Raw genomic sequence first — 56914 nt, 5'->3', positions numbered from 1 at the left:
CTCATACAGCCAGTAAGCTGGCGGGGAGGGCTTGGGGAACGGAGCGCACGATCGTTCGTGAAGTTGCTTTGTAAAATCCAGGCGCAATTTCAAAAAGCTGAAAACGTCCATAGAGTAAATAAATCAGCCTAACGCCTGAATTAAGCCGCGCCGCGAAGCGGCGTCGGCTTGAATGAGTTGTTAGGCATGATTGGATTTTCCCCACTTTCTGAGTCGCCCGGTAATCCCCTCATCACCGCGTCATCAGCGCGAACACGCCCCAGCCCAGGTATTCACGCGTGTAAGCGGCGTAGCGCTCGGGTTCCGAGGTTAGTTTGGCTCGAACATCTTTCGCGAACTCGTCGTCGGGATTGGCTTCAAGCCATCGGCGCATGGTGAGCCACTTGGCCGCCTCGTATCTGTCCCAGCTGTCTTGGTCTGCCAAAACCATTTCCACGACGTCGTAGCCGAGGTGGCCGAAAGACGCGAGAAGTTCTGGAAGCAGGAGAAAGTCGGAGATTGAGCCGGCAAGACACCCCCTGGCAACATCTTCCGTCGGCGGTAACTGCCGCCAGTAGGGCTCGCCGATGAGGATGATCCCTCCGGGGCGGAGGCTCTGCGCCAAAAGCTCGATGGTGCCGACGACTCCCCCAGCGATCCACGTGGCACCGAGACAGGCTGCCACACCGGCCTTCTCGTCAGAGACGAAGCCGGCAGCATCGCCATGGATGAACTTGACTTGATCGGCGACACCGAGTTTTTCAGCGCGGAGTTTCGCTTGCTCGGTGAACAACTGGCTCATGTCGATGCCGGTGCCGATGACTCCGTAATCGCGTGCCCAAGTGCACAGCATCTCCCCCGAACCGCTGCCGAGGTCGAGCACTCGGGTCCCCGTTTCCAGACGCAGCGCCGCGCCGAGAGTGGCGAGCTTTTCGGGTGTGAACGGGTTATGGATGCGGTGAGCACTTTCGGTGATGTTGAAGATCCGTGGAATATCCAATGCAGAAAATCTCCTTACGGGTGTGAATAGATTCGGTCACTGCCTAACGGCAAAGCTCACCGGCGGCAATGGAGCGCAGCGAAATTGCCGTCCGGTGCAGCGATCTCTTGAAGGGCGCGGGCGGGGTGGAGGGATAGGGCCTACTGAAACTCCAGCGTCTTGGCTTCCAATCCCAGCGCGATCTTGCCCACCGTCTCCAGGCACCGGTCGTTGGCGGGGGGCATGACGACGCCCGCCAGGGCGTCCCGCAGGTGGCGCTCGATGGGGAGAGAGCGCGAAAGCCCGCGCCCCCCGCAGAGGCGGATGCCCTGCTCGGCCAGCTCCTTGGCGGCCTCGGTGGCCAGGTACTTGGCCTGGTTCAGGATGAAGGTGAGTTCCTGCTTCCCCAGGTTGCCCCGGAGGGCGCCGAGCTTCTCGGCCGCGCGGCGGGCGTTCTCCAGGAGCATGGACATCTCCCCGATCTGGCGCTGGACGCGCTCCACGTGGGCGAGGGTCTTGTCCATGCCCTGGAACCTGGTCTTCTTCGCGTAGTCCACGCAGAACTCGTAGGCCGCCTCGGCGATGCCGATGTAGACCGCGGTGTAGCCGAGCGACCAGATGCTCATGTCCTTGCCCAGGATGCTGCCGGGCGCCCCGATCACCTCCTCGGGCTCCACCCGCACGTCGTGGAAGTGGATGGAGTTCGAGGCCGTCCCCCGCATGCCGATGGTGTCCCAGTCGTCGAGGATCTCGATGCCCTCGCGGTCCGAGGGCACCATCACGTTCAGCAGGCCGTCCGGGAGGCCGCGGGCCCCGTCCAGCAGGCTCCAGGTGAAGTAGTAGGCGGCGCCCGTCGAGAGGGAGCAGAAGTGCTTCTTGCCGGCGAGGCGGTAGCCCGCGCCGTCCCGGCGGATGGAGGTGCGCACGGCGAACTTGTCCCGGAAGGAGGAGCCCGGCTCGCTCGTGATGGAGGAGAAGATGGCCCCCTTCTCCCGTACCTCGCCGAAGTAGCGCGCCTGCTGCTCGGGGGAGGCGAGCTGCTTCATGAAGTCCACGATGGCGCTGTGCATGTTGAAGGTGAGCCCGGTCGAGGCGCAGCCCCGGGCGATCCGGGAGAGGACGGTGACGTAGGTCAGCGAGTCCGCCCCGATGCCCCCGTGCTCCCGGGGCACCATGAGGGCGAGGAGGCCCGCCTCGGCCAGGTCGCGGTAGTTCTCGAAGGGGAAGCGGCCCTCCCGGTCCACGGCCTCGGCCCGCGGGGCGATCTTCTCGCGGCTCACGCGGTCGGCCAGGTCCACCCACTTCTGGGACCCGGGGGGCAGGACCGACGCGATGGGCATGGGGAAATCTCCTGGACGGGCGCACGAAGGCCTTGCCCGGATCGCCATTATGGCGGGAACGGAGGGCGCCCGTAAACGCGGGGGAGGTGCGCGGATGGGAGCGGGGGTTCAGGCCTTCCCGTTCGAGGGGAGGGGAGCCTTCTCCGCCAGGGGCAGGAGGACGAAGAAGGTGGTGCCCCGGCCGGGGGCGCTCTCGGCCCAGAGCTGCCCGCCGTGGCCCTCGACGATGCCGTGGGAGACGGCCAGGCCGAGGCCGGTCCCCTTGTCCTCGGGCTTCGTCGTGAAGAAGGGGTCGAATATCTTGTCCATCGCTTCCCGGGGAATTCCGACGCCGGTGTCCGCGATCCGGCATTCCCACCCGCCTTCTCCTTCGTCCAGCTTTCGGGAAGCGACGGTGAGCCTCCCGCCCTCGGGCATGGCCTCGATGGCATTCTTGATCAGATTGAAGAAGACCTGCTCCATCTGGTGCTTGTCGCCCATCACGCACGCGGGCGTCCCGGACATCCTTTCATCGAGGGAGATGCTGGCGAGCGCGATCTGGCGCTCGAGGAGCCGGTGGCTCGTGCGGAGGGTTTCGTCGGGATCGAACGGATGGAACTGCGGCTTCTCGTCGCGGGAGAAGCGGCGCAGGTCGTCGCAGATCTTCACGATCCGGCTCACGTTGCGGCAGATGACCTCCGCCGCCTGGCCGAGCGGCGAGCCCTTCTCGCTCTCCTCCCGCAGCCGCTGGGCGTAGAGGCTGATGACGTTCGTCGGGTTGAGTATCTCGTGGGCCGCGCCGGCCGCCAGGGTGCCGATGGAGGAGAGCTTCTCGCTCCGGATGAGCAGCTTCTGGCTCCGCTCCAGCTCCCGGTAGGTGCTTTCGAGCCGGGAGTGGCTCTCGGCGTTCCGGATGGCGATGGAGGCGTACTGGACGAAGGAGAAGATGAGCCGGAGCTCGTTCCCCGTGTACCTCCGCTCCTCCGGGGTGAAGAGGCCGAGCACGCCCACCGTGCGCTCCCCGTCGTGGAGGGGAAGGGCGAGCATGGCGTTCACCCCGCGTTTCCCCGACCAGGCGCCGTTCAGCCAGTGGCCGTCCTCGTCCAGCCGGGGGCAGTGGACCATCTCCCCCCTGCCGACGATCCGGCCGATCAAGCCTTCGCCGATGGGCAGAGGCCGGAAGCCTTCGTCCGGCTGCCCGGGCGTCTCCGCCTTCAGGTGCACCTTGCCGTCCTGCACCATGAAGATGGCGGCGAGGGCGACCTGGAGTATCTCCTTGGCGGCTTGCACGATGTGCCCCAGCACCGCGTCGAGCGCCAGGCTCTCGTTGAGCTTTCCGGCGATGGCGTGGAAGGTGGTGAGCTGCTTCAGGAAGTCCTCGCGCTCCCGGTCCTTCCGGAGCGCGTTGATTCCGTAGGCCAGGTCCTTCGCGTTCTCGTTGAGGATGTCGATTTCCTTTTGGTCGAACGCTCCGGCCTTGCCGGAGTAGACCGCCAGGGCCCCCAGGACGCCTTGGCTGGCGTGCAGCGGGAATGCGATGCAGGATTGGAAGCCGCGCTCCCGGGCCAATGCCTGCCAGGGGAGGAAGCGGGAATCCCGCATGATGTTCTCGAAGTTCGCCGGCTGTCCGGTCCGTATCGCGATGCCCGCCGGCCCCTGGCCCCAAAGCGTATCCGCCCAGGAGAACCGCGCCGACTTGAGGTAATCCGCGCCCTTGCCGTGGCTGGCCATCGGGCGGATGGTCTTCTGCGGGTCGTCCTCGGCGTAGCCCACCCACGCCAGGGGATATTCCCCTTTCTCGACGATGATCCGGCAGATCTCGTCCAGCAGCTCGGCTTCGGCCCGGGCGCGCAGGAGGGCCTGGTTGCAGTCCGAGAGCATCCGGAGCGACCGGGCGGTGCGCTGCAGCCTCTCTTCGGCGTGCTTCCGCTCCCGGATGTCCCAATAGATGGAGAAGCGGGCGATGACGTTGCCGGCCTCGTCCTTGATCGGGGTGAGGCTGATTTCGAGGGGAATCAGGGTGCCGTCCTTCCGCCGCCTCAAGGCCTCGAAGCGGGCGGGCTGCCCCGCGAGCACCCGCGCGATCCTTTCTCGCCGTGATTGGTTCTCCTGTTCCTCGGGGACGAAAAGCTGGCTCGGGGCGGTCCCCATCACTTCCTCGGCCGAATAGCCGAACAGCCGTTCGGCGGCGGGATTCCACAGGATGAATTTGCCCTCGGCGTCCAGGACGCCCAGGGGGTCGGCGCACTCCATGAAAATGCTCTTCAACAAACCGGAGGGGATTTTGTCCAGATCGGTCATGCGCATGGCAATCCCCGGAACGCCTCGATGGCGAGTCCGGCCATTCTCCAGGGAAACAAAATGGGAATGAGACTCTAATTCAAAATATGGAACTTCGAGAGGGAAAGTACAATCGGGAATTACGGAGCCGGGCGGCAAAATTGTGATCTGAATCACAAACCAAAATAAATATTTTGTCTCTGAATGATACGGCGGGCGAAATTAGATTAAGAGTTTTTGTCTGGGGCGCCCGGGCGCCGCCCCGGCCGGTTTCTCCAGCACGACAGGGTCGGTGTCCTTCAGGAGAGGCATGACCTCGCGCCCAAAGATCTCGGCCTCCTCGATGTGGGGCCAGCCCGAGAGGATGAAGGTTTCGACCCCCGCCCGGACGTACTCCTTCAGCGCCTTGGCGATCATGTCCGGCGTGCCTACCAAGGAGGCGCCCGCCCCGGCTCGGACGGTGTTCACCCCCATCCAGAGGGTGTCGGTCACCCAGAGCGAGCCGCCGCGCTGGGCCAGGTCATTCACCCGCTTCTGCCCCGTGCTCTCGGTGCGGTTCCGCATGTCGGCCCAGACGCCCGTGTTGGAGATGTCGCTCCCCTCGATCATGGCCTCGGCCGCCCGGCGGGCCTCCTCGCGCGTCTCCCGGCAGACGGTGTGGATGCGGATGCCGAAGCGGATGTCCTTCTCCCGCCCGAACTCGGCCGCCCGCCGCTTCATGTCGGCGGCGTCCTGGGCGATGGTCTCCAGGTCCACCGCGTACATCATGTGGACGTCGGCGTGCCGGGCCCCGACGCGGCGGCCGGCCTCGGAGCTCCCGCCCAGGTAGATGGCCGGGTGGGGGCGGGAGACCTGCGGAGGGAAAAAGGAGGCGTCCCGGATGTCGTAGTGGATGCCCTGGAAGGTGACGGGGCCCTCGTTGCGCCACAGGGCCTTCACGATCTGCAGGAACTCGTCCGTGCGCTCGTAGCGCTCGTCGTGGCGGAGGTGGTCGCCGTAGCGCATCTGGTCGAGCGGCGTGGAGCCGGTGACCACGTTCACCGTCACGCGGCCGCCCGTCATGGCGTCCAAGCTGTTGGCGGTCTGGGCGGCGAAGACCGGGCTCGTCAGCCCGGGCCGGAAGGCCACGCAGAACTTGATGCACTCGGTGTGCTCCGCCACGGCCGCGGCCACGAGCCAGGCGTCCAGGCAGTGGGTGCCGGTCGGGACGAGGAGGTTCACGAACCCCGCGCGCTCGGCCGCCCGGGCCACCTCGGAGAGATAGGCGACGGTGGGCGGGCGCTCGGGTTCTTTGGTGTTGATCTTCCGGCCGTCGCCGTTCTTGGCCGAGGGGAGGAACCAGGCGTACTCGGTGGGCATTCGGATATCTCCCGCACCCTTGACGCCGAGGCGCATGGCGTTGTCGGTTCAGCCATTTAGATTATGGGCGGGGCTTCTCCAGCGCAAGTACCTTCGGGGACGAGGTGCCCCCTCGGGCCGCTTTGGCCCGGTCCGGGAAAACCTCCCCGAGAAGCTCCTCCCAGCACCGCCGCTCCCTGGCCGGTTCCACGAGCGGCTTGAGCCGGATGCACCGCTCGCGCAGGTCCCGGTAAAAGGGGGCGTCGGTTTCCGCGCGCTCCAGCATCGAGGCGAGGGCCCCGGTGTCTTCCAGGGGGAAATACCCGGGGTAGTCCCTTCCCAGGATGCCGACCGAGCCCGGGATGCGGGAGGCGAGGGTGGGCACCGAGCAGGCGATCGCCTCGCAGAGGGCGTTGGCCCCGCCTTCCATCTTCGAGCTGAGCACGTGGAGCCGCGAGCCGGCCAGGATTTGGAGAACCTTCCAGTGGGGCAAGTCCCCCATCCACTTGTAGCGGGGGTTGGAGGCGGCCTCCTCGCGCGCCTCGGCCTCCATCTCCGGGGTGAGGGCGGCGCCCAGGTGCAGGATGCGGATCCGGGAGCCCGGCCCGAGCAGCCGGGCCGCCCGCGCGGCGCGGAAGGGATCCTTCACCGGGCGCAGATGGCCGAGCACGCAGACCCTGAAGCCGTCCGGGGAAGGCCGGGGGAGGCGGGGAGGGAGGCTCACGGACTGGACGATCACGCGGACCTTTGGGCGCAGGCGCCCGGGAAGCTCCTCGGCGCCCAGGCCGTGCAGGACGATGATCCAGTCCGCCATCTCCAGGGACTCCTGGGCCTCGCGGTGAACGTGGATGTCCCCGTGCAAATCGGTCCCGGTCAGGGTGAGGACGAGCGGCGCATCCGGGCGGGATTCCCGGTAGCGGCGCATGGATGGATGGCTCCGCTGGGCGTGGAGGGCCACCATGAGGTCGCAGTGGCCCCCCGTGTACTCCTCCTGGATCGAGACCCGGTGGCCCAGCTCCCGCAGGATGTGCGCCCAGCGCGCCGCCGTGACGCGGTTCCCCCGGCGCGAGAAGCGGGGAGCGGGTGTGATGAGGGCGATGTCCATGATGAACGCTGTCCCCATGCGGGCAAGAGATTCGGCGGAGGCGGCTTCTGAGAGGCAACATGCACCCGGCGCTTCGCCCGCCTCCTCCCCCTATCAGGGGGCGCAGGTGCGGAAGCCGGCGAAGACGTCGCGCCGGTCGGGGGTGAAGTAGTTGCGGTAGTTGGCGCGGATGAGCCGCGAGCGCGTGGCCCAGCAGCCCCCCCGCAGGACCTTCCGGGTGCGGAACCAGGGCTCGGAGTACTCCTTGTAGGGGTCGGGCGTGAAGCCCGGGAAGGGGAGAAAATCGCTGCTCGTCCATTCCCAGGCGTTGCCGAGCATCTGGCGGCAGCCGAAGGCGCTGTCCCCGGCGGGATGGGCGCCCACCTCGGCGCAGCCCATCCCCCGCCAGTCGAGCCGGGCCCGCTCCGGCGCGGGGGGTTCGTCCCCCCAGGGATAGCGGCGCTTGCGCGCGGAGAAGCCCCCGCCGGGGGCCGGCTCCCCCGTGGCCGCGAGCTCCCACTCCGCCTCGGTCGGAAGCCTCCGCCCGGCCCAGCGGCAGTAGGCCTCCGCCTCGTGCCAGCAGACGTGGATCACGGGGCGGTGGGGCTCGAGGGGCACCCACCGGTCGAAGTCCCGCCGCTGCCAGCCGCCCCCGGCGGCCCGCCGCCAGTAGACGGGATGGAAGGCCCCCTGCCTCCCCCGCCAGTCCCACCCGGCCTCGCTCCAGAGCTCCCGCCGCCGGTAGCCGCCGTCTTCCGCGAACCGGGCGAACTCCGCCTGGGTGACGGGCGCCTTGGCGATCGCGAAGGGGGCCACGACGACGGGATGGGCCCACTTCTCGTTGTCGAAGACGAAGGGCTCGTCCGGCGGGGAGCCCAGGAGATACGTCCCGCCGGGGACGCGAGCGTCGCCCGGGTGAGGGCCGCCGCCCGCGCCGTCCTCTCCCGCGGCGGGCACCGGGGGGGCGGGATAGCCCAATGTCTGGCGCATGTAGGTGAAGGCCTCGGCGTGCATGTCCTCGTGATGGAGGGAGTATAGGACGTGGTAGAGCTCCGCCGGCGAGGCGTCTCCCTCCTCGATGCGGCGGATCACGCGGTCCCGCACGTCCCGCATGTAGGCGTAGGTCTCCTCCCGCGTGGGAAGGGGGAGGTCCCACCGCACATCGTGGGGGATGGCCATGGAGTCATAGAGGGAGTCGGCGTCTGCGCGCAGGGAAGGGCGCCCGCCCGCGTGGCGGAGCACCCACTTCTCCTGGAACCAGGCCATGTGCCCGATTTCCCACAGGAGCGGGTTGGTGATGGGAAGATGCGGCCCCAGCATCTCCCCGTCGCCCAGGTCGGAGACCAGGGCGACGGTCCGCTCGCGGGCGTCCCGCGTCCATTCGGCTAGGGTTTGGAGCGGCATCATGTTCAGGCCCCCGCGGCTGGCGTCAAGCCTCTGCGGCTTCCAGGTATTGAAGGCTGAACAGGCGGCGGGAATCGGTCCACACCTTGCGCACGGCCATCCCGCCCTGGGCGGCGAGCGCGGCGAAGTCCTCCCGGGTGTACTTGTGGCAGTTCTCGGTGTGGATGCTCTCGCCTTCCGCGAGCCGGATCGCCGCCCCGCCGACGCGCACCTCGTGGGAGGCCAAGGCGACCAGGTGCATCTCGATGCGGCTCTCCGCTGGGTTGAAGCGCGCCTCGTGCCGGAAGAGCGCGGGCCGGAAGTCCGCCCCCAGCTCCCGGTTGAGGACCGAGAGGATGTTCAGGTTGAAGGCGGCGGTCACGCCCTTGCGGTCGTTGTAGGCGGCTTCCAGTGCGCGCGCGTCCTTCAAGAGGTCCACCCCGATGAGGAGGCCGCCTCCCGCCCCGCAGGTGTGGGCCACCCTGCGGAAGAACTGAACAGCCTCCTTTCGGGAAAAATTCCCGATGGTGGAGCCGGGGAAGAAGCCCGCGCGGCGCACGGGCCGGCCGTTCAGCGCCGGCAGCCCGAACGGGAGGGTGAAATCCGCGCAGATCGGGTGGACGGGCAGGCCCGGGAGGCGCTCCTCCACCTCGCGGACGGCCCGATCCAGGTGGTGGAGGGAGATGTCCACCGGCAGGTAGGCCGCCGGGCGTTCCATCCGATCGAGCAGGAGCAGGGCCTTGCGGGCGCTCGAGCTGCCGTACTCGATGAGGGCGCAGCCGGGCCCCAGCGCCCGGGCCATCTCCTCCGCGCTCCGCTCGAGGATCGCCATCTCGGTGCGGGTGAGGTAGTACTCCTCGAGCCCGCAGATCTCCTCGAAGAGCCGGGAGCCGCGCTCGTCGTAGAAATACTTGCAGGGCAGCGTCTTCTGCGGTTTCCGCAGGCCGGCGAGGGCCTCCTGAAGCACGACTCCGCTCCCGGAGCCCACCGCCGCGCGGGTAGGCTCGTCCATTTGATGGTTCATGTCATCGAATGTCCTTGCAGAAAACAGGCTCCCTCGACGATCCCGCCGCCTCGCCCGGCGGGCGAGTCAAGATTGTACCTTGAGACGGAGCCCGGGAGAAACCAGGGCCCGCTCGGCGATTTCGAAGAGCCCCTGGACGAGCAGGGCCAGCAGGGCGGCCGGGACCGCGCCCTCCAGGATGAGCCGCGTGTCGGCCAGGCGGATGCCGGTCAGGATGGGCTGGCCGTAGCCTCCCGCCCCGATGAGGGCGCCCAGGGTGGCCGTGCCGACGTTGATCACGGCCGACGTCTTGATCCCCGCGAGGATGGCGCTCGACGCGAGCGGCAGCTCGACGAGCCGGAGCCTCGCCCCCGGCGGCAGGCCCAGGGCCTCGGACGACTCCCGCACCTCGACCGGGATGCCGTTCAGGCCGGCGCTGGTGTTCCGCACGATGGGGAGCAGGCTGTACAGGAAAAGCGCCACCACCGCCGGAGGGCCCCCGATGCCCAGGAGCGGGATCATGAAGACCAGCAGGGCGAGGGACGGGATGGTCTGGATGATGCCCACCACGGCCAGGATCACCTGGCCGGCGGCGGCGTTCTTGGCGGCGAGGATGCCCAGAGGCAGCGCCGCCGCGATGGCGGCTCCGAGGGAGAGGCCCACGAGGGCAAGGTGCTCCTCGGTGTGGCGCAGGAAGCGGCGCCACGCCGTCTCGGCCTCGACCCGGCTTCGGACGCCCAGCTTCTCCGCCAGGAACCGGCTGGCCACGATCTCCTCCGGGACGCGGTCGACCTTGGCGAGGGCGTTCATGCGGATCATGTCCTCCGTGGCGATCCTGCCCTCGACGGAGAGCAGGGCGCGCGCCGCGGCCGGGGCGCGCCTCTCCAGATCGGCGCGGTAGAGCAGCACGGCCCGGTAGGCCGGGAAGTGCTCCAGGTCGTCCTCGAGCACCCGCAGGTTGTGCTGGAGGATCTCGGCGTCGGTCGAGTAGAGATCGGTCGCCTCGATCTGGCCCGCCTCGAGGGCCCGGTAGGCCAGGTCGTGGTCCAGCCCCCGCACCGCCGCGTGGGGCAGCCGGTAGCGCTCGCGCAGGCTGGGCCAGCCGTCCTTGCGGTCCATGAACTCGTTGGTGAGGAAGAGCCGCAGCCCGGGGTGCGCCCGCAGGTCGGAGATGGCCCGGATGCCCAGGCGCGCCGCCGCCTCCTCCTTCATGCCGATGGCGTAGGTGTTGTTGAAGCCGAGGGAGCGGCTCATGCGGATGCCCATTCCCTCCAGGGCGGCGCGCATTCGGTCCTCGGCCTCCAGGCCCCGGCCCGCGAGGAGCTCGTAGGCGATCGTCCCCGTGTACTCGGGGTAGGCGTCGATCTCCCCGGAGAGGAGCGCGTTCCAGAGCACGCGCGTGCCGCCCAGCTCCTTGCGGTGCGTGGGCGAGTCCCCGGCGTGGCGGACGAGCTGGGCGGCGATCTCGCCCAGGATGACCGATTCGGTGAACTTCTTGGAGCCGACGCGGACGGCGGCCCCTCCCGCCGGGGCCGCGCAGGCGAGCAGCCACGCGGCGAGGAGGCCCACCGCGGGGAGACGGGCCTTCACGCGGCGCCCCCGGCCGGGCGCAGGCTCTCGAGCGGGCTCCGCTGGGCGTTGATGAACTGCGTGACGAAGGGATCGGCCGGGCGCAGCACCAGGTCCTCCAGCGTCCCGGCCTGGACGATGGCGCCCTCCCGCATCAGGAAGATGAGGTCGGCGAGGAAGCCCGCCTCCCCGATGTCGTGGGTCACGATGACCACCGTCTTCCCCAGCTCCGCGAAGATTTCCTTCAGGTCATTCTGCAGGTCGGAGCGGATGAGGGGGTCGAGCGCCCCGAAGGGCTCGTCGAGGAGGAGGATGCGCGGGTCGAGCATGAGGGCCCGCATCAGGCTCACGCGCTGGCGCTGTCCCCCCGAGACCTGGGCGGGGTAGCGGTCCAGCCCGGCGGGGGGGAACTTGGTGAGCCCGACCAGCTCCTCCAGGCGCCCCGCCGTCCGCTCCTTGGGCCAGCCGAGGTACTTGGCCATGAAGACGATGTTCTCGCGGACGGTCAGGTGCGGGAACAGGCCGCCGCTCTGGATGACGTAGCCCATCTTGCGGCGCGCTTCGAGGACGTTCCCGGGGTGGACGGGGACCCCCTCGAAGCGGATCTCGCCCCCGTCCGGCCGGACGAGGCCGATCATCAGGCGGAGCAGGGTGCTCTTGCCGCAGCCGCTTGGGCCGATGAGGGCGGTGGTCCGGCCGGCGGGGATCTCGAAGGTGGCCGGCTGGAGCGCCGCGAGGCCGCCGAAGCGCTTGGAGACGCTGCGAAGCTCCAGCAAAGGGGCGGCCTCCGGGCGGGAGGGCGGGGACGCGCGCATTCTACTCCATCCCGGCCGGGCCGGGGAGGCCCGACCGGGATGGAGGGTGGAGCCCGGCGGCGGGACTAGAACGTGGAGATGGAGCCCTGGGCGTAGGCGCTCGCCGTGCGCAGGCGCAGCACCTGGTTGGTCCCGTCGGAGTGCAGGAAGGTGCTCGCGTCGCGCAGCAGCTTCTCCATGGGGGCCTCCTGCATGATGCCCGCCCCGCCGAAGATCTCCATGCCCCAGCGGGCGCAGTTGAAGGCGGCTTCGGAGGCGTAGATCTTGGCCTTCCAGCCCAGGGTGAAGTCGTAGGGCTTCTGGTGGTTCACCGCCCAGGCGCACCGCCAGACGAAGGTGCGGGCCATGTCGAGGCTGATGGCCATGTCCGCCAGCATGGTGGCCACGGCCTGGTGCTCCACGATGGGCTTGCCCCCCTGGACGCGCTCCCGGGCGTGGGCGAGGGCCTTCTCGAAGGCGGCCCGCCCCACGCCGACGCAGTTGGCCGCCGCCTCGGGCTTGCCGCAGGCGAGGAGCCGCCCCCGGATTTCCCAGAACTTCCCCACGCCGAGGATGACGTTCTCGTCGTCCACCTCGACGCCGTTGAAGAGAAGTTCGGAGTTCATCGAGAGCCGCTGGCCGATTTTTTCGTGGACCTTGCCGATGCCGAAGCCGGGCGTCTCGCGCGGCACGAGGAAGCCCGTGAGGCCGTCGCGCAGCTTCTTCGACATGTCCGTCCGGGCGCCGACCACGTAGAGGGAGGCGACGGGCCCGTTGCTGATGTAGTGCTTCATCCCGTTGATGGCCCATCTGCCGTTCCGGCGCTCGGCGCGGGTGTAGAGGGCGATGGAGGGGTCGTCGTAGTAGCCCTGGTGGTCGCTCCCGACCCCGGGCTCGGTGATGGAGATGGCGGTCAGGAAGCGGGGCTCCGCGCACAGCCGGCGCAGCCAGGTGTCCTTGAGCCGGGGGGCCATGTGGTCGAGGATGTGGGCGAGCTTCCAGGTCTGATCCAGGTTGACCGCCATCCCCAGGTCGCCGACGGCCAGCTCCTCCCCGGCCAGGCAGCAGGTGAGGACGTCGGCGCCTCCCCCGCCGTACTCCTCGGGGTAGGGGAGCTGGCGGAGGCCCACGGCGCTGGCCTTTTCCACGAGGGCCCAGGGCATCCGCTTCTCCCAATTGGTCTCGCGGTCCAGCTCGGCGGCGACGGGCTCGATCTCGCGCTTGGCGAAATCCCGCGCCAGCGCCTGGACAGCCTTCTGTGCTTCGGTCAGGACGAATTCCATGGGCGGATCTTCCTCCGGGATGTGCGATCCGGGCCGAAATACGGGATGGAGCAGTTCCAGATAGCGAGACGCTTGCCGGCCCTTGCAGATGACTTGTAGAGGAAGCCGGCCCTTCCGTAAAGGCGCGCGGGCGGTTCAGGAAATGCGCATCGTTAAGTCCCCTGCGCCGTTTACGGGCCAACCGTCTCGTGCTATGGGTGGGGGCGCATTCGGCCCAATTCAGGTTTCCTGCGTCCCGGGCGGCCCTTCGCCCGCGGGTGAGCGCCCGCCGCCGAGCGGCCCTGCCCGCCGCGGAGCGGCCCTGCCCGCCGCGGAGCGGCCCTGGAGGTGTCATCCGGATGAGCGAGCCTCGGGTCAAGATCCGGGCCACGGGCGTCTCAAAGACCTATATTTCCCCGAGCGGGGAGTCCGTCCTGGCGCTCGACGGGGTGGACCTCGAGGTGCGGGAGAACGAGTTCCTCTCCATCGTCGGTCCCAGCGGCTGCGGCAAGAGCACCTTCCTCTACCTCGTGGCCGGGGTGCTCGATATCTCCGGCGGCGGGATTCATAAGGACGAGACGCCCATCCGGGGGCCCGGGCCCGACCGGGGCCTGGTGTTCCAGCACTTCGCCCTCTTTCCCTGGCGCACCGTGATAGGGAATATCTGCTACGGGCTGGAGGAGCAGGGGGTCTCCCGGCCGGAGCGGGCCGAGCGGGCGCGCGAGCTCATCGGCCGGGTGGGCCTCAAGGGCTTCGAGAACGTCTATCCCAACCAGCTCTCGGGCGGGATGAAGCAGCGGGTGGCCCTCGCCCGGACCCTGGCCTACGACCCGGAGGTCCTGCTGATGGACGAGCCCTTTGGCGCCCTCGACGCCCAAACGCGGCTGCTGATGCAGGAGGAGCTGCTTGACCTCTGGAGCGAGAAGAAGAAGACGGTCATCTTCATCACCCACGATGTGCGCGAGGCTGTCTATCTCTCCGACCGCGTGGCGGTGATGACGGCTCGGCCGGGCCGCATCAAGAAGATCGTGCAAACGCGGCCGCCCGGCTCCGCGGCGGGCCGCGACCACGTCGAGACCCAGGAGTTCGTCGAGAAGGTGAACGAGATATGGTCGCTGGTGCGGGACGAAGTGGTCATCTCCTAGGCGAGCGGCGCAGCCCGGCCCGGGCGCTCTTCCTGGGGAAGTATTCGCCCCTCATCTACATGGTCGCGGCCTGGGAGCTGGCCACCGCGACGGGTTTCATCCCGGAGATGCTGCTCCCGCGCTTCTCCGATGTGATCGTGGCCTGGGTGCGGATGATGATCTCGGGCGAGCTGCTCGAGCACGCGCTCTCGTCCCTCTGGCGGGAGGCGGCGGGCTTCTCCTCGAGCGTGGCGTTCGGGATCACGACGGGCATCGCGATGGCGCGCTTCCGGGTGCTGCGCGACCTCTTCGAGCCGCTCCTGCGGCTGCTGTTCCCCCTGCCCAAGTCCGCCCTGATCCCCATCCTCATCGTGTGGCTGGGAATCGGCCACCTCTCGAAGATCGCCGTGATCTTCCTCGGCTGCATCCTCCCCGTGATCGTCAGCTCGTTCAACGGGGCACGGGGGGTGGACCGCCACCTCATCTGGTCGGCCCTCATCATGGGGACGGGGAGGCGGAAGCTCCTGTGGCGGGTGATCATCCCGGGCGCCCTGCCGGACATCCTGAGCGGAACGAGGCTGGCCTTGGCGGTCTCCTTCGTCCTCCTGGTGGGCTCGGAGATGCTGGCGGGGAACACCGGCCTGGGGTTCCTCACGTATTTCCTGAGCGAGGCGGGGGATCTGGCGGGCATGTTCGCCGCCATCTTCACGCTGACGCTGCTCGGCTTCCTGGCCGACCGGCTCTACCTCCGCGTCATGCGGCGGATCCTCATTTGGCAGCAGGAGGGCCAAGGGTAGCGGCCCCCGGAGGGAGCGCGATGGTCCGCGCGCGGCGGTTCGGCTCGGTGCTATTTTTTCTCCTGGTGTGGGAAGCGGCCAGCCAGTCGGGGCTGGTGCCCGAATTCTTCCTTCCCTCCTGGAGCGCCATTGCCCGGCAGGCGTGGGTGGACACCGCCTCGGGCCAGCTCCCCATGGACATCGCGCTCTCCATGTTCCGCGCCCTGGCGGGCCTTTCGATGGCCGTGCTGGTGGGGGTGCCCCTGGGCGCGGCGATGGGGAGGGTGAGGGCGGTGCGCTGGTTCCTCGACCCCCTCGTCTCGATCTGGCTGCCGGCGCCCAAGGTCACCTTCTTCCCCCTGTTCGTCATCTGGTTCGGCTTCGGCAGCGCGTCGAAGATCGCCCTCATCTTCGTGGCCTGCATGTTCCCGCTCATCAACATGACGTATCTCGGGACAGTCAACATCGACCGCTACCTCGTCTGGTCGGCGCGGAACATGGGCACGGGGGAGCGGAAGATTCTCTGGAAGGTCGTGCTCCCGGCGGCGCTGCCCCAGGTCTTCAACGGCCTTCAGATCGCGTTTCCCGTCTCGCTCATCGTGACGTCGGTGACGGAGATGCTGGGCGGGGGAGGGGGCGTCGGGGCTTCGATGATGGAGAGCGCGCGCTTCGCGCTGATGCCCCGCGTCTTCGTCTACCTGATCGTGCTGGCCGTCGTCGGGGCCCTCTCGATGAGCCTCATGGCCCGGCTGAGGCGGGCGCTCCTGCAGTGGCACGAGGAGGCGCAGGCGGGCCGCTAGGGCCCGCCCGCGCCTTCCCCCGCCCGGATCAGTTCTTGCCGGCCATGACGCGCCGGCGGGCTTCCGCGGCGATGGACGGGTCGGCGAACTTGGAGATGTCGAGCCGCTCCTTGAGGTAGCCCATCTGGTGCATCACGTCGAGGTTGCCCTGGAGGACCTTGATGTCGACCTGGGCGTAGGGGTCGCGGTAGGAGTCCTTGTCCTTCGTCAGCGCCCAATGATAGGCCGCGGGGGGGCGCTTGGTGAACTTGGAGGCGATGTTCAGCGCCTCGTCGCGGTTCGCCGGATCCAGGAACCAGCGCCAAGCGCGGACGTAGTCTTCGGCCATGTCCTGGACGGCGGCCCGGTTCTTCGCCAGGAAGTCGCCGCGGACGGCGTGCATCAGGGCCTGGATCTTCCCCATGGCCTCATCGGCGCCGAAGACCTTCCGGACCTTGGAGGAGATCTTGGGGTCGTAGATGAAGGGAGTGGTGATGGCCGCGATGTCCACCTTCCCCTGGCTCAGCATGGCGAACATGTTGGGGAAGTTGACCTCGACGGGGGTGTAGTCCTTGTTCGCCTCCAGGCCGGCCTTCTTGAGCGCGATCCGGGCCGCGACGTCAAGCGCCGTGCCGAAGGCGGGGACGGCGATCCGTTTCCCCTTGACGTCCTTGATGGTCTTGATGGGGGAATCCTTCATCACGGACCAGTAGGAAGTGAAGTGCCCAGGCTCGCCGTAGGAGAGGATGTCCAGGATGAGCTTGAGGTCGAGCTTGGCGTTCGCGACGGCGGCCGCGAAGCTGGAGTAGGCGGTCCAGGCGATGTCGAGCTCCTTCGCGGCCAGCATCGGGATCTGCGCCGAGGTGTTGGCCACGTAGATGAGCTGCACCTCGTAGGTCTTCCCGTAGTTCCTCAGGATCTCCTTCTTCTGGAAGAGGAGCGGGGTCAGGTGGGCGGGCGGGATGCCGTGGGCCATCCGGATCTTGACCGGCGCGGCCTGAGCCTCCCGAAGCGGGGCCGCCGGGGACAGGACGGCGAGGATGAAGCCGAGGATGATGAGGCTCGCTACGGCGCGGCCTTTCATGAGGTTTCCTCCAGCCGGAAGAAGGACTTGGCGATGACCCGATGGAGCGCTCCATCCGAAGCCGCCGCCGCTTGCCTTTCAGTGGAGAATGAGACAAAAGCATCTTAGCATCCCGCAATTCTCATGCTCAAGTTTCCGGGCCCCGGTTTCGTTTCGCGGCTTTATCCCCTGGGAGGAAGCTCTGTGGAAAAGAAGAAAGTCGCCGTGGAGACCACGGCCGAAGCCTATCTGACCCTTCTGGCCGAGCGCGGCGTGGACTACTTCTTCGGCAACGGCGGGACGGACTTCCCCTCCATCATCGAGGCGCTGGCCAAGCTGCGGGCCGAGAAGCGCCCCTCGCCGATTCCCATCCTGGCCCCGCACGAGATGACGGCGGTCAGCATGGCGCACGGCTACGCCATGGTGACGGGCCGGCCCCAGCTCGTGATGGTCCACGTCTCGGTCGGCACGGCGAACTCCGTCCTGGGCATCATCAACGCCAACCGGCTCCACGTCCCCATGCTGTTCACGGCGGGCCGCACCCCGATCACCGAGAGCGGCCTGCGCGGGAGCCGCAACGTCTACATTCATTGGGCGCAGGAGGCCTACGACCAGGCGGCCATGGTGCGGGAATTCGTGAAGTGGGACTACGAGCTGCGCAACTTCGAGCAGCTCGAGACGGTGGTGGACCGCGCCCTGGGCATCGCCTCCTCCCATCCCCAGGGGCCGGTGTACCTGACTCTCCCGCGCGAGGTGCTCGCCCAGCCGCAGAAGGAGTTCTCCTTCTGGGCCAAGCCGCGAACCACGCGGCCGCCCCGCCTCGGCCCCGAGCCCGAGGCCATCGCCCAGGCGGCGGAGATGATCGCGGGGGCGCGCCATCCCATCCTCCACGTGGGGGCCATGGGCCACGACCCCTGTTCGGTCAAGGAGCTCGTGGCGCTGGCCGAGCTGGGCGCCTTCCCGGTGGTCGAGGATCGCTTCCGCGAGTTCGTGAACTTCCCCTCGAACCATCCCCTCCACCAGGGCTATTCGCTGTGGGAGCATTTCAAGGAGGCGGACGTCATCCTCACCATCGAGTCGAGCGTCCCCTGGATTCCCTCCCAGGTGCAGCCCCGGCCCGAGACGAGGTTCATCCAGCTCGGCGTGGACCCCAACTTCTCCGGCTATCCCATCCGGGGCTTCCCGGCCGACCTCTCCATCCAGTCCGAGCCGGCCGCGGCCCTGGCCGCCCTGCGCGAGGCCCTGAGGCCCAAGCTGGCGGGCCGGGAGAAGGCCCTTGCCCAGCGGCGCGAGGCCCTCGAGAAGTCCCACAAGGCGATGCGCGCGGGGTGGAAGGAGGAGGCCGAAAAGGCCTCGGGCAAGAAGCCCATCGACTACACGTGGCTCTCCCGGTGCATCGCGGACGTGCTGGGCGAGGACGACATCCTGGTGAACGAGTACGACATGGTCGGCACCCAGCTCACCCGCACCAAGCCCGGCACCTACTTCGATCACCCGCCCGCGGCCGGGCTGGGCTGGGGGATGGGGGCGGCGCTCGGCGCCAAGCTCGCGGCCAAGGACCGCACGGTCATCGCGACCGTGGGCGACGGCTCCTACATCTTCAGCAACCCGGCCGCCTGCCACTGGGCCGCGAACGCCCACAAGCTCCCCTTCCTGGCCGTCGTGTTCAACAACCGCACCTGGGGCTCGGTGAAGCGCAACGCCCGCGCCCTGCACCCGGACGGCTGGGCCGCGGGGCAGAACGATTTCGCGTTCACCTCGCTCGAGCCCTCGCCGGACTTCGAGAAGATCTGCCAGGCGAACGGGGGCTACGGCGAGAAGGTCGAGGACCCGGGCCATATCCCCTCCGCCCTCCAGCGGGCCCTCAAGGCCGTGCGGGAGGAGGGCCGCCAGGCCCTCCTGAACGTGATCTGCGAGAAGCCCTGAGACGGGGGCGGCCCCGGGATTTGAGAAAAAGAAGGCCCCCCGCGCGGCCGCGGACCCCCTTTTTGGACTGGAGAAAGGCCGCCGGGAGCCCTCACCCGTCTCTCCTGGGAGACGGGAGGGAGAGTCCTGTCCAAAAAGTTCGCCGACAAGGCGATCCGGCACTCAGGTTTGGGGTTGCCATAAATGTGATATGTGATTAAATATCGAGCATCGGTCACAATCGGTCACAAGAAGCCGCCCGCCTTCGTCTGCCCGGGGAGCGGAAGCCGCCATGGAACGAGCGCTGGGCGAGGTGCCTGTCTACAAGACGAAGAAGGACATGGCCTATGAGCGGCTGCGCGCGGAGATCGTCACCGGCGCCCTCCATCCCGGCGAGCGCCTGATCCTGCGCGAGGTGGCCGCCCGGCTGGGGACGAGCCTCCTTCCGGTGCGGGAGGCCATCCAGCGCCTGGAGGGGGAGGGGTTCGTCATCTCGTCCCCGCACGTGGGGGCGCGCATCGTGTTCCCGGACCTCGACCGGATCACCGAAACCCTCACCATCCGGGCCTGCCTCGAATCGCTGGCCCTGCGCCTCTCGGCTCCCCTGACGACGGAGCCGGACTTCGCGGCGCTCGATCGCATCCTCCGGGACACGGAATCGGCCTGCGCGCGCGGCGAGACGGCGGAGATCAACCGCCTGAACCGGATGTTCCACCTCCGCCTCTTCGATCCCTGCCCCCTGCCCCGCCTGAAGAAGATGATCCTCGACCTCTGGGACGAGTCCTCGATGAGCAGCAACCTGCTCTACTTCTTCGATCCCGCGCGGGCCGGGCAGAACCTCATGGAGCACCGCCAGCTCGTGGAGCGCCTGCGGGCGGGCGAAATCGACCGGGCGGAGCGGATACTCGTCATCCAGCGGGAGAACGCGGAGCGCTCGCTCCGGGGGCAGTTCAAGCCCGAGACGTGGAGCGGCCAGGATTGGGCCAGGCTTTTCCCCGTCAACGAGGACGAAGCGGCGGCCGAGCCGGATGCCGCGGGCATGCGGCGGGAGGCGGCGCCAGGACTTCAATAGGGGGTTCCCATGTACCTGAACGTGGATCGCGCGCGGGGCCTGATGAAGGACTTCGGGATCGACGCCATCGTGGCGAGCACGCCCGAGAACGTCACTTACGTGGCCGGCACGGTGAGCTGGTCGCTCAAGGTGTACGCCTACTCGGTGCACATGTTCGCCGTCTTCCCGCAGGACCCGAACCGGCCGCCGTCCCTGGTCGTCCCCGGGCAGGAGGTCACCTACGTCTCGATGCAGCAATCCTGGATCAAGGACCTCTATACCTTCGGCGACCGGAGCGCGCTCATCCAGCCGCCGGGCTCGAAGCCCCAGACCCCCGAGGAGGAGACCTACCTCGGGATGTACAACAACGACGCGCGCCGCTCGAAGAACGCGGGCGCCGCGCTGGGGCTGGCCCTGCGCGAGCGGGGGCTGGACAAGGGCACCATCGCCCTGGACGAGGAGCGCGTGATGCCGGGCGTCCGCAAGCAGATCCAGGACGCCCTGCCCAACGCGACCATCGTCAACGGCGCGGACCTCTTCCGGCTCATCCGCATGGTGAAGACGCCGGACGAGCTCAAGGCCATGCGGGCGGCGGCCGAGGTGAACGAGCTCGCCTGCATCGCCGCCTCGAAGGCGGTCGTGCCCGGGATGACCGAGAACGAGGTGGCCTCGGTGTTCCGCGCCGAGGTGGGCCGGCTGGGCGGGATGTGGCAGTGGTTCCACTTCTGCTCGGGGCGGCGCGCGACGGGCATCTTTCCCCCCACGGACAAGAAGCTCGCCAAGGGCGAGATGTGGAAGTTCGACGCGGGCGTCGTGAAGGGGAACTACCAGGGCGACACGGGCTGGGGCGGGGTGGTGGGCGAGCCCACGAAGGAACAGGCCAGCCTGTGGAAAGCCACCGTCCAGGGCTTCGACGCGGCGATGGCCGAGGTGAAGGCGGGCGTGCTGGGCTCCAGGATCTACCGCACCATGCTGGAGGCCACCCGCGCGGCGCTCCCCGGCCACAACGGCAACTTCGCGGGCCACGCCATCGGCTTGGAGCAGCGAGAGGTACCCTACATCCTGGCCGACCCGACGCCGATCAATAGCAAGTTCCTCCCGACTTCGAGCGACTTCCCGCTCGAGGAGGGGACGACGCTCTGCCTCGAGAACCCGACCCAGGTATTCGGTTTCGGGGGCACCCAGATCGAGAAGACGGTGGTGGTCACCCGCAACGGCTGGGAGCCCATCTATCCCCAGGAGCGGAAGCTCTGGGTATCGCCGGCGTAGCTCCGGAGGGCTGATTTCCGGAATTCATCGGAAGAGGACGGCAATCCCATGTGCGCGACGCGATTCATCGACCTGAGCACCCCGATGGCCAACGGCGCGAACGAGCCCAGGCCCCCGGACATCTACTACATGGATCATAAGGAGTTCGGCGCCAAGACGGCGGCCGGCTGGGGCATCAAGCCCGAGGAGCTGCACGACGGGGTGGGCAGCCAGGCCGAATTCATCAAGGTCTCGACCCACTCCGCCACCCATATGGACGCTCCCCTGCACTACGGCCCCACCGTGGCGGGGAAGCCCGCCCGGGCCATCGACCAGGTGCCGCTCGAATGGTGCTTCGCCGACGGGGTGGTGCTCGACCTGCGCCACAAGAAGACGGGCGACTACATCACCGTCCAGGACATCGAGGCCTGCCTCAAGAAAATCGGCTACAAGATCAAGGCGGGGGACATCGTCCTCCTCTGGACGGGGACCGACGAGAAGCGCTCGGACCCCAACTACCCCGAGCTGCACCCGGGCATGAGCATCGAGGCGACGGAGTACCTGCTCGACCGAGGGGTGAGGATCATCGGCATCGACGCCTTCGGCTACGACCGGCCGTTCAGCTTCCAGATACCGGAGTTCAAGGCGGGGAACCGCCGGGCCCTCATGCCCTGCCACCACATCCTGGGGCGCCAGCGCGAGTACCTGCAGATCGAGCAGATGTCCAACCTCGGGATGATCCCCAGGCCGCACGGCTTCAAGGTCGCCTGCTTCCCGATCAACGTCGAGCGGGCCTCGGGCGCCTGGGTGCGGCCGGTCGCCATCGTGGAGGACAGGAAATGAGTTTTCCGTCCCGGGCGGATTGGGACGGACGCGGATTTGGAGCGGTTACGCGCCTGGAGGCGCAACAAGGAGGGTCGGCCATGAAGTCCGCGAGGGTTTGGCTGGGAGCGCTGCTGTGCCTGTTGCTGGCGGGGGCGGGGGCGGGGGCGCCGCCCGCCATGGCGGCCAAGAAGCTGACGACGGTCAAGGTGACCCTGGCGAACCCCATCTTCAATCCCGGCTTGGCCTTCCTCTGGATAGGCTCGTTCATGGGCTGGTACGAGGAGGAAGGGGTGGACGCCCAGTTCGTCGCGGCGCAGGGCGAGGGCCAGTCGCTCGGCTGGGCGGTAGCCGGACGGACGGACATCGCCGTGCCCCGGCCCTTCCCCATCCTGTTCCGGGCCGCCCGGGGCGAGGACGTGGGGGTCACCGGGGTGTATGTGCTCAATAACCAGCCGATCTATGAAGGGGTCGCCGTCCCGCCGAACAGCCCCATCAAATCCGTCTGCGACCTCAAAGGGAAGAAGGTGGGCATCCTGGCCCCCAACGACGCAGGCATCGCCTTCCTCGCCCGCGCCCTCAAGGACTGCGGCCTGAAGGCCTCGGACGTGACCTTCCTGCCCACGGGGGTGGCGGACAAGTCCGCCGCGGCCATGAGGCTGGGCCGGGTGGACGCCTGGGCCTCGGTGGACGTGCAGTACTCCCTGGCCAAGGCCCGGGGCTTCGAGTTCCGCATCATCCCCTACGGGAAGTTCCTCGACGATCTGTTTGGGAACACCATCTGGGTCAACCAGAAGTTCCTGAAGGAGAACCGGCAGGCGGTGATCGGCTACCTGCGGGGGATGGCGAAGGGGAGCATCTTCTTCTACACGAACCTCGACGCGGCGCTCGACATGCACTGGGTGCTCTACCCCGAGTCCATGCCCAAGGGGATGACGAAGGAGCAGGCGAACAAGCTCTTCCGGCAGGTCCTCGAGTCGCGCGCGCCGAAGCTGCGGAAGGACAAGAACGCGAAGCATTTCGGCGAGTTCTCCGAGAAGAAGTGGGCCGCCTATATTCAATTCCTCGGCCTCCAGAAGGAGCTTCCCCCCGAGAAGGTGAAGGCCATCTGGACCAACGATCTCATCGCCGAGGTGAACAACTTCGACCCCAAGGAGATCGAGAACCAGGCCCGGAATTTCAATTTCCAGGAGACGCTCAAGAAGTACCAGGCGCGGATGGCCGCGCGGGGCAGGTAGCGCGGGGATGGAGGCCCGGCGGCGCGCACGCCTCGCCGCGGGCCGGGAGGACGCCGGCATGAAGGGTGAGGGAATCCTGGGGGCGCTCCAGGAGGCGCGGGAGGATCCGGCGGGCTTCTTCCGCGCTCGCCGAAAGCTCGTGATCTTTCCGATCTCACTGGTGGTTTTCGTGGGTGCGTGGGAGTGGCTCGTCCGCGCCTTGGAGATTCCCTCGTTCATCCTGCCGCCCCCCTCGGCGGTGGCCGCCGCGCTGCTCCAGGGGCTCTTCTTCCTCGGCACGGGCGGGGTGGGCTCGGCCGACTTCTTCGGGGCCATGCAGAACAGCTATTACCTGCACATCGCCCACACCTTCGTCGAGGCGCTCTCGGGGTTCCTGATCGGGGGCTTCATCGGCTTCGGCCTGGGGCCCCTGTTCATGCAGTCGGAGGTCATCGAGGACATCGTCCTGCCCTACATCGTGGCGTTCCAGACCCTGCCCAAGCTGGCCATCGCGCCCCTGTTCGTGATCTGGTTCGGCTACGAGATCGAGTCGAAGGTGCTGCTGGCGGGGCTGGTGGCCTTCTTCCCCCTGCTCGTGAACACCATGGTGGGGCTGAAGTCGGCCCAGAGCGATCAGCTCGATTTGCTCCGCTCCCTCTCCGCCTCGCGATGGCAGACGTTCTGGAAGCTCCAGTTCCCGAACGCGATGCCCTTCATCTTCGCTGGGCTGGAGTTGGCCGTCGTGTTCAGCCTGCTGGGAGCGCTCCTCGGCGAGTTCGTGGGGGCGGGGCAGTGCATGTGGGGGGGGAGGGGGCAGTGCGGCCTCGGCGTGCTGCTCATGCAGATGAGCTTCAGCAGCGACACGACGGGGACCTTCGCCGTCTTGATCATCCTGGCGATGATGGGCGTGGCGATGCACAAGGCGATCAAGGTGCTGAGACGGAAAGTCCTGTTCTGGTCGCCCGAGACCGGAAGGGCCATGAACACCTGAGGCGAACCGGCACCCGCCCTCCCCGGCCGGGAAGGGCCGGGGACGCCCGGGGCCATGAAAGGAGGGCAACATGAAGATCACCCGAAGCATCGCCGCCGCGCTGCTGGCCGCCTGCCTGGCCGTGCCGGCGGCCTCCGCCTCCGCCGCGCAGGAGGCGCCCAAGTCGCTCACGCTGAGCGCCGGGGCCATCGGCCAGAACTGGTACATGCTGGCCGCTCTCCTGGGGGAGAACCTCAAGAAGATGTACGGCACGACCCAGATCACGGTAATGGCCGGCGGCGGAGTCGCCAACGTCAACCTGCTGGACCAGGGGACGATCGACTTCGGCCTCACCTCGACCGACCTCTACGTGGCCGCCATGAAGGGCATCGCCCCCTATAAGAAGCCCCACAAGGACGTCCTGGCGGTGGGCAACATCCAGGCCGTGAGCGTCTACTACTTCATGGTCGACAAGTCGAAGGGCCTGAAGTCCATCCAAGAATACGCGCAGAAGAAGATGCCGCTCCGGTTCTGCACCTTCCGGAAGGCCGGACCCCCGGCCGTCTCCGCGCTGCGCCTCTTCCAGGAGATGGGCGTCAAGGAACAGGACATCTCCAAATGGGGGGGGAAGATCAACTTCATGGACTGGCCGAACTGCGTCTCCCTCGCGCGCGATGGACATGTGGACGCCCTGATCGGCGGCACGGGGATGCCCTCGCCCTTCCACGCCGAAGTGGCGAGTGCCCGCGATGTCGAGATACTTCCTGTTCCCGAGCCTATGATCAAGACGATGGTGGACAAGTACGGCTACATCCCCGTGACGATTCCAAAGGGGCTGTACAACATCGTGAAAAAGGACACCCCCTCGTTCGGGTGGTCGGGTTACATCCTCACCCGCAGGCAGACTCCCCCCCAGACCGTGTACGACATGACCAAGAGCCTCTACGAGAGCGCCGACCGTATCCGGAAGCTGCATTCGTCGCTGGCCAGCTATGACGTGAAGAAGCTGGTTGCCGACGTGCCGGGCCCGTTCCATCCCGGCGCCGAGCGGTTCTACAAGGAAAAGGGCATTCTGAAGTAGCGACCGTCCCTCCCGCGCGCGCCCGCCGCGCACGGGAGGGGAGTCATCGAGGAGGAGGGGATGCGGAAGCACCTGGCGCGGTTTTGCGTCGTCGTATCGGTCTCGCTCTCGCTGTTCCACCTCTATACCGGCTATTTCGGGGTGCTCGTGGCGCTGCTGCAGCGCTCGGTCCATCTCCTCCTCACGATGGTGCTGGTGTTCCTGCTCTACCCGGCGTCCAAGCGGCACGAGAACCACCCGGCGGTGGTGGCGCTGGACGTCCTGCTGGCGCTGGGGTCGGTCGTCTGCATCGGCTACGTGGCCGGCAACTACGACTACGTGGTGAACCGGGAGGGGCTGGCGAGCGCCGTGTCCGGGGGCGAACTCGCCCTGGGGCTCGCGACGTTCGCGCTGATCCTAGAAGGGCTCCGCCGGGTGGCGGGCTGGCCCCTCGTGCTGGTGACGCTGGGCGCGCTGCTCTATACCTGGGGAGGACCCTACCTGCCCGGCCTTCTCGCGCACCGGGGGTGGAGCTGGAACCTCATCGTGGCCGCGATGTACCTGGACCAAGAGGCCATCTTCGGGGTGCCCCTCGGAGTCTCCGCCACCTACGCGGCGCTGTTCATCCTCTTCGGCTCGTTCCTGAACATCACCGGCGCCGGGAGGTTCTTCATCGACTTGGCGTGCTCCGTCGCGGGCGGGTCCCGCGGGGGGCCGGCCAAAATCGCCGTCCTGTCGAGCGCGCTCTTCGGCTCGGTCTCGGGCTCGCCCGTCGCCAACGTGTACGGGACGGGGAGCTTTACCATCCCCATGATGATGCGCCTGGGGTACCGGCCGGCCTTCGCCGCAGCGGTGGAGGCGGCCGCCTCCACCGGGGGAGCCATCATGCCCCCCGTCATGGGCGCGGTGGCCTTCCTCATGGCGGACATCACGGGCATCCCCTACGCCTCGATCGCCCTCTCGGCGGCCCTGCCGGCGATCCTCTATTACTTCGCCGTGGGCCTCATGGTCCATTACGAGGCCATCCGGGCGGACCTGAAGGGTCTCCCCCCGGAGGACATCCCCAGTGGCCGGAAGGTCCTGGCCAACCTCTACCTGGCCATCCCCCTGGTGGGGCTCGTCTACACCCTCTCCGCCGGGTACACGGCATTCCGCGCCGCGTTCATCGCGGTGGTGCTCTCGGTCGCCGTGAGCTTCCTGCGCAAGGAGACCCGCCTGACGCCGGCGAAGGCCATCGAGGCGCTCGACAAGGGGGGGAGGGACATGATCCTCATCGCCCTCACGACCGCGGCCTCGGGCATCATCATTGGCACGGTCGGCCTGACCGGCCTCGCCCTGCGCTTCACTTCGCTCGTCCTCTCGTTCTCGGACGCGGGCCTCATCTTCCCTCTGGTGCTGACCATGGTGGCCTGCCTGATCCTGGGGATGGGCATGCCGGCGGCCCCGGCTTACATCATCGTGGCGGCCCTGGCCATTCCGTCCCTGATTCAACTGGGCGTCTCCACGCTGGCGGCGCACATGTTCGCCTTCTACTTCGCCGTCCTGTCGAACGTGACGCCTCCGGTCGCGATGGCCGCCTACGCCGGCGCGAGCATCGCGGGGAGCCCCATGCTCCGCACCGGCGTGATCGCCTCCAAACTGGCCTTCACGGGTTTCCTCATCCCCTTCCTGTTCGTGTACGGCCCTCCGCTGCTCCTCAAGGGGAGCGTGCCCGAGATCCTGTGGGCCTCCCTCACGGCGATCCTGGGGGTTGTCTGCCTGGCCTCGGGGCTGCAGGGGTGGATGCTGGGGCCGGTGAGCTGGCTGGAGCGGCCGATCCTCATCGTCTCGGCCGTGGCCCTCATCAAGCCCGGCGTCGTCACCGATGGTATCGGCCTGGGGGGATTCGCGCTGATCCTCGTCCTGCAGTGGGCGAGATTCAAGAAGAGACGGGTTCCGGCGAGCCCCTTGAGCGCCCGGGAGGACTCCGGGCAGATCGGCGGGAGCCGGTGAGCGTCTGCATATCCATTCAAGCCGTCGAGAAGACCTACGTCACCGCGCGGCGCGAGAAGGTCTACGCCCTGGCCCCGGTGAGCCTCGAGGTCGCGGCGGGCGAGTTCGTGAGCGTGGTGGGGCCGAGCGGCTGCGGGAAGAGCACCCTCCTGAAGATCCTGGGCGGGCTCCTGTCCCGCTCCTCGGGCCGGGCCGAGATCATGGGCACGCCCATCGAGGGCCCCCGGGGGGACGTGGGCATCGTCTTCCAGGACCCCGTGCTGCTCGGGTGGCGGACGGTGCTCCAGAACACCCTGCTCCCCGCCGAGATCCTGCGCCTCGACCGGCGGGCCGCTCTGGAGCGGGCCCGGGGGCTCATCAAGCTGGTTGGGCTCGAGGGCTTTGAGGACAAGTACCCGATGGAACTCTCCGGAGGGATGCGCCAGCGGAACTCCATCATCCGGGCGCTCATCCACGACCCCGCCGTCCTCCTCATGGACGAGCCCTTCGGCGCCCTCGACGCCATGACCCGCGAGCAGATGAACCTCGAGCTCCAGCGCATCTGGCTGGAGAGCCGGAAGACGGTCTTCTTCATCACGCACAGCATCCCGGAGGCCGTCTTCCTGGCCGACCGCGTGGTGGTGATGTCGGCGCGCCCCGGGCGGATCCGGGAGATCATCGCCGTCGATCTCCCGCGGCCCCGCTCGATGTCGACCATGGGCGACTCGAGGTTCGTGGAGCACAACCAGCACATCAGGCGCCTGCTCTTCTCGGAGGGAAGCCTGGATTGAGGAGGGGGCGCCCCGCGCCCTCACGGGAGAATCGGGGAGGACGATGGACAAGCTCATCATCACGACATGCGCAGCGGATACATCCATGCACGCCGGCGTTCCGCACCGCTTCAAGGAGTCGGAGCCCCTGGCCATCTCCGTCGAGAAGGCGTCGAAGGCGGGCGCCGCCATCGCGCACATCCACGCGCCTCCGGCGGACTTCAAGGCCTGGGAGAGCCACACCAAGGCCATCCGGGGCCGGTGCGGCGTCATGCTCCAGTACGGCATCTCGACCCAGACCCTGGACCAGCGCCGCGAGGTGGTGAAGAACCGACCCGAGATGATGTCGGTGGCGGTCGGCGCCCACAACATGGCCTTCCTGGACCGGGACATGATGATGCTCCACCCCCGCCAGGAGATCGCCGACATGATGCGCCTGTGCGCGGACTATGGCGTGAAGCCCGAATTCGAGGTCTTCTCGCTGGGCGAGCTCTGGCTCATCGATGACATCCTGCAGAAGGGCCTCTTGAAGCCCCCCGTTCTCATGACGTGCTTCTTCGGCCGGCCCGGCGGGGCCTGGTCGCCCCCGACCATGAAGGAGTTCCTGCACCGGGTGGAGCACCTCCCGCCCCACGCGATCTACGTCACGAGCTGCACCGGTCCCACCCACATCGTCCTCCAGACCATGGCCGTCGCGCAGGGCGGGCATGTGCGCGTGGGGACGGAGGACGAACCCTGCCTCTACCCCGGGGTGCTCGGGGACAACGTGGACCACGTCTCGCGGATCGCCCGCATCGCGAAGGAGCTGGGGCGCGAGGTCGCGGGCGTGGACGAAGCGCGGGCCAAGCTCCATATCCCGTCCCGGTAGCCGCTCGGGGCGGACGAGATTCCAGGAGGGTTGGAAGTGGCAAAGATGAGCGGAGCGGAATACGTATCGCGCGCCCTGAAGGCCTACGGCGTGACCCACATCTTCTTCGTCCCGACGGTGCTCAGCCGGGCGCTGGCGGTGATGGACCTCGAGGGGACGGGCATCTCGCGCATCATCACGCACGGGGAGAAGGCGGCCGTCTACATGGCCGACGGCTTCGCCCGCGCCTCCGGCCGTCCCGGCATCACCATGGCCCAGATCGTGGGCGGGCTGAACCTGGCCGCCGGCCTCAGGGACGCCTACCTGGCGGGATCGCCGGTCATCGCCTTCACGGGCGGCTACGACCCGATGTACCGCTACCGGCACGACTATCAGGAGGCGGAGGACTTCGACGCCTTCGAGACCGTGACCAAGTTCAACGCCTACGTGGACGACGTGCGGCGCTTCCCGGACCTCATCCGGCAGGCCTTCCGGGCCGCGACGACCGGAAACCCCGGGCCGGTCCACCTGCGGGTGCGCGGGAAGCTGGGCCAGATCGAGGAGGACACGGCCGACCTCGAGGTGCTGGCCGAGCCGCGGTTCAATCGCTATCCCCCGTTCCGGCCCGAGCCGGAGGTGGAACACGTGCGCCAGGTGGCCCGGGTCCTGGCCTCGGCCAGGAAGCCCGTCATCGTGGCGGGCGGGGGCGTGCGGAACTCGGGCGCCAAGCGCGAGCTGGTGGAGCTGGCCGAGAAGCTCCATATCCCGGTGGCCACCTCCCTGACCGGGAAGGAGATCATCCCCGGCAACCATCCCCTGTCGATCGGCGTGGTCGGCTCTTACTCCCGCCGGAGCGCCAACGTGCTGGTGGGGCAGGCGGACCTCGTCTTCTTCGCCGGCACCCGGGCGGGGGGCATGACGACGAACACGTGGCGCGTGCCCAAGATCGGGACGCCGGCCGTGCAGCTCGACATCGACCCGGAGGAACTGGGGCGGAACTACCCCCTGCAGGGGAGCATCCTCGGGGACGCCAAGGTTTCCCTCCGCAGGCTCATCGAGGCGGCGGACGCCTCCTCGGCGGCCTCCCGCAAGGACTGGGTGGCGCACTGCCAGAAGACCGTGGCCGACTGGCGGGCGGAGTTCGCCCCCCTGCTGAACTCGGACAAGTCCCCCGTCCATCCCCTGCGGATCATCAAGGAGCTCACGTCCTTCCTGCCGCCGAACGCCTTTGTCCTCTCGGACACCGGGCACTCCGGCATGTGGACGGGCGGCTACCTCGACCTGAACCACCCGGGGCAGGGCTACACACGGTGCGCGGGGCACCTGGGGTGGGGCTTCCCGGCCGCGCTGGGCGCCAAGTGCGCCCTCCCCGACCGGCCGGTGTTCCTCTTCTGCGGGGACGCGGGCTTCTGGTACCACATCGGGGAGCTCGAGACGGCCGTCCGCTGGAACATCAACGCCATCCTCGTGGTGAACAACAACTGCGCCCAGAACCAGGAAACCGGCATCTACTCCCGCGCCTACGGCGGAAAGCAGCAGGCGAACTCCCGCCAGCTCTGGACGTTCAAGCAGACGAACCTCTCCACGGTGGCCGAGTCCATGGGGGCGGCGGCCATCCGGGTTGAGAGGCCGGGCGACCTGCGCGGCGCGCTCGAGAAGGCGCTCACCATCAAGAACGTGCCCGTGGTGGTGGAGGTGGTGTCGGACATCGAGGCCCTGGCGCCGGGAGCCTACGCCGAGTAGGGGGAGCGCGAATCCCTGGCGGATGGATACTTAGTGTGCTTCGCCCATCTCCACCGGCCGGCCGTTCAGGAAGACCGCGCCGTGGAGCGAAACCTGCTGCGTCACCAGGTTCTCGGCGAAGCAGCCGCCCTTGGCGTTCCGCACCAGGGCGGCGATCTTCTCCGGGGGCTCCTCGGAGTCGATGTCGAGCCGGGTGGTCACCCCCTTCCACGTGGTCTTCACGGTGCCCTTCAGCACCGAGCCGGCGAGCAGGTAGTCGAACTCGACGTGGCAGCTCGCCTTCCTGACCTTGAGCTTCATCATGGACGCGTACCGCGCCACCTGGGTGAGGAGTCAGAAGCCGATGCCCATGGCGAGGTAGCTCATCGGCGGGGCGAACCTGTTGGTGCCGCCGATGTGGGGCGGCTCGTCGGAGTAGACCTCGAAGCCGCGGGATCTCCCAAGCTTGAGGTGGGTTTCCCCCTCGATGGTTTCGGTGTCGGCCTCGAGGTGCATGGCGAACCCCTGGCGCGGCAGCTCCGGCTTGTCGGTGATGCGCTCGCCGGGCGCGGTGCTCTGTTCGAAGGGATTCAAGGGCTTATCCGTCATGGGGCCTCCGGGGCAGCGGGATGTCGGGCGGACAGTCCGGATGGTATGACCCCGCGGAGAATCCGGCAACGCGCGGGCGAAAGGCGGAGGCGAAGGACAAGCGGCCGCATGGAAAATGGCCGACAGGCGAGCCATCCTGTCGCCGGAGGGAAACCATGATCATCGACTTCCACGCGCACATCCTGCCGGAGAAGGTGCTGGACGCCATTCGCGCAGGGAAATTCGCCCCCCAGGTGCGGGTCGAGACCGGCCGCCGGGGCGAGGAGGCGATCGTCGCGGACATCACCGTCCTCGGCCAGAAGAGGGTCATGCGGAACCGGCTGCCCCGGGAGCTCCTCGACCTCGATCTCCGGCTGGCCCACATGAAGAGCATGAGGGTGGACAAGCAGATCCTCTCCGCCATCACCAACATGACCTTCTACGGCCTCGACGCCGGACTCAACCGGGAGATCTCGGCGTTCTACAACGACGAGATCGCGGCCGTGGCGGAGAAGATGCCGGAGAAGTTCCACTGCATGTGCAACGTGCCCCTGCAGGACCCCGAGGCGGCGGCGGCCGAGCTGGAGCGCTCCGTGAAGCGGGGGCACGTCGGGGTGAAGATCGGCACCAACGTGGCGGGCGCGAACCTGAGCGATCCCGGGCTGGACCTCTTCTGGGCCAAGGCGGAGTCCCTGGACGTCCCCGTGTTCATCCATCCGGGGGACATCATCGGGGCCGAGGACCGGATGAAGGAATTCTACATGCACAACCTCATCGCCAACCCCCTTGACACCACCATCGCCGCGGCCTGCCTCATCTTCGGCGGGGTGCTCGACCGCTTCCCCCGGCTCAAGGTCGTCCTGGCCCATCTGGGCGGCTTCGCACCCTGGATCCGGGGGCGCTGGCAGCACGGCTACATGGTTCGCGAGGAAACCCGGGTTCGCGGCGCCCAGGCGCCGGACGCGTATCTCGGCAAGCTGTACTATGACACCGTCATCCACAACGCGGACTGCCTGGAGTTCGCAGTAAAGACCCTTGGGGCGGAGGCCATCCTCTATGGGACGGATTATCCCTGGGACGTGGGCCTGCTGGGCCCGGCGGCCGAGGTCCAGGGCCTTTCGCGCTTGTCCCGGGCGGACCAGGAGAAGATACTCGCGAGGAATACCCGGCGGGTTTACAGGATCTAGCCCCGGCCAGCGGCCAGAGCGGACAGGAGACGTGCCGTGCGTCAACTCAGCAAGCATGTGTACGCGGAGACGGGATACGACTGGGCGAACGTGGGGGCGGTCGTCACCGACGAGGGGCTCGTGCTCATCGACTGCCCCGTGCGGCCCTCGAACTCCCAGCACTGGCAGAACGAGATCCGCCCCCTGAGCGCCAAAGGGATCAAATACATCATCGGCACGGACTACCACGGGGATCACACCACCGGTTCGGCCTTCGTCGAGGGCCCGACCTTCATCGCCCCCCAGCGGGTGTTCGACGAGATCTCCCGCACGGCGGGCAAGCATCCCTTCGCGAAGGCGCTCTTCGTGAACACGCTGCGCGACCAGGGGCACACGCGGGAGGCGGACGAAATCGAGGCGGCGGTGGTCCCGGCGCCCCAGATCTGCTTCGAGGAGAGCATGATCCTCCACCTGCCGCCCCTCACTTTCGAGATCCGGCGGCTGGGGGGGCACTCGCCCGCCTGCAGCGTGGTGTACGTGCCGGAGGAGGGTGTCCTCTTCTCGAGCGACGTGGCGATGGACAGTCCCACCCCGGGGATGCGCGACGCCAATGTGAAGCAGTGGATCGCCGCCCTGGACTGGATTGAAAAGCTGAACCCCGGGCGCATCGTTCCCGGCCACGGCGAGATAGGCGGGCTGGAGATCGTCCGCAAGCTGCGGAGCTACCTGCAGGAGCTGAGCGGGGTCATGGAGAAGGTCGTGCGCGCGGGCCGCTCCATGGAGGAGGCGGTCCGGGATCCCTCCTTCGACCGGTTCTTCTGGGCGGACGCCAGCAAGGGCGCCTTCTGGGCCCAGGAGCGCAGGGAGACGTTCCAGAAGGGGCTGGAAACCGTCTACAAGGAGGCCAGGGCCGCGCTGGCGGTGTAAGGGGAATGCCGGCTTATTTCCAGACATCATTCCGATTGGAGGGGACGAGATGCAGGCGACGGAGCGCAAGATGGGCCGCGTCTTTCACCTGAGGTTCGAGCCCGGCGACGACTTCTACGGGGAGTTCAACCGCTTCGTGAAGGAGAAGAACATCCGCGTGGCGTCGGTGTTCGTCTTCGGCGCCATGAACACGATGGACATGATCACCGGCTTCAGGAGCATGAAGGGCTACGACGTGGACCGCCGCCACTTCGACGACTGGCGCGAGCTGGTCGGCCTTGGGAACATCTCCTGGCCCGACAAGCCGCCCGCGGCCCTGGGGGAAGGGGTCAGCTGGACCGGGCCCCAGCCCTACGTCCACATCCACATGGCCGTGAGCGGCGCCCCGGGGAAGACCGAGGAGGTTCTCACCGGCCACCTGAGCGGGGGGCTGGTGAAGGGGATGTTCGTCGACGTGTACGAGCTGATCTAGAAGCGGGTCCCCCGCCGCAGGCCTCCCGGCGGCGGGGGACTTTGCGTGCTCTCCCCCTAGATCTTGTGCGGCTTATGGCACAGCATGCAGTTTTCTCTTCCTTGCGTGAATTGCCCTTTCTTGAAATCAGTTCCCATGGAATGGCAGGCTTGGCAGACCTGAACCGCGGCGGGCGTCACGAAGGCGGCCTTGAATTGTTGGGCGTGGTGCGCGTTCAGGAGCTCGACCGCCCGCGCCGCCACGTCTCCGGCGAGCCTGGCGCAGCGCTCGGCCCGCTCGGGGGATCCAGATGCATAGCCCGAGGCCTTGCACCAGTTGGTGACCGAAGCATGGCAGAGCGTCGAGCCGGAGACGCTGCCCGACAGCACCTTGTCGGACTTGTATTTCTTCACGCGGAACTGATGGTTATTCGCGTAGTTGTTGCTCGCTTCGCTCGGGAGGGACGCCTGCGTGTACCAGCCCGCCAGCTCGGGCACTAGCTTCGTGAAATCCTCTCCCGCCACCAAGCAGATGGCGGCGCTGGCTCCGTTTAGGGCGCCGCAGAGGCTCCCCCAGCCGCTGAGCCCGCCTTTTCCGTACCTCATCATGTCCAGAGGGAAACCATCGTAGGGGGTCCCCACCTTGTCCCGGAGCGCGGTGATCACCGCGCCGAAAGCCCCATACATGCAATCCCCCTCGTAAAAGGCTTGGTGCCCCCTCTTTCTCACGTCCTCTGGATCCAGCGGCTGATAGGGCCAGGGCACTTTGGGCGCCTCGGCGGCGGCTGCCCGCGTCCCCGGCGCGAAAGCCGGGGACGCGGCCCCGGCCGCAGCGCTGACCGCACTTAGGCCGACCATGCCAAGCAGGTCACGCCTGCTCATCCCTTTCTTTCGCATCGCCTGTCACCTCCCGCCCGATGAATCCTAGCTTGGATTCACGGCCACATGACCCGGGCGCTTATCCCTTGATGCAAAATGCATCAAACAAACAAGCGCCAAATCGTCTTCCCCACTGGGCCGAGTCTTTTTCGGGAGGGCCAATCGTCTCCGGGAGGGCCGGATCACAAAAGCGCGAGGTGGAGAACCCCGCCCATAACGACTAGGACGTACGCAAGTTCCATGCCCGCCCGCGCTGTCGAGCGTGATTGCAAGACAAGCAAAAACAAGACGTTCCTTCCATCGTTTGGGCTGTAAGGAAAATCAGCCGGGGCGGAATGCCAAAGTTGTGCGGGAGATGGGGTGTTTTTGCGCACAGGCTGAGAGGGCTGATTTGAGCCAGCGAGGATGCCGCTACCGGAGCTTGCTCATCTCGGCGTCCTCGGCGCGCCAGAAGACGATCTTGCGGTCGAGCCACTCGATGGCCAGGTAGAGCGCCAGCCCCAGTAGGCCGATGATGATGATGATGGCGTACATCTGGGGGATGGCCAGCTCCACGTGGTAGCGCGTCAGCTCGTAGCCCAGGCCGTACTCGGTGGCGACGAACTCGGCCACGATCACCCCGATGGTGGCGAACGTCAGGCTCACCTTGAGGCCCGCGAAGATGGTGGGCATGGCGTACGGGAAGCGGAGCATCCGGAAGGTCTGCCAGGGCGTCGCCCGCAGCGAGCGCATGAGCTTGAGGGCGTTCTCCTCGACCAGGGAGAGGCCCACCAGCGTATTGAGGAAGACGGGGAAGAAGCAGCCGACGACCGCCTGGGCGATCTTGGATTCGGGCCCGAAGCCGAACCAGGCGATCATCAGGGGGGCGAGGATGACCCGGGGCGTGGACTGGAAGCCCATCACGTAGGGATAAAGCGTCTTTCGCCACAACTCCGAGAAGGCGAACAGCACCCCCATGGCGAAGCCGATGCCGCTCCCCAGGATGAAGCCCACCAGGATGCTGAACAAGGTGAAGGAGAAGTGAGAGAGAAAGAGGGCATGCCCCACCACCTCGGGGAAGACCGCCGCGATGGCCCCCGGCGTCGGGAGGATGATCTGGTGGATGAGCCCCGACGTGGGGAGCAGATGCCAGAGGGCGATGATGGCCACGAACAGGAGCGCCGACAGAAAGAGGTAGCGCCGGGCCGCAAGATGCGCCCGGAGGGACGAGGCCTTCTCCGGCCGGGGGCCCGGCCGGTCCAGCCGCTGCGCGTCGCCTTGGATGTGCGCCATGCCGTCCCCCGCCCCTCCCGCCATGTCACCGCTCCCGCCAGAAGACGATCCGCCGATCCAGCATGTCCATGAGCGTCACTCCCAGTATCCCCAGCACCGAGACGATGACCACCACCGCGATCATCAGATGCACTTGGATCTGGAGCTGGTATATCTGCACGAGCCGCCCCAGGCCGTTGTCCGCCGCGATGAGGAACTCGGCCACGATGGCCCCGATCATGGCGAAGGTGAGCGAGGTCTTGAGGCCGGCGAAGATGTGGGGTAGGGCGTTCGGGAAGCGAAGCTTGGCGAACACCTGCCAGCGCGAGGCCCGCAGCGAGCGCATGAGCTTGAGGGCGTTCTCCTCCACGAGCTGGAGCCCCACCACCGTGTTGATCATGACCGGGAAGAAGCAGATGGCCAGGGCGGTGGCGATCTTGGATGCCGGCCCGAAGCCGAACCAGATGATGAAGAGCGGCGCCAGCACCACCTTGGGCAGCGCCTGGAACGCGATGATGTAGGGGTAGAGCGTCAGGCGGACGGCCGGGACGGTCGCCAGCAGGATTCCCAGCAGGAGGCCGATCCCCGCCCCGAGCAGGAAGCCGAGCGCGATCTCCATCATCGTGATCCAGAAGTGCTTGGCGAAGAAATCCGACGTCACCAGCATCCACCAGCCCGCGGCGATCTTCGTGGGCGGCGGGAAGAGGACGGGCTCGATGATGGCCCGCTGGGAGAGGAACTCCCACAGCAGGAGGAAGCCCACCCCCAGGCCGATGGCCAGATAGACGTGCGTGTGCCGCGCCCGTCCGCCGGCGGGCTTGGCGCCCGCCGCCAGGGGAGCAGGGCCCGCCTCGCGGCGGCCGGCGTGGGAGACGGGATGGGCCATGCGCGCTCTCCTAGTGGGCGACGCCCAGCAGCTCCCGCACCTCGAAAACCTTCTCGGCGTATGCAGGGAGCTTCATGGCCTCGCGCGTGCGGGGCCGCGGCAGGCCGACGTCCAGCACCTTGGCGATCTGGCCGGGCCGGGGCGTCATCACCACCACCCGGTCCGAGAGGAAAACCGCTTCGTTGATGTTGTGCGTGACGAAGATGATCGTCTTCCGGGTGGCGTCCCAGATGCGCAGCAGCTCCAGGTTCATCGCCTCGCGGGTGAACTCATCCAGCGCGCCGAAGGGCTCGTCAAGGAGCAGCACCTCGGGGTCGTGCACCAGCACCCGGCTCAGGGCGACGCGCTGCTGCATGCCTCCCGAGAGCTGGCGCGGATAGGCCTCCTCGAAGCCCTTGAGCCCGGTCAGGTCCAGGAGCTCGATGGCCCGCGCGCGGAACGCCCCCTTGTCCTGCCCCAGGATCTCGATGGGCAGCAGGACGTTCTCCACCACGGTGCGCCAGTCGAAGAGCACCGGGGTCTGGAACATCATTCCGATCTCCCGGCGCGGCTCGCGCTGCTCCTCTCCCTTGAACCAGAGGTCGCCCGAGGTGCGGTCCAGGAGCCCCCCGACGATGTTGAGGAGGGTGGATTTTCCGCAGCCGCTCGGGCCCACGAAGGAGACGAACTCCCCGGAATGGATGTCCAGTGTGATGTCCCGGAGCGCGAGCAAGGGCTGCTCCTGCGTCTCGTACACCTTGCTGAGGTTCCGCATCGAGATGATGCGGCCGTTGTATGAGGTCAAGCTCTTTCTCCCGCGCCCCCACCCCGCGCCCGGGGTGGGGGCGGCAAGCACGTCTTTCCGCGGTGATGCGTTACTTGTTGTAGTTGATCTTCAGGACGGCGTCCCGGTCGAACTTGTTGATCTCGTCCAGCATGTCGGTCTTCAGGAATTCATCCGCCTTCGGCGCCTTGAACTTGGGATTGGATTTCGTCAGGAAGGCCAGGTAGTTCTCCAGATTGGCGCGGACGGGCTCGCCGATGCGCTTGCCCGGCTGCAGCTTCGTGATCTGCATGGCGCGCGTCAGCAAGGGCTTGGCGACCTTGGGCGTCGCCCATTCTTCCTTGGAGACGTTGCTCTGTAGCTTCTCGCACTGGTCCGGCTTGGACTGGCACCACAGGCTCGCCTTGGCCACGCCGCGGGCGAGGATGATCAGCGCCTGCCGGTGCTTCTTGAGGGCGTCCGGAGAGGCGATCATCATCTGGGCCGGGAAGGCGTGGAATTCGGCCGGGGTGATGTCGCGCAGCGGGATGCCGGCGAGCTCGACGGCGAGGTTGTCCTGGAAGTTGGAGGCGTATGCGGCCACCCGGCCCGACTTGATGGCCTCGAAGGTGGCGGGCGAGCCCTCGCCGATGGGGATCAGGCGCACGTCCTTGTCGGGGTTGAGGCCAGCGCCCTGGAGCGCCGCCTTGACCATCGGCACCTCACCCCCGCCCGGCTCGGAGATGCCGATGTTCTTGCCCTTGAGGTCCTTCACGGACTTCACCGGGCTGTTCGCCGGGACCTTGAGGAAGAAGAGGGAGCCCGTGCTGTACTGGTAGAAGCCGTGCAGCTTTTGCCCCCGGCCTACCGCGTTCAGGGTGGCAGGCATCGAGGGGATGCCCGCGTCGGCGTGCCCTGCGATCAGGAGCTGGACGGCGGCGCCGCTGCCACCGGTGCCCTTCCAGCTCACTTCAAGTCCTTCCTGCTCCCAGAAGCCCAGCTCCTTCGCCACGGAGAAGGCGTAGAACGTCCCGCCCGGAGGGCTGATGGGGAAGAGCCACAGCAGTTTGTATTTGGGAGCGGCGGCGGAGGCTGGAAGCGCAAAGGCCGCCAGGAACAGGAGAGCCAGGACCGAGATGCCCAGTCTACGGCAGCAAGTGGACCGTACTTTCATGGGTCTTTCTCCTCCCAGAGAAGGGAACTGCGGCCCGTTTTGGCGACGCGCTGCTGATTTGGAGATTGAAAGAGCATATTACCACAACCGATTTCAGATGAAAATCGGGAAGTTCTTGGAGTGCTCGAATGGGTGCGCCCGGAAGCGGGCGAGGCGAGATTTTGCGGGTATTTCGAAGTGGGCGTCCTTACAGGACCGTACCCCCCGAAGGCGGGAAGAGCCTACGGGACCAGGACAATCTTTCCCAGGAAATCTCCGCTGCGCAGGAGGACGTGGGCGGCCTCCGCCTCGGAGAAGGGGAAGGCCCGGGCCACGTGGACCTTCACCCGGCCCTCGCGCAGGAGCGGTGCGAGGCGCCGGACGTACTCGGGCATTCTCGGAATGAGATTCACCCCAGTAATCCCGATGATGTGCGCGTCCTTGGTCATCAGGGCGGGGACGCTCAGGGGGGCGGGGCCCTCGCCCCGGCCCGCGGCCATGAGGATGATGCGGCCTCCGACGCAGACGGATTCGAGATCCTGGGCCAGGTTTTCCCGCCCGGAAAGCTCGACGATGACTTCCACCCCCCGGCCCCCCGTCAGTTCCTTGCAGCGGGCGGCCACGTTCTCCTTGCGGTAGTTGATGGTCTCGTCCGCGCCGAGGCCCCGGCAGAAGGCCGCCTTCTCGTCGCTGCTGACGGTGGCGAGCACTCGGCAGCCGGCGACCTTGGCGAGCTGGATCGCCGCCATCCCCACTCCCCCGGCTCCGCCCTGGACGAGTACGGTTTCGCCCGGCCCGGCGTTCGCCTTGAAGAAGAGCGCGTTCCATGCCGTCCGGAAGGGGAGGGTGATGCCCGCGCCCTCCTCGTAGCTCCAGCCGTCCGGCAGCAGGGCGGCCGTCGCCGCGTCCATCCGCACCAGCTCCGCGTAGGCCCCGCCCGCGCAGCGGCCGAAGACGCGCTGCCCGGCGCTGAAACCCCTCGCCCCCTCGCCCAGGCCCACGACCTCGCCCGCCGCCTCGAGCCCCGGGACGTAGGGCAGCCCCCCGCCCGCATGGACGTGGGACCCCGCCCGGGTGGCGACATCGGAGGGGTTCACTCCGGCCGCGCCGAGCCTCACCAGCAGCTCGCCGGGCGCGGGCCGCGCGTCCTCGACTTCCTCCAGGCGCATCGGGTGGTCCAGGCCCAGCTTGTGCACGCGCACCGCTCGCATCAGGCGGATCCTCCTTTCGGCGCGGCGGGAGAGCCGCGGCCGGTCTTCAATGCAGCAGGGAGATCAAGGCCCGGATGTCCGGAAGGCGCTCCAGCCCGGTCAGCTTCCGGATGGCCTCGGCCGTCTTCTCCGGCCCGAGATGCCCGCCGGCGCAGTCGCGGAACTTGTCCTGGAGCTCCTCGTTCGTCAGCGGCGAGCCCGCGTTCCCGCGCGAGCCCTGCCGGCGGTTCTGCAGGGTGCGGCCGTCCCGGGTGCGGACGGTCACCACGGCCGGGCGGCCCGAGCCGGGAGTCCACGGGAGGTCGGAGAGGCGCACCTGCACCTTCTTCATCAGGGCCTGGATGCCGGGGTCGTTCACGGCGGCGTCGGTGAAGGTGCTGAGCCGGAGCTCTCTGTCCGCCACCAGCCGGGAGAGGATGTACTCCCCCGAGAACTTTCCCTCGAGGCCGGTCCTGGGCTGGTGGTAGCTGAGGTTCAGGTAGTTGGGCTCGGTGAGCTCCAGCTCGATCCGCTCGATGTCGGAGGCGGTGAGATTGGCGCCGTTCAGCAGATCGCGCAGGGCGTCCACGGCGGCGTGGGAGGACATGCAGCAGGGGTAGGGCTTGATGTTGTTCCCGGGCTTCTCCAGGGCGAAGGGGCGCCCCAGCGTCTCCACGATCTCGGGGATGCGGTGCTTGCCCTGGCCGCTGAAGGTGTCGCCGAAGCCTCTCTTGGCTTCGAGCACGTTGAGGTTCGCGGTGATCCCCGCCGCCGCGAAGGCCGCCGAGCGGACGCCGGCCTCGGCCGCGAGCCCGGCGTGGATGGGCTTCATCATGGTCCCGAAGTTGGTCCGGATGCCCGAGGCATGGGAGGCGGCGCAGCCCAGGGCGGCGCGCGTGCCTTCCACCCCCAGCCCGCGCAGGCGGGAGGCGGCGGCCGCGGCCCCCATGGGGCCGATGGTGGCGGTCGGATGCCAGCCGTTGTCGTAGAGGGCCATGTTCATGGCGGCCCCGAGCTTGGCGGAAACCTCGAAGCCGATGATGTAGGCCTCGAGCGCCTCCCGCCCGGACGCGCCCCGCGCCTCCGCCTGGGCCAGGACGGCGGGCAGGACCCCCACGCTGGCGTGGCCGTTGAGGAGCCAGTTCGAATCGTCGAAGTCGAGGGCGTGGCCCAGCGTGCCGTTGGCCAGGGCGGCCCAGGGGGCGGACGTCCTCACTCCCGTTCCCAGCACAGTGGCCTCGGGGGCGGCCCCCATCTCCTGCACGTACTGGGTGATCTTCCGGCCCACCGGCTCCGAGGCCCCCGCCACGGCCACCCCGACGGTGTCGAGGATCGCGCGCTTCGCCGAGGCCACCACCGGGTCGGGGATATCCTCTAGGCGCGTGTGGACGATGAACTCCGCCATCCGCTCGGTCGCGCTCATCTGCCTCCCCCCTGGATGAAATCCTGGACGCGGCCGGAGAAAAAGACGGGCACGGATGAAGCGGACGGCCGCACCGGCCCTCGTCCCGTCCGCGCATGGATTCGTCGGCTGGGGGCGAGGATGCCCCGGTTCGCCGGGGGCGTCAACGCGGGCGAGGTGCTGTCCCGGCCCGGGCGGATGGAACGCCCCGCGCGCGGGTAGGGCTTCCGTTGACACCCGCCCCCGCGCGGCATACAAAAGCCCAACGTTCCGCCGGATGCGCGCACAGGCGCGGGGGAGAGCCAAATGGCCGGGAAGCGGCTGGGGGTGGGGATCATCGGCTCGGGCCGCATCGGCACATTGCGGGCGGGCATGGCCTCCGCCCATCCCTCGGTGGACTTCCTCGCCGTCTCCGACAAGGACCCTCTCCGGGCCTCGGTGCTGGCCGAGAGCGTGGCGGCCCAGTTCAGCTCGGGCGACAATCTGGAGGTCATCTCCCGCCCCGAGGTGAACGCCGTCATCGTATCGAGCAGCGAGCCCGAGCACGCCCTTCCCGTGATCCAGGCCCTGGAGGCGGGCAAGCCGGTGCTGGTGGAGAAGCCCATCGCCCTGCGCCTGAAGGACGCGGACGCGATGGTCGCCGCCTCGAAGCGCACCGGCACGCCTCTCCACGTGGGCTACAGCATCCGCTTCCAGCGCCGCTACATCATGACGAAGGACCAGATCGCCCGGGGGAAGCTCGGGCGCATCGTGGGCGGCACGGGGCGGCTCTACAATACCCGCGCCCACGGCGTGCAGATCCTCAAGCGCTCCCTCGACGCCACCTTCGTGCAGGACGCGCTCACCTACCTCGTGGACCTCTTCGGCTGGTACCTGGAGGGGAACCGCCCCGTCGAGGTGTACGCCAAGAGCCACGGCGTGGTGTACCGCGACCTGGGCTACGAGGCGGACGAGGTGACCTGGGCCGTCGTGACCTTCGCCGACGGGGCCTCGGTGAGCATCGGGGTGGGCTACGCGCTCCCACCCAAGTACCCCATTCACGGCCGGGCCATCCGCCTGGAGGTACTGGGGGAGAAGGGGGTGGTGCTCCTCGACGAGGACCACAAGGAGAACATCCTCTACACGGAAGAGGGTTTCCCCCATGCCTACGTGCCGGGCATCGGCCTGGAGATGGTCTTCCTGACCAGCAACGCCTCGGGCAACGCCGCCCTGGGAGGCTATTGGGGCCCTCTGGGGGACGAGACGCGCGCTTGGCTCGACCACCTGGCCACAGGCAAGCCCGCCCCCCACACCACCGCCGAGCAGGCCCGGCAGACGCTGGAGATCACCCTCGCCATCGAGCGCTCCGCCCGCGAGGGGAAGGCGGTGATGCTGCCGCTGGAGGATGAGGATTAGAAGGCGCAGGGGCGGCCCTTGCGGCTGCCCTGATGAGGGCGCCACAAGGCCGCCCTTACAGGGCAGGTCCGCAAGGTTGTCATCCTGAGCGAAGCGAAGGATATCGGTTTTAAGAACCGATATCCTTCGCTCCCTTTGGTCGCTTAGAATGACAATCCGATAGGGTCTTCTCCAGGTAAGCGCCTAGAGCGGTACTCAGAACCGGCAGCGGAGGACGGACCGTGCAGGGCAAGCCCATCGGCGTCGCCGTCATCGGCTCGGGCCGCATCGGCACCCTGCGGGCGCACATGGCGGCGCGTCACCCCTCGGTGCGCTACCTGGCCGTTTCGGACAAGGACCCAGCCCGGGCCTCGAGCCTCGCCGAGAGCGTCGCCGCGAACTTCTCCACCGGGGACAATCTTGAAGCCATCTCCCGGCCCGAGGTGGACGCGGTCATCGTCTCCACCCCCGAGCACGGCCACGTCGAGCCTATCCTCCAGGCCTTGAAGCTGGGCAAGCCCGTCTTCGTCGAGAAGCCCCTCGCCCTCACCCTGGAGGACGCGGACGAGATAGTGGCGGCGGCGGAGGCGGCGGGTGTCGATCTCCGTGTCGGCTACTCCCGCCGCCACGACCGCCGCTGGATGGTGGCCAAGGAGCAGATCGCCCGCGGGCGGCTGGGGCGCATCCTGGGGGCGACCGCGCGGGTCTACAACACGCGCGCCCAGATGATGCAGATCCTCGAGCGCTCGCCCGGCGCGACGCCCGTGCTGGACGTGCTGACCTACTACGTGGACATGGCCTGCTGGTTTCTCGAAGGCAACCGGCCGGCCGAGGTGGTGGCGCGTGGCAATTCACACCTGTTCAAGGGGATGGGCTACTCCGCCCAGGACGTCACCTGGGCCATCGTCACCTTCGAGGACGGCGCGGTGGTGAACCTGGGGGTCTGCTATGCGCTCCCCGCGCAGTACCCCTCCCACGGCCAGAGCGCCCGCTTCGAGGTGCTGGGGACGGAGGGCGTCATCCTGCTCGACCAGGACAACAAGGACAACCTTCTCTTCACCGACGTGGGGGTGCCCCACGCCTACGTTCCCGGGCACACGGCCAGCATGGTGTTCATGCAGACCAACTCCTCGGGCGACTGGGCGCAGGGCGACTTCTGGGGCCCCATCGCCAGCGAGACGCGCTCCTGGCTGGACCATCTCGCGACCGGGCGGCCTTGCTCCCACACCACGGCCCGGGAGGGCCGGCGGACGCTCGCGGTCACGCTCGCCATCGAGGAAGCGGCCCGGACGGGCGAGGCGGTGAGGCTCGGGGACTAGACGGCCTTCGCATACGGGGCAGGCCGCTTCAATGTAAATGAGAGAGGGGGCCGTCTTCCGACGGCCCCCTCTTTGGTTCTTTGCGCTGCGTTGGGACGAAACCCCCTAGAATCTCCAGCGGACGAAGGCCGCCACGGTGTGGGCCTCGTAGTTGTCGAACCGATCGCCGAGGGTGTAGAGGCGCGTGCTGATGCCCGGATCGACCACCACGTCCACCCAGCGCTGGGTGAAGTCCACCATCTCGAAGCGCTCGTAGGCGTAACCCGCCCCGACCGAGAAATTCTTGGTCAGGTGGTAGTCCAGCCGGGTGGAGATCATCCACAGCCGGCTCTTGATGTCGGGCCAGTTCTCGGTGACGACGACGGTCGAGGCCGGGTCGTCCTTGGAGTTCCGGGTTTCGCCCACACTATAGGCGTAGGTCAGCTCGGTGCGGGAGGTGAGCTTCCTCTCCTTCGTCTTGTCCTCCCAGAGGAGGAACTCGACCCCTACGCGGACGACGTCGTAGTCGTCGGTGAACTTCATCGTCCAGGCGTCGATGTCGAGGAACCGGTCCACGAAGGGGGTGCCCGAGCCTGAGTTCTGCACCGAACGAATCTTGCCGTAGACCTGCTCGTGCGTGTAGGCGGCGAAGAAATTGACCCAATTGACCGGGGTCACCACCAGTTCGACGGCGGCATTCCAGAAGTGGCCTTCGTCCACGCCGTACTTGGCGCCGTAGTCCTCGGTCCCGACGCCGCCCTCGATGGTGATGGAAATCTTCTCGCTGGGGGTGATGCGCGCCATCAACTTGCCTTCGTGGCGCTCGCGCTCGGCGAGGTTGAACAGCCGCCTCTCCGCTTGCTGGGGAATGTTCTGGGCGATGTAGCCCGAGACGCTCCGGTCGGAGTAGATGTAGCTGGGCCGGATCATGAGCCAGTTGTTGGCCTTCCAGTCGAGGGCGACCTTGACCCGGTCTTCCTGGTTCTCCTCGGCGTGGAACTCGTTGTAGTCCGTTTTCCTCCATTCATAGCCGCCGTGGAGCTTGAGATCCCTGCTTAGGCGGTAGCTCGCGCTGAGGCCCGCATTCTGGCGGGTGTATCCGAGAAGTCGGGTTTCCTCCGCCTCATTGGTCACCTGGGACGTGTCGCCGACGGTATGGCCCGGGAATGTGATGCGCTTGGAGTTGTTCTCCAGGTCGTAGTAGCGGTAGCGGCCCGTGAGGGTGAGGTTGTGAATGGCCCGGTTCGTGAGGACAAGGTTGATGAGGGTCGGATTGATCTCGCCGTCCAGGCTCCGGCGGGGCAGGGCGAGGGTCGGGCTGGTGAGGGCGGTGTTGATGGTGTGAGGGACGAAGTCATCGTCCTGGAGGAACCAGCCATAGGAGGCGGTTCCCATGAGCCGTGTCTGGGCCGGCAGGTTCACCGCGCCCGAGATGGAGATGTAGTGGGCTTGGTTGTCCGGCTCCAGCGCGACCCGCGCCCGGGTCGATCCGCTGACGGCGTTGGCCCCCGCGCCCACGGTGCCGGCCGCGTCCGTCGAGCGGAAGGGGTTGTCGAATACCAGGCTGCTGTGGCGGTTCTCGAAAAGGGATGCCTCGTAGGCCAGCTCGAGGGAGTTGCCCGCCCGGGCCCACTCGAGGGCGAGCCGGACCTGGTCGTGGCGCCAGTCGATGGGCACCGGGATTTCGATGACCGGCCTACCGCCGGGGCTGCTCCCGAACAAGAAGCTTTCGGGCTTGGTGCCGTCCCAGCGCTCGTTCTTGTAGTTGGCCCGCACGTTCCAGTCCGGCCCCAGCTGGTGCTTGAACTTCACCTCGCCCCAGTCGCGGTCGAAGCCGACGACCTCCCTGTGTCCTCCACGGAAGAGGCTGTTGACGTTGGCGACCCAGTTGGCCGCGCCGCTTCCCTGGATCAAGGCCCGGGTGGCGGGATCGATCGTGAGGGCGTTGCCCCCCACGCCGGAGTAGGGGGTGATGGCCTGGTTCTTGAATATGTGCTGGAGCTCATGCCACTCCAGGTCCAGCCGGTACAGGCCGGGGGAGCCAAGCGAGAAGCGAAGGGACTGGTCGTTCTCCAGGAGATCCAGGGCCCGAAGTTCGTAGTAGAAGCCGGGCCGGTCGATGTCCAGCTTCACGTCCGTCAGGAACAAGCCCTGCGGGATGTCCCGAAACTCATTGTAGCGGCCGCTCCGGCGCTCGCCGTAGATTTGGCGCGCGCCGCCTTCGATTTCGCCCGACAAGGTGTAATTGCCGATCTTGAACGCTTGGGCGTCGGCCGGTTGGGCGTCCGCCGGCGAGGCTAACGTCAGGGCTGCGGCCGCGAGCAGCCCGATTATCCTTGTATTCCATGCCACCCTCGGCATCATCTCAAGCTCTCCTTACGGCTGGGGCGTCCCCAAATGGGCCCGGTTGAAGTCCCTTACCTGAGGAAGAAGTTCCCCGAGGGATGGTTCGACCCGTGGATCCGTCTGTGGCAATTCACGCAACCCGCGTTAAATGTGAAGATCGTGTTGGCCAAGCCCGCGGAGGATGGATGGCGCCCCTCCACATGGCACGACTGGCACAGCCTGGGCCGCCGGATTTTGAGGAGGTTGTCGTTGAGGGTGCCGTGGGGCTCGTGGCAGTTGACGCAGCTCTCGCGAACCGGGTCGTGCTCCCAGAGGAAGGGCCCCCGCTTCTCGGGGTGGCAGTTGTAGCAGGTCTCGTTGACGGAGTTGCCCTTGAGGAGCTTCTCGGTCACCGTCCCGTGGGGGTTGTGGCAGTTGGAGCACTGGGTCGCGCCGTCCCGCGTGGCCATGTGCGAGTTGCGGAAGGTCTGGGCCTTCCGGACGAGGTGGCATTGCGAGCACGTGTCGTTCTGGTCCTTTCTCGCGAGGGCGAAACGGTCCGAAACCTTCTCCATGATCCTGTGGCAGCTGACGCAGCTCACGTCCCGCGAGTTATGAGGGCTTCCCCGCCAGTAACGGCGGTCGCCGCTCTCGTGGCACTTGAGACAGGGCGCGTTCTGGGTCTCGGCGGTTTCCGCCCCGTTTCGGAAGGTGACCTGGATTCCTTTCCCCTTCCCGCCGCCGGCCGCGACGTGGGCGGAGGCGGGCCCGTGGCAGGTCTCGCAATCCACCTTCTGCACATTGGCGGGCGAGGTCATCGTCTTGCCCATCAGCGTCTTGTAGTAGCTCTCGACCTGTTTCTTGTGGCAGGCGATGCACACCTTGTCGCCCACGAGCTGGGCCGGCGCCGTCGCGGCCGCCTGGGCCGTCATCTGAGGCTTGGGAGTGACGGCGGCCGCCTTGGGCGGGGTGGAGGCCGGGGAGGAGGAGCCCGGGCTGGACGTGCACCCTCCCACGGCGAGCAAAACAGCGAATAACAACACCGGTAAAGCCATACGCGCGCCCCCCATTTGCCGAATTGCCGAATTGCCCGAATGAAAGATTGCTGCCTGATGCAAGGCTCCCCTTGCGGGGAACCCCGAACGCTTTCCGCCTGTGCTCCCGCGCGCCGCGCAGGCACAATCCTCGGGTGCTGCTCTGGGTGAGCCGCCGGATCGATAAGGAGGGCCGTTACTTTATTGCGACAGGAGAAAATTAAGGGATTTGGCCACCCAACGCAATAAGATTTTTTGACTCGTTTATCTGCAATCGCCTCACTTGTTCCGCCAAATGGGACATCATTTTGAAAATGGCGATGTTGCAACAAAGAAAGCCTTGCTCAAATTGAATGTTATGTTATGGTTAACTTATAAAAATATAAATGAGGACTTTGAGAAATGTTTTTCTGTTGACATCTGAATTTGCGTTTCATATGTTCAGACTCGGCCCTCCTATTTAATATCCCCTACATTCCACTGTGCCTCGTGCATGTGGGGGTGTTGCGTTTTCGTATTGGCAGGTGCTTTTTGGGGCAATCTCCTGCGGGCCGAAATCGAACCCGCGGCGGGTCCGGCGGCCTGCGGATGGCACGGCATGGTGGAATTGGCTATATAGAGCGGATTATCCCCGATCGGGAGGGCATTTCTCGATGGCGGCGGAAAGCCGGTTCACGATGACGCGACGGAGCATCCTGGACTATTTCCTCGGGGGCGGCTTCCTGGCCCTGCTCGGCACCATGTTCTATCCCGTCTTCCGCTATATCCTCCCCTCGCGTTTCGCCGTCACGAGCGTCGACAGCGTCCGCGTCGCCGCGAAAGCGGAGATCAAGCCCAACACGGCGAAGATGTTCCGCTTTGGCGGCTCGGTCGGGATCCTGGTGATGATGCCCTCCGGCGAGTACCGGGCCTTCAACGCCATGTGCACCCACCTCTCCTGCACAGTCCAGTACCGGAGCGATTTGGAGCATCTGTGGTGCGCCTGCCACAACGGCCACTTCGATCTGTTCGGGCGCAACATCGCGGGCCCGCCCCCTACCCCGCTGACGGCCTACGACGTGGCCGTCCGGGGCGACGACATCTTCGTTTCTGTGCGGAAGGCGTGAGACTCCATGGCCACGACCTCTGAACCGAAGCGCGCGGGCGGGTTTCCCGAGGGCAGGTTCGCGGGCTTGGCCGCCTGGCTCGAGAGCCGCATGCCGCTCTCGGGTGTCCTCGAGTTCCTCCGCCACAAGGAGGTTCCCTGGCACAAGGGCACCTTCCTCTACCTGTTCGGCGGCATCGCCCTGCTGCTGTTCGGGGTGCAGGTGGTCACGGGCATCCTGCTGATGTTCTATTACGTGCCGGCCGCGGACCAGGCGTACGAGAGCATCCTCCTCATCTCGGCCCAGGTCCCCTTCGGATGGCTCATCCGCTCCATCCATAGCTGGTCGGCCAACCTGATGATCCTGGCCCTGTTCATCCACCTGTTCAGCGTGTACTTCATGCGGGCCTACCGGCCCCCGCGCGAGCTGATCTGGGTGTCGGGCTTCATCCTCCTCGTGCTGTCCATGACGTTCGGTTTCTCCGGCTACCTGCTTCCCTGGACGAAGCTCTCTTACTTCGCCACCAAGATCGGGACGGATGTGACGAAGGTCATTCCGGTCGTGGGCGAGGGGATGCGCAACTTCCTCCTGGGGGCGAACGAGATCAGCGGGCCCACCCTCACGCGGTTCTTCGCCCTCCACGTCGCGATCCTGCCGCCGATTTTCACGATCGTGCTCGGTCTGCACCTTCTCCTGATCCAGCTCCTGGGCATGAGCCAGCCCATCGGAGGCGCCAAGGGGAAGGGCATCCCCTTCGTCCCCAACTTCGTCCTCCGCGAGAGCATCGTCTGGGTAATCGTGCTGGGCCTTCTCGCCGTCCTCTCCGTGTACCTCCCGTGGGAGGTGGGAGAGAAGGCCGATCCCCTGGCCCCCGCTCCCGCGGGCATCCGGCCCGAGTGGTTCTTCACGTTCATGTCCCAGTCGCTCAAGTACATCCCCCCCAAGGTCCTGGGAATGGAGGGGGAGGCGCTGGGCATCTACGCCATCGGCGCCGGCGGGCTGATCTTCTTCCTGGTGCCCTTCTGGGATGGCTGGGCGCGGCAGGGGAAACGGCACTGGCTCGTGACGGGGTTCGGGGCCGTCGTGATCGTCTTCCTGGTCACGATGACCTTGCTGGCCTATCTCAAACCCTATTGAGGCCTTTCATGCGCGCACGCTCCTGGATGAAACAGGCGCTCTGGCTCACCGGGGCCTCGGCCGTGCTTCTCCTCGCCTCCTCGGACGCCGGCGCGGCGGCCCCCGCGGCCCCCAGGGTCGATACCTGCGTCCAATGCCACCGCGCGCTGCCCGCGAAGCTCGGCGCCCCGGCGGCGGCGATGGCGAACGACATCCACGCGCAGAAGGGCCTCTCCTGTGTCAATTGCCACGGCGGCGATCCTGCCTCCTTCGACATAAAGATCGCCAAGTCCAAGGAGAAGGGCTACATCGGCCGGCCCAAGCCCGCTCAGATACCCGCCCTGTGCGACAAGTGCCACGGCGACCTCGCCTTCATGCGCCGCTTCAACCCCTCCATCGCCGTGGATCAGTTCAAGGCCTACCAGACGAGCGTCCACGGCAAGCGGCTGGCCCAGGGGGACGTGAAGGTGGCCACGTGTGCGAGCTGCCACGGGGCCCACGGCATCCTGCCGGCCGCGCACGCCAATTCGTCCGTCTACGCCCCGAGCGTCGCCAAGACCTGCGCCAGGTGCCACTCCGACAAGGAGTACATGAAGGACTACAAGATTCCCACGAACCAGCTCGAGAACTACCTGCAGAGCGTGCACGCCGATCTCCTGATCAACAAGCGGGAGCTGTCGGCGCCGAGCTGCAATGACTGCCACGGGAACCACGGGGCCTTCCCGCCCGCCGTGGACTCGGTGAGCGGGATGTGCGGCCAGTGTCACGTGAACAACCGCGACCTGTTCGTCAAGAGCCCGCACAAGGCGGCCTTCGAGAAAATGAAGGTGCCCGAGTGCGTCGTCTGCCACTCGAACCATAAGGTGGTGCGCGTGTCGGAGGAGATGATCGGGGACACCCGGCCCGCGCTCTGCGTCATGTGCCATCCGCCGGGCTCCCAGCCACTGAAGGTGGCCGCCGGCATGCGGAAGCGCATCGAGGATCTCAAGGGCCTGATCCAGCGCGCCACCTCAGAGCTCGACGCCGCCGAGCACAGGGGCATGGAAGTCTCCGAGGCCAAGTTCAGCATGAAGGAGGCCCGGACCACCCTCATCAAGGTGCGAACCCAGGTGCACTCCCTGGCCCTGAAGGAAGTGGAGAAAGAGGCCGAAGGGGGCACGAAAATCGCGAAGTCAGCGCTGGCGACGGCCCTCGCCGCCATCGAGGAGTTCTACGCCCGGCGGCGCTGGGTCATCCTGCCCATCATCCTGACGGTCCTCATGGCGGGCCTGCTCTTCCTGAAACTCCGCGAAGTGGAGGGGGGCCCCCGGGGACGGACGTAAAGCCTGCTGTTCTTTTTCGATTCGGGATGTAGGATAAACTTGAAGTGAGTTTCGGGCGGCCGAGCCGAAGAAAGGGCAATCTAGGAAAGGGAGGGAAGCCATGCACAGTTGGAGGCTCTGGACTTTGGCTGCTGTCGCGGGCTTTGCCGTCTTTTTCAGCACTGTCGCGGGTTATGGCCAGATGCCGGTGCCGCCGGATATCACCTTCAAGCAGACGAAGGATTTCACGCCGACCGTCTTCAGCCATAAGATTCACGCCGCCAAGAATCCCGACTGCACGGCCTGCCATCCCCAGATTTTTCCGATGAAGGCGGGGGGCACGCTGGAGGGGAAGCCCATTCCCCTGGCGGACATGATGGCGGGAAAATATTGCGGGACCTGCCATAACGGGCAGAAGGCGTTCCTGATGACAGACTGCGTGAAGTGCCATCCGCCGAAGAAATGAGCGTCCAGGACCGGTGAAGATGAAGAGGGTTTCCCATCCGGCGCCCGCTGCAGGAGGCTCAATCGCGCCTTCCTCCCGCGGGCGCCGCGGCGTTCCGGCCGGAGCCGCCATCCTCTTGATGCTGATGCTCCTCTCCCACCTTGTTCCTGGCGCGGCCTTCGCCGCCCGGCCGGACCCGGCGCGGGGGAAGGAGAAGTACCAGCAGCTCTGCGCGGCCTGCCACGGCCCCTCGGGCAAGGGCGACGGGCCCGCGGCGGCGGCCCTCAACCCGAAGCCGCGCGACTACACGGACAAGAAGTTCTCCATGTCGGACCAGGCGATGCACGACGTCATCAAGCGCGGCGGCGCGGCCGTGGGCAAATCGCCCGTGATGCCGGCCTGGGGGCAGGCGCTCAGCGACCAGGACATCCGGGACGTCATCGCCTATATCCGCGCCCTCGCGCGCAAATAACGCTTATCCCTCCGGATTTTCCTGCTGGCCCCCGGCCCCCCTGGACCGGGGGTTTTCATGTTACAATCATGTTCCAAGACCACCCCACTGTCTCCCCCTCCTCTCAAACCGGCCAGCCGGTTTGGGGACCCGGCGAAAGAGAGGGGAAGGAAAATAACCGCCCCCTTTGGGGAGGCCGCCGCCGGCCCGTCCTCCGCAGCGGCGGTGCTGCCGCCGCGGAGGTGGAAGCGGGCTTCGCGAAGCCGGGAGGCGCAAGGAGGGGCGGGGAATCCGACCACCCGGGGATCAGGCAATGAACATGCGGTCCTTCCTGGTTTCGCTTCTCTTCTTGGCACTCCCGGCCCTTTCGGGCGGCTGCGCGGGAGCCCCGCCGCTCAAGGCCTTTCAGGGGCATCCGCATACGACCATTTCGGGTGCCCCCCGGCAGATGGTGGTCGAACGGCTCATCAGCGCCATGCAGAGCCGCCGCTACGAGCTGAAGCACTATACCTTCCTCCGGGATCAGGGGTACCGGATTCAATTCGTCAAGGATGAATCCGGCGCCGCCGGCGGGCTCATGCTCAGCCTGCTCGAGCCCCCCGCGGCCGCGCGCCTGGGGGTCGTGTATGAGGTGCGCGAGTCGGGGGAGGGGCTTCGGATCTCGGCAAGGGTGGTGGCGGAAGAAGCCTCTTCCGCGCCGGACGGAAAGGCGCGCGAGCTCATCAACGCGGAGAATCACCGCATCCAGGAAATCCTGGCAGGCCTCAAGGCGGCCATTGAGGGAAAGTAACTGGGGCGGTTTTCGCCCGGCCGCGCCTCCGCCGGATGAGCGGGGGACGAAAACGCCCAGCCTGATCTGAAATATCCGCCGAGCCTGGGCCGGCCGGCCCGTCCGCCGATTTGCCAGAATGGCATGAAGCCGCCGCGGATGGATGCCATTTTGTCGTTTCCGCGCGGCCGCGCTTATCAGGTCTTTCCCCCTTCGATTCCCGCGAATGCATTTCAATTCCCGCCCCGGTCCCGCTTCGCTTCCGCGCAGGAATGGATATTGCTCTGAAGCATATGCGGCAGTGATGGAAAAGGACTAGAAGTGCGCACCGTGTTTCGCCTATAGCAATGGCCAGCGGACTCCTGGAGGCGAAACTCTCCCCCGCCGGGACCTCTGTCCCTGATCCATCGCGCCGCCGGCTCCTCTCCCGCCGCCGTTCTTTCCCTGACATGAAAACCATTCAATCACACCTGCGCATGGCGGTATTTCTCCTGATGGTGTTCCCCCTCGCCGCTCTGGTTCACTCGATCTCCGGCGCGGCCGAGCCCGATCCGCTGCGCCAGGGGGCGGCCAAGATCGTCGAGGCGTCCCTCCAGCCGGCGGAATGGGCCGTCATCCACAGCCTCCGGCAGATGGGTTTCCAGCTCAAGGAGCTCAAGGGGAACGAAGAGGGCAGGGTCCTCCGGGCCGAGGGCGAAGACCGAGAGGTCGAGATTCAGCTCGAAGGGCTCGCCGGAGGCAGGACCCTCATCCGGGCCGCCGTCTTCCGGTACTTCTTCATGGATCGGGAGGCGGCCGCGAGGATCGTGGATCGCGCCGAATGGCTCCTGGATTCGAATTTCAAGAGAGGCGCGTGAGGTTAACGCGCTGCCGCTTCACCACGCCTCGCCTCTTCCGGGGCGGATGCGGACTGGCGGGAGAGCCGGAACCTGCGGTCGGCGTCGTTTTGATTCAGGAGACCGATGATGAAGAAGTTGGGACGCAAGATGAAGGCCGTCGCACTCGTTTTGTCGGTCGCGCTCATCGGGGCGCAGTTCACCCTGAACTCGGCGGAAGCCTCGATGATCCGCACGGAGCAGATGCTGGCCAAGGCCACCACCCAGGACAGCCCCGGCGACCGGGAGAAGATCCGCCAGTTCATGGCGCGAGAGGACGTCCGCGCCCAGATGAAGACCATGGGCGTGAATCCCGACGAGGCCGAGATGCGCGTGGCGAGCCTGTCCGACGCCGAAGCCGCGAAACTCGCCGGCCGCATCGACTCCCTTCCCGCCGGCCAGGGCCTGGGCGAAACCATCCTGATCGTCGCCCTGGTCGTCTTCATCGTCCTGCTGATCACCGATCTGGTCGGCGCGACCCGGGTCTTCCCGTGGACGCGGCCGGTCCGCTAACGCGCATCGCATGAGCCACTTGGAGAGGAGCCCGAGCCTCGGCAACCCGGCTTTGGGACTTGTGCTGACCTTGGTCCTGGGCGGATGCGCCTTCACCGCGCCCCAAACGGACCGTTTGCTGACGGAGTGGAATTCTGTGACCAAAGCCAAGGCCGAAATCACGACCGTGCCCTTCTTCCCGGACGATAAGTTCTACTGCGGTCCCGCTTCTCTCGCCATGGTCCTGAACTGGACCGGCGACCGGGTGAGCCGGGACGCTCTCGTCCCGATGGTCTACACGCCCGGGCGGAAGGGCACGCTGCAATCGGAGATCATCACCGCGGCCCGCCGCCGCGGCCGGCTCGCCTATCCCGTCTCGACCCTCAAGGAGCTCTTGCGGGAGGTGAGCTCGGGCCATCCGGTCATCGTCCTTCAGAACCTGGGGCTCTCCTGGTATCCCAAGTGGCACTACGCCGTGGTCGTCGGGTACGACCTCGCCGAGAAGAACGTCATTCTCCACTCGGGCGTCGAGAAGGAGACGCCCATGCCCCTGCGCCTGTTCGAGCTCACCTGGGCGCGGGGGGATCATTGGGCCGTGGTCGTCCTCCTGCCGGGGACCCTCCCGGAAAGCGCCGTGGAGCGGAATTACCTGAACGCCGTGGTCGGCCTCGAGCGCGCCGGGCAGTGGGAGGCGGCCGCGTCGGCGTACCAGGCGGCCCTCAAGCGATGGCCGAGCAGCCTGGCCGCGCTGATCGGGCTGGGGAACAGCCGGTATGAGATGAGGGATCTCGCCGGCGCCGAAAAGGCATTTCTCGAGGCCATTCATATCCATCCCACCGCCGCCCCCGCGTACAACAACCTCGCCCAAGTGCTCGCGGACACCGGACGGAGAAGGGAAGCCCTCCTCCACGTCGAGCGGGCGATCATGCTTGGCGGGCCCATGAAGCCGTTCTTCTTGAAGACGCGGGAAAAGATTCAAGAGAATGGGGGGACATGGCAAGATGAGGACCTTCCTGTGCTGGAGAAGCATATGTAGCGTCTGCGGGATTTTCGCCGCCGCCTCCATGCCGCTCATGACCGCCTATATGGAGCTCTCCGCCGACCTGGGCGAGGCGTCATCCGCGCAATCGGAGGCCGGCCAAAAGCCTCCGCCTCTCTCCGAAGGAAGGACCATCCGCTACCCCGCCATGCACAGGGGGATCGAGTTCCCTCCGGCAGCGGCCGCGCCAGTCGACGCGGCGCTTCTGTTCGTCCCCCGGCCCGCGGGCGGCGCGGCGGAAAAGGTAGAGAGAAAGAGCCCGGCCAAGTCCGAGCTGGAAATATCGGCGGCCGAGGTGGCGCGGAAGACGGAGGCGGAAGGCGCCCCTTCCGGCGAGGAAAGTGCGCTGGCCAGCCTCCCTCCGGCGGTGGAGTCGCCGGAGGAGACGCTCCTGGCCGTGAAGGCGGAAATCCCCAAGCCCGCACCCCCCCCCTCCCTCAAGCGCGCGGTCATGAGCGAGGTGGAGATACAGATCCTGATCCACCGCATCGCCTCCTCCCACGGCCTCGACCCATTCCTGGTGGAAGCCGTCGTGCGGATGGAAAGCATGTTCGACCCCAAGGCCAAATCCCCCCGGGGCGCCATGGGGCTGATGCAGCTCACCCAGCAGACGGCCAAGTACCTGGGCATCGAGGATCCGTGGGACGTCCGCGAGAACCTCGAGGGCGGCATGCGCTACCTGAAGGAGCTCCTCGCTCTGTATCCGGAGAGGCCCGAGCTCGCCCTGGCCGCCTACAACGCCGGGCCCTACGCCGTGAAGCGGCACAACGGCATCCCTCCCTACGCAGAGACCCGTCTGTACGTGAAGCGGGTGATGGCGGAGTACCGGCGCCTGATGCGGGAGGCCCGCCTGCGCTTCTGAGGGGCCGCCCGCGCAAACTCCCTGTTTCAATCCGCGAGAATCCTTGCTCCGGGGGCCGACGACCGGGAGCGGGCCCGTTTTTTTTGCCTTAATTTGAAGTTACCCGCGACGACGTTCCACCCATCCCTCCGAAATGCACAGAACCTATCCGCATAACCCATTGATTTTAAGTCATATAAATTCGATCGGGGCCGTGCCGGCCCCAAGTATAATTAGTTTTTCTAATTATATGTATAAGAAAATTTAGCTTGGCTTATGGTTGTCCGTTTGCTATAAAATCAACTTGCGCCGCTGGACTGGGTAGTCTCCCTGATAGTCAATTCCACCACAGTGTGATTGGCGCACGGGGCGGGCGGCGGAGCCGTTTCCTCTTCACGCATGGGTGAGCCCCACATGAGCCAGCCGCTGATTCCCCCGCCGCCCCAGGGCCTCTACGACCCCGCCCAAGAGCACGACGCCTGCGGCGTCTGCTTCGTGGTGGACATCAAGGGCCGCAAGTCCAGGCGCATCATCGACATGGCCATCACCGGCCTGGAGAACCTCTCCCACCGAGGTGCCTGCGGCTGCGAGGAGAACACCGGCGACGGCGCCGGCATCCTCATGCAGATGCCGGACAAGTTCCTCCGCAAGGTGTGCGACGCCGAGGGTATCGCGCTGCCCGATCCGGGGCGCTACGGGGCGGGCCTCGTCTTCCTGCCCCCCGACCCCATACAGGCCAACTACTGCCAGACGCGGTTCGAGGCCATCGTCCGGGCCGAGGGCTGCGATCCCCTGGGCTGGCGGGAGGTGCCCTCCGATCTTTCGCCCGTCGGCCCGACGGCCAAGGCCGGGGCGCCCCGCTTCCGGCAACTCTTCATCGGCGGCTTCGATCCCAAGGCGGGGCGGATGGACATCGAGCGCAAGCTCTACGTCATCCGCAAGCAGATCGAGCACGCCATCGCCAAGAGCGACCTGACCGAGCGGCTCTTCTTCCACATCCCCAGCCTCTCGGCCCAGACCATCGTCTACAAGGGCATGCTGACCAGTCACCAGCTCGCCCAGATCTTCGGCGACCTCAAGGACCCCGACATGGAGACGGCGCTGGCCCTCGTGCACTCGCGCTTCTCCACCAACACCTTCCCGTCCTGGCCGCGGGCGCATCCCTACCGCTACCTCTGCCACAACGGCGAGATCAACACCCTGCGCGGCAACATCAACTGGATGCACGCCCGCGAGGCGCTCTGCCAGTCGGAGCACCTGCCCGAGCTCGAGAAGCTCCTGCCCATCGTCATCGAGACCGGGAGCGACTCGGCCATGTTCGACAACGTGCTCGAGTTCCTCTACATGGCGGGCTACGAGCTGCCCCACGCCATGCTCATGATGATCCCCGAGCCGTGGAGCGGCCACGAGTCCATGGACGAGGAGCGCAAGGCCTTCTACGAGTACCACGGCTGCATCATGGAGCCCTGGGACGGCCCGGCCTCCATCGCCTTCACCGACGGCACCACCATCGGCGCCGT

52 protein-coding genes are annotated in these 56914 nt (G+C 67.1%); 30 read left to right on the top strand and 22 right to left on the bottom strand.

Translation table 11 applies throughout. From position 1 onward, the window contains the following. Positions 1–232 precede the first annotated feature (232 nt). The 10 genes from HYZ11_02765 to HYZ11_02720 all read right to left on the bottom strand — a co-directional run bounded on the left by HYZ11_02765 (position 233) and on the right by HYZ11_02720 (position 13011). Entirely contained in the window at positions 233–979 is a 747-nt protein-coding gene (locus tag HYZ11_02765; protein MBI3126510.1) for a class I SAM-dependent methyltransferase, read from the bottom strand. A gap of 140 nt (positions 980–1119) precedes the next feature. Continuing rightward, on the bottom strand, positions 1120–2298 hold the full coding sequence (locus HYZ11_02760) for an acyl-CoA/acyl-ACP dehydrogenase (protein MBI3126509.1): 1179 nt from the start codon (positions 2296–2298) through the stop codon (positions 1120–1122). Between the two features lie 108 nt (positions 2299–2406). After that, a complete protein-coding gene (locus HYZ11_02755; protein ID MBI3126508.1) occupies positions 2407–4584 on the bottom strand; it encodes a GAF domain-containing protein in 2178 nt (725 codons plus the stop codon). A gap of 195 nt (positions 4585–4779) precedes the next feature. Next, positions 4780–5916, bottom strand: coding sequence for an LLM class flavin-dependent oxidoreductase (locus HYZ11_02750; GenBank protein MBI3126507.1), 1137 nt, complete (start codon positions 5914–5916; stop codon positions 4780–4782). A 61-nt stretch (positions 5917–5977) separates the two neighbouring features. Continuing rightward, positions 5978–7000 carry a TIGR04348 family glycosyltransferase gene (locus HYZ11_02745; GenBank protein MBI3126506.1) on the bottom strand — a complete coding sequence of 341 codons (1023 nt, stop codon included), beginning with the start codon at positions 6998–7000 and terminating at the stop codon, positions 5978–5980. A gap of 93 nt (positions 7001–7093) precedes the next feature. Further along, positions 7094–8383, bottom strand: coding sequence for an ergothioneine biosynthesis protein EgtB (gene egtB / locus HYZ11_02740; GenBank protein ID MBI3126505.1), 1290 nt, complete (start codon positions 8381–8383; stop codon positions 7094–7096). A gap of 25 nt (positions 8384–8408) precedes the next feature. After that, positions 8409–9374: an L-histidine N(alpha)-methyltransferase gene (gene egtD / locus HYZ11_02735; protein ID MBI3126504.1), complete on the bottom strand. Its 966-nt coding sequence runs from the start codon at positions 9372–9374 to the stop codon at positions 8409–8411. 78 nt (positions 9375–9452) lie between these two features. Beyond that, positions 9453–10934, bottom strand: a complete 1482-nt coding sequence (locus tag HYZ11_02730; GenBank protein ID MBI3126503.1) for an ABC transporter permease subunit — start codon at positions 10932–10934, stop codon at positions 9453–9455. A gap of 17 nt (positions 10935–10951) precedes the next feature. Then, positions 10952–11710, bottom strand: a complete 759-nt coding sequence (locus HYZ11_02725) for an ABC transporter ATP-binding protein (protein ID MBI3126502.1) — start codon at positions 11708–11710, stop codon at positions 10952–10954. 104 nt (positions 11711–11814) lie between these two features. Further along, positions 11815–13011, bottom strand: a complete 1197-nt coding sequence (locus HYZ11_02720) for an acyl-CoA/acyl-ACP dehydrogenase (GenBank protein ID MBI3126501.1) — start codon at positions 13009–13011, stop codon at positions 11815–11817. Positions 13012–13349: 338 nt separating this feature from the next. Here HYZ11_02720 and HYZ11_02715 point away from each other — a divergent pair, with 338 nt between their 5' ends. The 3 genes from HYZ11_02715 to HYZ11_02705 are packed head-to-tail and all read left to right on the top strand — an operon-like array spanning position 13350 to position 15690. Further along, on the top strand, positions 13350–14135 hold the full coding sequence (locus HYZ11_02715) for an ABC transporter ATP-binding protein (protein MBI3126500.1): 786 nt from the start codon (positions 13350–13352) through the stop codon (positions 14133–14135). Further along, positions 14099–14911, top strand: a complete 813-nt coding sequence (locus tag HYZ11_02710) for an ABC transporter permease (GenBank protein ID MBI3126499.1) — start codon at positions 14099–14101, stop codon at positions 14909–14911. Before HYZ11_02715 ends, HYZ11_02710 begins: the two co-directional genes overlap by 37 nt. A gap of 20 nt (positions 14912–14931) precedes the next feature. Then, the gene (locus tag HYZ11_02705) at positions 14932–15690 is read left to right on the top strand and encodes an ABC transporter permease (protein MBI3126498.1); all 759 of its coding nucleotides are present in this window, start codon (positions 14932–14934) and stop codon (positions 15688–15690) included. A gap of 28 nt (positions 15691–15718) precedes the next feature. On the opposite strand, the gene HYZ11_02700 is transcribed toward HYZ11_02705, so the two are convergent. Further along, a complete protein-coding gene (locus tag HYZ11_02700; GenBank protein ID MBI3126497.1) occupies positions 15719–16753 on the bottom strand; it encodes a PhnD/SsuA/transferrin family substrate-binding protein in 1035 nt (344 codons plus the stop codon). 183 nt (positions 16754–16936) lie between these two features. Here HYZ11_02700 and HYZ11_02695 point away from each other — a divergent pair, with 183 nt between their 5' ends. The 11 genes from HYZ11_02695 (at position 16937) to HYZ11_02645 (ending at position 30336) form a co-directional block, all read left to right on the top strand. Further along, a complete protein-coding gene (locus tag HYZ11_02695; protein MBI3126496.1) occupies positions 16937–18658 on the top strand; it encodes a thiamine pyrophosphate-requiring protein in 1722 nt (573 codons plus the stop codon). A gap of 271 nt (positions 18659–18929) precedes the next feature. Continuing rightward, a complete protein-coding gene (locus HYZ11_02690; protein MBI3126495.1) occupies positions 18930–19709 on the top strand; it encodes a GntR family transcriptional regulator in 780 nt (259 codons plus the stop codon). Between the two features lie 9 nt (positions 19710–19718). After that, complete coding sequence (locus HYZ11_02685; protein MBI3126494.1) at positions 19719–20957, top strand: aminopeptidase P family protein; 1239 nt, start codon at positions 19719–19721, stop codon at positions 20955–20957. A 48-nt stretch (positions 20958–21005) separates the two neighbouring features. Continuing rightward, positions 21006–21779: a cyclase family protein gene (locus HYZ11_02680; protein ID MBI3126493.1), complete on the top strand. Its 774-nt coding sequence runs from the start codon at positions 21006–21008 to the stop codon at positions 21777–21779. An 80-nt stretch (positions 21780–21859) separates the two neighbouring features. Further along, complete coding sequence (locus HYZ11_02675; protein ID MBI3126492.1) at positions 21860–22996, top strand: NrtA/SsuA/CpmA family ABC transporter substrate-binding protein; 1137 nt, start codon at positions 21860–21862, stop codon at positions 22994–22996. Between the two features lie 58 nt (positions 22997–23054). Then, positions 23055–23966 (top strand): ABC transporter permease, encoded by a 912-nt coding sequence (locus HYZ11_02670; protein MBI3126491.1) that lies wholly within the window; start codon positions 23055–23057, stop codon positions 23964–23966. Between the two features lie 70 nt (positions 23967–24036). Beyond that, a complete protein-coding gene (locus HYZ11_02665; protein ID MBI3126490.1) occupies positions 24037–25026 on the top strand; it encodes a TAXI family TRAP transporter solute-binding subunit in 990 nt (329 codons plus the stop codon). 60 nt (positions 25027–25086) lie between these two features. Further along, a complete protein-coding gene (locus tag HYZ11_02660; protein MBI3126489.1) occupies positions 25087–26997 on the top strand; it encodes a TRAP transporter permease in 1911 nt (636 codons plus the stop codon). After that, the gene (locus HYZ11_02655; protein MBI3126488.1) at positions 26994–27767 is read left to right on the top strand and encodes an ABC transporter ATP-binding protein; all 774 of its coding nucleotides are present in this window, start codon (positions 26994–26996) and stop codon (positions 27765–27767) included. The genes HYZ11_02660 and HYZ11_02655 overlap by 4 nt, the downstream gene beginning before the upstream one ends. Before the next feature lie 43 nt (positions 27768–27810). Further along, the gene (locus HYZ11_02650) at positions 27811–28614 is read left to right on the top strand and encodes a 3-keto-5-aminohexanoate cleavage protein (GenBank protein ID MBI3126487.1); all 804 of its coding nucleotides are present in this window, start codon (positions 27811–27813) and stop codon (positions 28612–28614) included. 36 nt (positions 28615–28650) lie between these two features. Further along, complete coding sequence (locus HYZ11_02645; protein ID MBI3126486.1) at positions 28651–30336, top strand: thiamine pyrophosphate-binding protein; 1686 nt, start codon at positions 28651–28653, stop codon at positions 30334–30336. Positions 30337–30366: 30 nt separating this feature from the next. Here HYZ11_02645 and HYZ11_02640 read toward each other — a convergent pair whose 3' ends face one another. Continuing rightward, entirely contained in the window at positions 30367–30639 is a 273-nt protein-coding gene (locus tag HYZ11_02640; protein MBI3126485.1) for a hypothetical protein, read from the bottom strand. A gap of 30 nt (positions 30640–30669) precedes the next feature. Then, positions 30670–30924, bottom strand: a complete 255-nt coding sequence (locus HYZ11_02635; protein MBI3126484.1) for a hypothetical protein — start codon at positions 30922–30924, stop codon at positions 30670–30672. A gap of 155 nt (positions 30925–31079) precedes the next feature. Between HYZ11_02635 and HYZ11_02630 the strand changes: the two genes are divergently transcribed. The 3 genes from HYZ11_02630 to HYZ11_02620 are packed head-to-tail and all read left to right on the top strand — an operon-like array spanning position 31080 to position 33468. After that, on the top strand, positions 31080–32090 hold the full coding sequence (locus HYZ11_02630) for an amidohydrolase family protein (protein ID MBI3126483.1): 1011 nt from the start codon (positions 31080–31082) through the stop codon (positions 32088–32090). A 36-nt stretch (positions 32091–32126) separates the two neighbouring features. Then, on the top strand, positions 32127–32996 hold the full coding sequence (locus tag HYZ11_02625) for an MBL fold metallo-hydrolase (GenBank protein MBI3126482.1): 870 nt from the start codon (positions 32127–32129) through the stop codon (positions 32994–32996). Positions 32997–33045: 49 nt separating this feature from the next. Then, on the top strand, positions 33046–33468 hold the full coding sequence (locus HYZ11_02620) for a DNA-binding protein (GenBank protein MBI3126481.1): 423 nt from the start codon (positions 33046–33048) through the stop codon (positions 33466–33468). Positions 33469–33524: 56 nt separating this feature from the next. Here the strand turns inward: HYZ11_02620 and HYZ11_02615 are convergent, their stop codons facing one another. The 7 genes from HYZ11_02615 to HYZ11_02585 form a co-directional block, all read right to left on the bottom strand. Next, positions 33525–34133 (bottom strand): C_GCAxxG_C_C family protein, encoded by a 609-nt coding sequence (locus HYZ11_02615; protein MBI3126480.1) that lies wholly within the window; start codon positions 34131–34133, stop codon positions 33525–33527. A gap of 603 nt (positions 34134–34736) precedes the next feature. Continuing rightward, positions 34737–35597, bottom strand: coding sequence for an ABC transporter permease (locus HYZ11_02610; protein MBI3126479.1), 861 nt, complete (start codon positions 35595–35597; stop codon positions 34737–34739). 25 nt (positions 35598–35622) lie between these two features. Further along, complete coding sequence (locus tag HYZ11_02605) at positions 35623–36462, bottom strand: ABC transporter permease (GenBank protein MBI3126478.1); 840 nt, start codon at positions 36460–36462, stop codon at positions 35623–35625. A gap of 10 nt (positions 36463–36472) precedes the next feature. Further along, positions 36473–37216, bottom strand: coding sequence for an ABC transporter ATP-binding protein (locus HYZ11_02600; GenBank protein ID MBI3126477.1), 744 nt, complete (start codon positions 37214–37216; stop codon positions 36473–36475). Positions 37217–37316: 100 nt separating this feature from the next. Next, positions 37317–38378, bottom strand: coding sequence for an ABC transporter substrate-binding protein (locus HYZ11_02595; protein ID MBI3126476.1), 1062 nt, complete (start codon positions 38376–38378; stop codon positions 37317–37319). 221 nt (positions 38379–38599) lie between these two features. After that, the gene (locus HYZ11_02590; GenBank protein ID MBI3126475.1) at positions 38600–39568 is read right to left on the bottom strand and encodes a zinc-binding dehydrogenase; all 969 of its coding nucleotides are present in this window, start codon (positions 39566–39568) and stop codon (positions 38600–38602) included. 46 nt (positions 39569–39614) lie between these two features. After that, positions 39615–40970 carry an MmgE/PrpD family protein gene (locus HYZ11_02585; GenBank protein ID MBI3126474.1) on the bottom strand — a complete coding sequence of 452 codons (1356 nt, stop codon included), beginning with the start codon at positions 40968–40970 and terminating at the stop codon, positions 39615–39617. Between the two features lie 285 nt (positions 40971–41255). Here HYZ11_02585 and HYZ11_02580 point away from each other — a divergent pair, with 285 nt between their 5' ends. Both HYZ11_02580 and HYZ11_02575 read left to right on the top strand, forming a co-directional pair. Beyond that, positions 41256–42344, top strand: coding sequence for a Gfo/Idh/MocA family oxidoreductase (locus HYZ11_02580; protein ID MBI3126473.1), 1089 nt, complete (start codon positions 41256–41258; stop codon positions 42342–42344). A 221-nt stretch (positions 42345–42565) separates the two neighbouring features. Then, the gene (locus tag HYZ11_02575) at positions 42566–43642 is read left to right on the top strand and encodes a Gfo/Idh/MocA family oxidoreductase (GenBank protein MBI3126472.1); all 1077 of its coding nucleotides are present in this window, start codon (positions 42566–42568) and stop codon (positions 43640–43642) included. A gap of 105 nt (positions 43643–43747) precedes the next feature. Here HYZ11_02575 and HYZ11_02570 read toward each other — a convergent pair whose 3' ends face one another. Beyond that, a complete protein-coding gene (locus HYZ11_02570) occupies positions 43748–45985 on the bottom strand; it encodes an MtrB/PioB family decaheme-associated outer membrane protein (protein ID MBI3126471.1) in 2238 nt (745 codons plus the stop codon). Positions 45986–46038: 53 nt separating this feature from the next. After that, the gene (locus tag HYZ11_02565) at positions 46039–46878 is read right to left on the bottom strand and encodes a DmsE family decaheme c-type cytochrome (GenBank protein ID MBI3126470.1); all 840 of its coding nucleotides are present in this window, start codon (positions 46876–46878) and stop codon (positions 46039–46041) included. A gap of 755 nt (positions 46879–47633) precedes the next feature. Here HYZ11_02565 and HYZ11_02560 point away from each other — a divergent pair. The 11 genes from HYZ11_02560 to HYZ11_02510 all read left to right on the top strand — a co-directional run. Next, entirely contained in the window at positions 47634–48086 is a 453-nt protein-coding gene (locus HYZ11_02560) for a Rieske (2Fe-2S) protein (GenBank protein ID MBI3126469.1), read from the top strand. Between the two features lie 6 nt (positions 48087–48092). Next, the gene (locus tag HYZ11_02555) at positions 48093–49202 is read left to right on the top strand and encodes a cytochrome bc complex cytochrome b subunit (protein ID MBI3126468.1); all 1110 of its coding nucleotides are present in this window, start codon (positions 48093–48095) and stop codon (positions 49200–49202) included. A gap of 8 nt (positions 49203–49210) precedes the next feature. Beyond that, the gene (locus HYZ11_02550; protein ID MBI3126467.1) at positions 49211–50503 is read left to right on the top strand and encodes a cytochrome c3 family protein; all 1293 of its coding nucleotides are present in this window, start codon (positions 49211–49213) and stop codon (positions 50501–50503) included. Positions 50504–50603: 100 nt separating this feature from the next. Then, positions 50604–50948 (top strand): cytochrome c3 family protein, encoded by a 345-nt coding sequence (locus HYZ11_02545; protein ID MBI3126466.1) that lies wholly within the window; start codon positions 50604–50606, stop codon positions 50946–50948. Between the two features lie 115 nt (positions 50949–51063). Beyond that, complete coding sequence (locus HYZ11_02540) at positions 51064–51399, top strand: cytochrome c (protein ID MBI3126465.1); 336 nt, start codon at positions 51064–51066, stop codon at positions 51397–51399. 427 nt (positions 51400–51826) lie between these two features. After that, entirely contained in the window at positions 51827–52168 is a 342-nt protein-coding gene (locus tag HYZ11_02535; protein ID MBI3126464.1) for a hypothetical protein, read from the top strand. Between the two features lie 455 nt (positions 52169–52623). Further along, on the top strand, positions 52624–53004 hold the full coding sequence (locus tag HYZ11_02530) for a hypothetical protein (GenBank protein MBI3126463.1): 381 nt from the start codon (positions 52624–52626) through the stop codon (positions 53002–53004). 108 nt (positions 53005–53112) lie between these two features. Then, on the top strand, positions 53113–53535 hold the full coding sequence (locus tag HYZ11_02525) for a PA2779 family protein (protein MBI3126462.1): 423 nt from the start codon (positions 53113–53115) through the stop codon (positions 53533–53535). Between the two features lie 136 nt (positions 53536–53671). Then, a complete protein-coding gene (locus HYZ11_02520; GenBank protein ID MBI3126461.1) occupies positions 53672–54550 on the top strand; it encodes a PA2778 family cysteine peptidase in 879 nt (292 codons plus the stop codon). Positions 54551–55004: 454 nt separating this feature from the next. Next, a complete protein-coding gene (locus tag HYZ11_02515; GenBank protein MBI3126460.1) occupies positions 55005–55415 on the top strand; it encodes a lytic transglycosylase domain-containing protein in 411 nt (136 codons plus the stop codon). 393 nt (positions 55416–55808) lie between these two features. Next, positions 55809–56914: glutamate synthase subunit alpha (locus HYZ11_02510; GenBank protein ID MBI3126459.1), on the top strand; the 1106-nt coding region annotated here is incomplete at its 3' end.

This window comes from Candidatus Tectomicrobia bacterium (assembly GCA_016192135.1).
GTDB lineage: Bacteria > UBA8248 > UBA8248 > UBA8248 > UBA8248 > 2-12-FULL-69-37.
The sequence above is the reverse complement of the archived record's forward strand: the minus strand, read 5'-3'. Positions and strand labels throughout refer to the sequence as shown.

What these genes read in the sequence shown, in the direction of transcription:
- HYZ11_02685 (MBI3126494.1), top strand. Translation starts at nt 19,719, where the DNA reads ATGTACCTGAACGTGGATCGCGCGCGGGGCCTGATGAAGGACTTCGGG.
- HYZ11_02620 (MBI3126481.1), top strand. Translation starts at nt 33,046, where the DNA reads ATGCAGGCGACGGAGCGCAAGATGGGCCGCGTCTTTCACCTGAGGTTC.
- HYZ11_02580 (MBI3126473.1), top strand. Translation starts at nt 41,256, where the DNA reads ATGGCCGGGAAGCGGCTGGGGGTGGGGATCATCGGCTCGGGCCGCATC.
- HYZ11_02525 (MBI3126462.1), top strand. Translation starts at nt 53,113, where the DNA reads ATGAAGAAGTTGGGACGCAAGATGAAGGCCGTCGCACTCGTTTTGTCG.
- HYZ11_02690 (MBI3126495.1), top strand. Translation starts at nt 18,930, where the DNA reads ATGGAACGAGCGCTGGGCGAGGTGCCTGTCTACAAGACGAAGAAGGAC.
- HYZ11_02745 (MBI3126506.1), bottom strand. Translation starts at nt 7,000, where the DNA reads ATGGACATCGCCCTCATCACACCCGCTCCCCGCTTCTCGCGCCGGGGG.
- HYZ11_02535 (MBI3126464.1), top strand. Translation starts at nt 51,827, where the DNA reads ATGGTGGTCGAACGGCTCATCAGCGCCATGCAGAGCCGCCGCTACGAG.
- HYZ11_02650 (MBI3126487.1), top strand. Translation starts at nt 27,811, where the DNA reads ATGGACAAGCTCATCATCACGACATGCGCAGCGGATACATCCATGCAC.
- HYZ11_02550 (MBI3126467.1), top strand. Translation starts at nt 49,211, where the DNA reads ATGCGCGCACGCTCCTGGATGAAACAGGCGCTCTGGCTCACCGGGGCC.
- HYZ11_02660 (MBI3126489.1), top strand. Translation starts at nt 25,087, where the DNA reads ATGCGGAAGCACCTGGCGCGGTTTTGCGTCGTCGTATCGGTCTCGCTC.
- HYZ11_02640 (MBI3126485.1), bottom strand. Translation starts at nt 30,639, where the DNA reads ATGATGAAGCTCAAGGTCAGGAAGGCGAGCTGCCACGTCGAGTTCGAC.
- HYZ11_02610 (MBI3126479.1), bottom strand. Translation starts at nt 35,597, where the DNA reads ATGGCGCACATCCAAGGCGACGCGCAGCGGCTGGACCGGCCGGGCCCC.
- egtD (MBI3126504.1), bottom strand. Translation starts at nt 9,374, where the DNA reads ATGGACGAGCCTACCCGCGCGGCGGTGGGCTCCGGGAGCGGAGTCGTG.
- HYZ11_02555 (MBI3126468.1), top strand. Translation starts at nt 48,093, where the DNA reads ATGGCCACGACCTCTGAACCGAAGCGCGCGGGCGGGTTTCCCGAGGGC.
- HYZ11_02665 (MBI3126490.1), top strand. Translation starts at nt 24,037, where the DNA reads ATGAAGATCACCCGAAGCATCGCCGCCGCGCTGCTGGCCGCCTGCCTG.
- HYZ11_02720 (MBI3126501.1), bottom strand. Translation starts at nt 13,011, where the DNA reads ATGGAATTCGTCCTGACCGAAGCACAGAAGGCTGTCCAGGCGCTGGCG.
- HYZ11_02560 (MBI3126469.1), top strand. Translation starts at nt 47,634, where the DNA reads ATGGCGGCGGAAAGCCGGTTCACGATGACGCGACGGAGCATCCTGGAC.
- HYZ11_02760 (MBI3126509.1), bottom strand. Translation starts at nt 2,298, where the DNA reads ATGCCCATCGCGTCGGTCCTGCCCCCCGGGTCCCAGAAGTGGGTGGAC.
- HYZ11_02545 (MBI3126466.1), top strand. Translation starts at nt 50,604, where the DNA reads ATGCACAGTTGGAGGCTCTGGACTTTGGCTGCTGTCGCGGGCTTTGCC.
- HYZ11_02605 (MBI3126478.1), bottom strand. Translation starts at nt 36,462, where the DNA reads ATGGCCCATCCCGTCTCCCACGCCGGCCGCCGCGAGGCGGGCCCTGCT.
- HYZ11_02585 (MBI3126474.1), bottom strand. Translation starts at nt 40,970, where the DNA reads ATGAGCGCGACCGAGCGGATGGCGGAGTTCATCGTCCACACGCGCCTA.
- HYZ11_02680 (MBI3126493.1), top strand. Translation starts at nt 21,006, where the DNA reads ATGTGCGCGACGCGATTCATCGACCTGAGCACCCCGATGGCCAACGGC.
- HYZ11_02630 (MBI3126483.1), top strand. Translation starts at nt 31,080, where the DNA reads ATGATCATCGACTTCCACGCGCACATCCTGCCGGAGAAGGTGCTGGAC.
- HYZ11_02615 (MBI3126480.1), bottom strand. Translation starts at nt 34,133, where the DNA reads ATGTATGGGGCTTTCGGCGCGGTGATCACCGCGCTCCGGGACAAGGTG.
- HYZ11_02675 (MBI3126492.1), top strand. Translation starts at nt 21,860, where the DNA reads ATGAAGTCCGCGAGGGTTTGGCTGGGAGCGCTGCTGTGCCTGTTGCTG.
- HYZ11_02595 (MBI3126476.1), bottom strand. Translation starts at nt 38,378, where the DNA reads ATGAAAGTACGGTCCACTTGCTGCCGTAGACTGGGCATCTCGGTCCTG.
- HYZ11_02530 (MBI3126463.1), top strand. Translation starts at nt 52,624, where the DNA reads ATGGCGGTATTTCTCCTGATGGTGTTCCCCCTCGCCGCTCTGGTTCAC.
- HYZ11_02600 (MBI3126477.1), bottom strand. Translation starts at nt 37,216, where the DNA reads ATGCGGAACCTCAGCAAGGTGTACGAGACGCAGGAGCAGCCCTTGCTC.
- HYZ11_02670 (MBI3126491.1), top strand. Translation starts at nt 23,055, where the DNA reads ATGAAGGGTGAGGGAATCCTGGGGGCGCTCCAGGAGGCGCGGGAGGAT.
- HYZ11_02635 (MBI3126484.1), bottom strand. Translation starts at nt 30,924, where the DNA reads ATGACGGATAAGCCCTTGAATCCCTTCGAACAGAGCACCGCGCCCGGC.
- HYZ11_02570 (MBI3126471.1), bottom strand. Translation starts at nt 45,985, where the DNA reads ATGATGCCGAGGGTGGCATGGAATACAAGGATAATCGGGCTGCTCGCG.
- HYZ11_02700 (MBI3126497.1), bottom strand. Translation starts at nt 16,753, where the DNA reads ATGAAAGGCCGCGCCGTAGCGAGCCTCATCATCCTCGGCTTCATCCTC.
- HYZ11_02705 (MBI3126498.1), top strand. Translation starts at nt 14,932, where the DNA reads ATGGTCCGCGCGCGGCGGTTCGGCTCGGTGCTATTTTTTCTCCTGGTG.
- HYZ11_02755 (MBI3126508.1), bottom strand. Translation starts at nt 4,584, where the DNA reads ATGCGCATGACCGATCTGGACAAAATCCCCTCCGGTTTGTTGAAGAGC.
- HYZ11_02515 (MBI3126460.1), top strand. Translation starts at nt 55,005, where the DNA reads ATGAGCGAGGTGGAGATACAGATCCTGATCCACCGCATCGCCTCCTCC.
- HYZ11_02715 (MBI3126500.1), top strand. Translation starts at nt 13,350, where the DNA reads ATGAGCGAGCCTCGGGTCAAGATCCGGGCCACGGGCGTCTCAAAGACC.
- HYZ11_02750 (MBI3126507.1), bottom strand. Translation starts at nt 5,916, where the DNA reads ATGCCCACCGAGTACGCCTGGTTCCTCCCCTCGGCCAAGAACGGCGAC.
- HYZ11_02565 (MBI3126470.1), bottom strand. Translation starts at nt 46,878, where the DNA reads ATGACGGCCCAGGCGGCCGCGACGGCGCCGGCCCAGCTCGTGGGCGAC.
- egtB (MBI3126505.1), bottom strand. Translation starts at nt 8,383, where the DNA reads ATGCCGCTCCAAACCCTAGCCGAATGGACGCGGGACGCCCGCGAGCGG.
- HYZ11_02710 (MBI3126499.1), top strand. Translation starts at nt 14,099, where the DNA reads ATGGTCGCTGGTGCGGGACGAAGTGGTCATCTCCTAGGCGAGCGGCGC.
- HYZ11_02590 (MBI3126475.1), bottom strand. Translation starts at nt 39,568, where the DNA reads ATGCGAGCGGTGCGCGTGCACAAGCTGGGCCTGGACCACCCGATGCGC.